The organism is Rhizobium sp. RSm-3 (assembly GCF_001854685.1).
Taxonomy (GTDB): domain Bacteria; phylum Pseudomonadota; class Alphaproteobacteria; order Rhizobiales; family Rhizobiaceae; genus Rhizobium; species Rhizobium ecuadorense.
Genome location: NZ_MAWZ01000013.1, coordinates 281,276 through 335,879, shown reverse-complemented (window position 1 = coordinate 335,879; position 54,604 = coordinate 281,276). Strand labels below are relative to the sequence as shown.

General features: G+C 61.6%; 58 protein-coding genes and 1 pseudogene (2 of these 59 cut by a window edge). 26 read left to right on the top strand and 33 right to left on the bottom strand.

Features of this window, described 5'->3' with window-relative positions; translation table 11 throughout:
* Positions 1–541, top strand: partial view of a hypothetical protein gene (locus BBJ66_RS14825; RefSeq protein WP_071087916.1) — the 3' end only. The gene continues 563 nt to the left of window position 1, outside the view; the window shows 541 of its 1,104 coding nt (coding positions 564–1,104); its start codon lies beyond the left edge, outside the window; it ends in the stop codon at positions 539–541.
* Positions 542–560: 19 nt separating this feature from the next.
* Here the strand turns inward: BBJ66_RS14825 and ychF are convergent, their stop codons facing one another.
* Positions 561–1,664, bottom strand: coding sequence for a redox-regulated ATPase YchF (ychF, locus tag BBJ66_RS14820; RefSeq protein WP_071087914.1), 1,104 nt, complete (start codon positions 1,662–1,664; stop codon positions 561–563).
* A 331-nt stretch (positions 1,665–1,995) separates the two neighbouring features.
* Between ychF and clpS the strand changes: the two genes are divergently transcribed.
* Positions 1,996–2,307: an ATP-dependent Clp protease adapter ClpS gene (clpS, locus tag BBJ66_RS14815; RefSeq protein ID WP_071087912.1), complete on the top strand. Its 312-nt coding sequence runs from the start codon at positions 1,996–1,998 to the stop codon at positions 2,305–2,307.
* A gap of 7 nt (positions 2,308–2,314) precedes the next feature.
* Here clpS and BBJ66_RS14810 read toward each other — a convergent pair whose 3' ends face one another.
* The 5 genes from BBJ66_RS14810 to BBJ66_RS14790 all read right to left on the bottom strand — a co-directional run bounded on the left by BBJ66_RS14810 (position 2,315) and on the right by BBJ66_RS14790 (position 7,520).
* Entirely contained in the window at positions 2,315–2,776 is a 462-nt protein-coding gene (locus BBJ66_RS14810; protein ID WP_071087910.1) for a GNAT family N-acetyltransferase, read from the bottom strand.
* Positions 2,773–3,504 carry an aminoacyl-tRNA hydrolase gene (gene pth, locus BBJ66_RS14805; RefSeq protein WP_071087908.1) on the bottom strand — a complete coding sequence of 244 codons (732 nt, stop codon included), beginning with the start codon at positions 3,502–3,504 and terminating at the stop codon, positions 2,773–2,775. The genes BBJ66_RS14810 and pth overlap by 4 nt, the downstream gene beginning before the upstream one ends.
* Before the next feature lie 89 nt (positions 3,505–3,593).
* Positions 3,594–4,307 (bottom strand): substrate-binding periplasmic protein, encoded by a 714-nt coding sequence (locus BBJ66_RS14800; RefSeq protein ID WP_049736293.1) that lies wholly within the window; start codon positions 4,305–4,307, stop codon positions 3,594–3,596.
* A 17-nt stretch (positions 4,308–4,324) separates the two neighbouring features.
* Entirely contained in the window at positions 4,325–6,676 is a 2,352-nt protein-coding gene (locus tag BBJ66_RS14795; RefSeq protein WP_071087906.1) for an EAL domain-containing protein, read from the bottom strand.
* 235 nt (positions 6,677–6,911) lie between these two features.
* Complete coding sequence (locus BBJ66_RS14790; protein WP_049736194.1) at positions 6,912–7,520, bottom strand: 50S ribosomal protein L25/general stress protein Ctc; 609 nt, start codon at positions 7,518–7,520, stop codon at positions 6,912–6,914.
* Positions 7,521–7,862: 342 nt separating this feature from the next.
* On the opposite strand from BBJ66_RS14790, the gene BBJ66_RS14785 reads away from it, so the two are divergent.
* A complete protein-coding gene (locus tag BBJ66_RS14785; protein ID WP_071087904.1) occupies positions 7,863–9,407 on the top strand; it encodes a hypothetical protein in 1,545 nt (514 codons plus the stop codon).
* A 198-nt stretch (positions 9,408–9,605) separates the two neighbouring features.
* Here BBJ66_RS14785 and BBJ66_RS14780 read toward each other — a convergent pair whose 3' ends face one another.
* From BBJ66_RS14780 to lgt, 6 genes are all read right to left on the bottom strand, one after another.
* On the bottom strand, positions 9,606–10,538 hold the full coding sequence (locus BBJ66_RS14780; RefSeq protein WP_049736196.1) for a ribose-phosphate pyrophosphokinase: 933 nt from the start codon (positions 10,536–10,538) through the stop codon (positions 9,606–9,608).
* Positions 10,539–10,643: 105 nt separating this feature from the next.
* Positions 10,644–11,462, bottom strand: a complete 819-nt coding sequence (locus tag BBJ66_RS14775) for a hypothetical protein (RefSeq protein ID WP_071087902.1) — start codon at positions 11,460–11,462, stop codon at positions 10,644–10,646.
* A 90-nt stretch (positions 11,463–11,552) separates the two neighbouring features.
* A complete protein-coding gene (locus BBJ66_RS14770) occupies positions 11,553–12,704 on the bottom strand; it encodes a M24 family metallopeptidase (RefSeq protein ID WP_071087900.1) in 1,152 nt (383 codons plus the stop codon).
* Positions 12,705–12,709: 5 nt separating this feature from the next.
* Entirely contained in the window at positions 12,710–13,504 is a 795-nt protein-coding gene (gene pgeF / locus BBJ66_RS14765; RefSeq protein ID WP_049736199.1) for a peptidoglycan editing factor PgeF, read from the bottom strand.
* 111 nt (positions 13,505–13,615) lie between these two features.
* Positions 13,616–14,716, bottom strand: coding sequence for a class I SAM-dependent methyltransferase (locus tag BBJ66_RS14760; RefSeq protein WP_071087898.1), 1,101 nt, complete (start codon positions 14,714–14,716; stop codon positions 13,616–13,618).
* A 19-nt stretch (positions 14,717–14,735) separates the two neighbouring features.
* Positions 14,736–15,584, bottom strand: a complete 849-nt coding sequence (gene lgt / locus BBJ66_RS14755; protein ID WP_071088132.1) for a prolipoprotein diacylglyceryl transferase — start codon at positions 15,582–15,584, stop codon at positions 14,736–14,738.
* A 203-nt stretch (positions 15,585–15,787) separates the two neighbouring features.
* Here lgt and BBJ66_RS14750 point away from each other — a divergent pair, with 203 nt between their 5' ends.
* The 5 genes from BBJ66_RS14750 to BBJ66_RS14735 all read left to right on the top strand — a co-directional run bounded on the left by BBJ66_RS14750 (position 15,788) and on the right by BBJ66_RS14735 (position 18,328).
* Positions 15,788–16,048 (top strand): accessory factor UbiK family protein, encoded by a 261-nt coding sequence (locus BBJ66_RS14750; RefSeq protein ID WP_049736202.1) that lies wholly within the window; start codon positions 15,788–15,790, stop codon positions 16,046–16,048.
* A complete protein-coding gene (locus BBJ66_RS34595) occupies positions 16,029–16,427 on the top strand; it encodes a hypothetical protein (RefSeq protein WP_128146104.1) in 399 nt (132 codons plus the stop codon). The genes BBJ66_RS14750 and BBJ66_RS34595 overlap by 20 nt, the downstream gene beginning before the upstream one ends.
* Before the next feature lie 112 nt (positions 16,428–16,539).
* Entirely contained in the window at positions 16,540–17,040 is a 501-nt protein-coding gene (locus BBJ66_RS14745) for a YbjN domain-containing protein (protein WP_003541709.1), read from the top strand.
* A gap of 1 nt (position 17,041) precedes the next feature.
* A complete protein-coding gene (gene proC, locus BBJ66_RS14740; protein WP_071087896.1) occupies positions 17,042–17,869 on the top strand; it encodes a pyrroline-5-carboxylate reductase in 828 nt (275 codons plus the stop codon).
* A gap of 117 nt (positions 17,870–17,986) precedes the next feature.
* Positions 17,987–18,328 (top strand): tRNA-binding protein, encoded by a 342-nt coding sequence (locus BBJ66_RS14735; protein ID WP_071087893.1) that lies wholly within the window; start codon positions 17,987–17,989, stop codon positions 18,326–18,328.
* Positions 18,329–18,535: 207 nt separating this feature from the next.
* Here BBJ66_RS14735 and BBJ66_RS14730 read toward each other — a convergent pair whose 3' ends face one another.
* A complete protein-coding gene (locus BBJ66_RS14730) occupies positions 18,536–19,189 on the bottom strand; it encodes an MBL fold metallo-hydrolase (RefSeq protein ID WP_071087891.1) in 654 nt (217 codons plus the stop codon).
* A 287-nt stretch (positions 19,190–19,476) separates the two neighbouring features.
* Between BBJ66_RS14730 and BBJ66_RS14725 the strand changes: the two genes are divergently transcribed.
* The 5 genes from BBJ66_RS14725 to BBJ66_RS14705 all read left to right on the top strand — a co-directional run bounded on the left by BBJ66_RS14725 (position 19,477) and on the right by BBJ66_RS14705 (position 23,548).
* On the top strand, positions 19,477–20,094 hold the full coding sequence (locus tag BBJ66_RS14725; protein WP_071087889.1) for a DUF1236 domain-containing protein: 618 nt from the start codon (positions 19,477–19,479) through the stop codon (positions 20,092–20,094).
* 187 nt (positions 20,095–20,281) lie between these two features.
* Positions 20,282–20,551, top strand: a complete 270-nt coding sequence (locus BBJ66_RS14720; protein ID WP_071087887.1) for a hypothetical protein — start codon at positions 20,282–20,284, stop codon at positions 20,549–20,551.
* A 292-nt stretch (positions 20,552–20,843) separates the two neighbouring features.
* Positions 20,844–21,335 (top strand): MarR family winged helix-turn-helix transcriptional regulator, encoded by a 492-nt coding sequence (locus BBJ66_RS14715; protein WP_049736209.1) that lies wholly within the window; start codon positions 20,844–20,846, stop codon positions 21,333–21,335.
* Complete coding sequence (locus tag BBJ66_RS14710; protein ID WP_049736210.1) at positions 21,336–22,037, top strand: response regulator; 702 nt, start codon at positions 21,336–21,338, stop codon at positions 22,035–22,037. It begins immediately after the preceding gene.
* Between the two features lie 134 nt (positions 22,038–22,171).
* Entirely contained in the window at positions 22,172–23,548 is a 1,377-nt protein-coding gene (locus BBJ66_RS14705; RefSeq protein WP_049736211.1) for an ATP-binding protein, read from the top strand.
* Here the strand turns inward: BBJ66_RS14705 and BBJ66_RS14700 are convergent.
* Entirely contained in the window at positions 23,545–24,003 is a 459-nt protein-coding gene (locus BBJ66_RS14700; RefSeq protein ID WP_063844357.1) for a winged helix-turn-helix transcriptional regulator, read from the bottom strand. The genes BBJ66_RS14705 and BBJ66_RS14700 overlap by 4 nt on opposite strands.
* A 35-nt stretch (positions 24,004–24,038) precedes the next feature.
* Here BBJ66_RS14700 and BBJ66_RS14695 point away from each other — a divergent pair, with 35 nt between their 5' ends.
* Positions 24,039–24,911, top strand: coding sequence for an oxidoreductase (locus BBJ66_RS14695; protein WP_071087885.1), 873 nt, complete (start codon positions 24,039–24,041; stop codon positions 24,909–24,911).
* A 65-nt stretch (positions 24,912–24,976) separates the two neighbouring features.
* Here the strand turns inward: BBJ66_RS14695 and BBJ66_RS14690 are convergent, their stop codons facing one another.
* The 3 genes from BBJ66_RS14690 to BBJ66_RS14680 all read right to left on the bottom strand — a co-directional run bounded on the left by BBJ66_RS14690 (position 24,977) and on the right by BBJ66_RS14680 (position 27,182).
* On the bottom strand, positions 24,977–25,438 hold the full coding sequence (locus BBJ66_RS14690; RefSeq protein ID WP_049736295.1) for a BA14K family protein: 462 nt from the start codon (positions 25,436–25,438) through the stop codon (positions 24,977–24,979).
* A 149-nt stretch (positions 25,439–25,587) separates the two neighbouring features.
* On the bottom strand, positions 25,588–25,803 hold the full coding sequence (locus BBJ66_RS14685) for a cold-shock protein (protein ID WP_003561293.1): 216 nt from the start codon (positions 25,801–25,803) through the stop codon (positions 25,588–25,590).
* Between the two features lie 488 nt (positions 25,804–26,291).
* Complete coding sequence (locus BBJ66_RS14680; RefSeq protein ID WP_071087883.1) at positions 26,292–27,182, bottom strand: DMT family transporter; 891 nt, start codon at positions 27,180–27,182, stop codon at positions 26,292–26,294.
* Between the two features lie 97 nt (positions 27,183–27,279).
* On the opposite strand from BBJ66_RS14680, the gene BBJ66_RS14675 reads away from it, so the two are divergent.
* Positions 27,280–27,753 carry a DUF3052 domain-containing protein gene (locus tag BBJ66_RS14675; protein ID WP_071087881.1) on the top strand — a complete coding sequence of 158 codons (474 nt, stop codon included), beginning with the start codon at positions 27,280–27,282 and terminating at the stop codon, positions 27,751–27,753.
* Positions 27,754–27,757: 4 nt separating this feature from the next.
* Here BBJ66_RS14675 and BBJ66_RS14670 read toward each other — a convergent pair whose 3' ends face one another.
* The 3 genes from BBJ66_RS14670 to BBJ66_RS14660 all read right to left on the bottom strand — a co-directional run bounded on the left by BBJ66_RS14670 (position 27,758) and on the right by BBJ66_RS14660 (position 32,109).
* The gene (locus tag BBJ66_RS14670; protein WP_071087880.1) at positions 27,758–28,900 is read right to left on the bottom strand and encodes a PQQ-dependent sugar dehydrogenase; all 1,143 of its coding nucleotides are present in this window, start codon (positions 28,898–28,900) and stop codon (positions 27,758–27,760) included.
* A 61-nt stretch (positions 28,901–28,961) separates the two neighbouring features.
* Positions 28,962–29,735 carry a class GN sortase gene (locus BBJ66_RS14665; RefSeq protein ID WP_071087878.1) on the bottom strand — a complete coding sequence of 258 codons (774 nt, stop codon included), beginning with the start codon at positions 29,733–29,735 and terminating at the stop codon, positions 28,962–28,964.
* On the bottom strand, positions 29,725–32,109 hold the full coding sequence (locus BBJ66_RS14660) for a marine proteobacterial sortase target protein (protein ID WP_071087876.1): 2,385 nt from the start codon (positions 32,107–32,109) through the stop codon (positions 29,725–29,727). The genes BBJ66_RS14665 and BBJ66_RS14660 overlap by 11 nt, the downstream gene beginning before the upstream one ends.
* A gap of 510 nt (positions 32,110–32,619) precedes the next feature.
* Between BBJ66_RS14660 and BBJ66_RS14655 the strand changes: the two genes are divergently transcribed.
* The 5 genes from BBJ66_RS14655 to BBJ66_RS14635 all read left to right on the top strand — a co-directional run bounded on the left by BBJ66_RS14655 (position 32,620) and on the right by BBJ66_RS14635 (position 36,564).
* A complete protein-coding gene (locus BBJ66_RS14655) occupies positions 32,620–33,822 on the top strand; it encodes a pyridoxal phosphate-dependent aminotransferase (protein ID WP_049736218.1) in 1,203 nt (400 codons plus the stop codon).
* 99 nt (positions 33,823–33,921) lie between these two features.
* A complete protein-coding gene (locus BBJ66_RS14650) occupies positions 33,922–34,182 on the top strand; it encodes a type II toxin-antitoxin system Phd/YefM family antitoxin (protein ID WP_049736219.1) in 261 nt (86 codons plus the stop codon).
* A gap of 2 nt (positions 34,183–34,184) precedes the next feature.
* Complete coding sequence (locus BBJ66_RS14645; RefSeq protein WP_071087874.1) at positions 34,185–34,565, top strand: type II toxin-antitoxin system VapC family toxin; 381 nt, start codon at positions 34,185–34,187, stop codon at positions 34,563–34,565.
* 188 nt (positions 34,566–34,753) lie between these two features.
* Entirely contained in the window at positions 34,754–35,659 is a 906-nt protein-coding gene (locus tag BBJ66_RS14640; RefSeq protein WP_071087872.1) for a glycosyltransferase family 8 protein, read from the top strand.
* A gap of 35 nt (positions 35,660–35,694) precedes the next feature.
* Entirely contained in the window at positions 35,695–36,564 is an 870-nt protein-coding gene (locus BBJ66_RS14635; RefSeq protein ID WP_049736222.1) for a hypothetical protein, read from the top strand.
* A 13-nt stretch (positions 36,565–36,577) separates the two neighbouring features.
* Here the strand turns inward: BBJ66_RS14635 and BBJ66_RS14630 are convergent, their stop codons facing one another.
* Positions 36,578–37,675, bottom strand: coding sequence for a calcium:proton antiporter (locus BBJ66_RS14630; RefSeq protein WP_071087870.1), 1,098 nt, complete (start codon positions 37,673–37,675; stop codon positions 36,578–36,580).
* 229 nt (positions 37,676–37,904) lie between these two features.
* Between BBJ66_RS14630 and BBJ66_RS14625 the strand changes: the two genes are divergently transcribed.
* Positions 37,905–38,186, top strand: coding sequence for a DUF2188 domain-containing protein (locus BBJ66_RS14625; RefSeq protein ID WP_049736224.1), 282 nt, complete (start codon positions 37,905–37,907; stop codon positions 38,184–38,186).
* A gap of 2 nt (positions 38,187–38,188) precedes the next feature.
* Here BBJ66_RS14625 and BBJ66_RS14620 read toward each other — a convergent pair whose 3' ends face one another.
* Positions 38,189–38,704, bottom strand: coding sequence for a GrpB family protein (locus BBJ66_RS14620; RefSeq protein WP_071087868.1), 516 nt, complete (start codon positions 38,702–38,704; stop codon positions 38,189–38,191).
* 85 nt (positions 38,705–38,789) lie between these two features.
* On the opposite strand from BBJ66_RS14620, the gene BBJ66_RS14615 reads away from it, so the two are divergent.
* Positions 38,790–38,984, top strand: coding sequence for a hypothetical protein (locus tag BBJ66_RS14615; RefSeq protein ID WP_071087866.1), 195 nt, complete (start codon positions 38,790–38,792; stop codon positions 38,982–38,984).
* Here BBJ66_RS14615 and BBJ66_RS14610 read toward each other — a convergent pair.
* Positions 38,960–39,859 (bottom strand): LysR family transcriptional regulator, encoded by a 900-nt coding sequence (locus BBJ66_RS14610; RefSeq protein ID WP_071087864.1) that lies wholly within the window; start codon positions 39,857–39,859, stop codon positions 38,960–38,962. The genes BBJ66_RS14615 and BBJ66_RS14610 overlap by 25 nt on opposite strands.
* A 94-nt stretch (positions 39,860–39,953) precedes the next feature.
* Here BBJ66_RS14610 and BBJ66_RS14605 point away from each other — a divergent pair, with 94 nt between their 5' ends.
* Positions 39,954–40,976 carry an NAD-dependent epimerase/dehydratase family protein gene (locus BBJ66_RS14605; protein ID WP_071087862.1) on the top strand — a complete coding sequence of 341 codons (1,023 nt, stop codon included), beginning with the start codon at positions 39,954–39,956 and terminating at the stop codon, positions 40,974–40,976.
* Here BBJ66_RS14605 and BBJ66_RS14600 read toward each other — a convergent pair.
* From BBJ66_RS14600 to trxB, 6 genes and pseudogenes are all read right to left on the bottom strand, one after another.
* Positions 40,973–41,773, bottom strand: coding sequence for an aminoglycoside phosphotransferase family protein (locus BBJ66_RS14600; protein ID WP_071087860.1), 801 nt, complete (start codon positions 41,771–41,773; stop codon positions 40,973–40,975). The genes BBJ66_RS14605 and BBJ66_RS14600 overlap by 4 nt on opposite strands.
* A 74-nt stretch (positions 41,774–41,847) precedes the next feature.
* Positions 41,848–42,972: an alkene reductase gene (locus BBJ66_RS14595; protein ID WP_071087858.1), complete on the bottom strand. Its 1,125-nt coding sequence runs from the start codon at positions 42,970–42,972 to the stop codon at positions 41,848–41,850.
* A gap of 25 nt (positions 42,973–42,997) precedes the next feature.
* Positions 42,998–43,117 (bottom strand): annotated as a pseudogene (locus tag BBJ66_RS34165) (MFS transporter); the annotation flags it as partial.
* Positions 43,118–43,130: 13 nt separating this feature from the next.
* Positions 43,131–43,424 carry an ArsR/SmtB family transcription factor gene (locus BBJ66_RS14590; RefSeq protein ID WP_049736231.1) on the bottom strand — a complete coding sequence of 98 codons (294 nt, stop codon included), beginning with the start codon at positions 43,422–43,424 and terminating at the stop codon, positions 43,131–43,133.
* A 657-nt stretch (positions 43,425–44,081) separates the two neighbouring features.
* On the bottom strand, positions 44,082–44,978 hold the full coding sequence (locus BBJ66_RS14585) for a LysR family transcriptional regulator VtlR (protein WP_003593139.1): 897 nt from the start codon (positions 44,976–44,978) through the stop codon (positions 44,082–44,084).
* Between the two features lie 22 nt (positions 44,979–45,000).
* A complete protein-coding gene (trxB, locus tag BBJ66_RS14580) occupies positions 45,001–45,975 on the bottom strand; it encodes a thioredoxin-disulfide reductase (RefSeq protein WP_049736232.1) in 975 nt (324 codons plus the stop codon).
* A 231-nt stretch (positions 45,976–46,206) separates the two neighbouring features.
* Here trxB and BBJ66_RS14575 point away from each other — a divergent pair, with 231 nt between their 5' ends.
* Positions 46,207–46,674, top strand: coding sequence for an Lrp/AsnC family transcriptional regulator (locus BBJ66_RS14575; protein WP_049736233.1), 468 nt, complete (start codon positions 46,207–46,209; stop codon positions 46,672–46,674).
* A gap of 6 nt (positions 46,675–46,680) precedes the next feature.
* Here BBJ66_RS14575 and BBJ66_RS14570 read toward each other — a convergent pair whose 3' ends face one another.
* On the bottom strand, positions 46,681–48,027 hold the full coding sequence (locus BBJ66_RS14570; RefSeq protein ID WP_071087856.1) for a sigma-54-dependent transcriptional regulator: 1,347 nt from the start codon (positions 48,025–48,027) through the stop codon (positions 46,681–46,683).
* Positions 48,028–48,031: 4 nt separating this feature from the next.
* Complete coding sequence (locus BBJ66_RS14565; RefSeq protein ID WP_071087854.1) at positions 48,032–49,903, bottom strand: sensor histidine kinase; 1,872 nt, start codon at positions 49,901–49,903, stop codon at positions 48,032–48,034.
* Positions 49,904–50,127: 224 nt separating this feature from the next.
* Between BBJ66_RS14565 and BBJ66_RS14560 the strand changes: the two genes are divergently transcribed.
* Positions 50,128–51,462, top strand: coding sequence for a dicarboxylate/amino acid:cation symporter (locus BBJ66_RS14560; RefSeq protein ID WP_049736236.1), 1,335 nt, complete (start codon positions 50,128–50,130; stop codon positions 51,460–51,462).
* Between the two features lie 211 nt (positions 51,463–51,673).
* Here the strand turns inward: BBJ66_RS14560 and BBJ66_RS14555 are convergent, their stop codons facing one another.
* Together BBJ66_RS14555 and greA are read right to left on the bottom strand one after the other, a co-directional pair.
* On the bottom strand, positions 51,674–52,729 hold the full coding sequence (locus BBJ66_RS14555) for a glycosyltransferase family 4 protein (RefSeq protein ID WP_083335566.1): 1,056 nt from the start codon (positions 52,727–52,729) through the stop codon (positions 51,674–51,676).
* A 27-nt stretch (positions 52,730–52,756) separates the two neighbouring features.
* Entirely contained in the window at positions 52,757–53,233 is a 477-nt protein-coding gene (gene greA, locus BBJ66_RS14550; protein WP_049736238.1) for a transcription elongation factor GreA, read from the bottom strand.
* A gap of 266 nt (positions 53,234–53,499) precedes the next feature.
* On the opposite strand from greA, the gene BBJ66_RS14545 reads away from it, so the two are divergent.
* On the top strand, positions 53,500–54,604 hold the 5' portion of the coding sequence (locus tag BBJ66_RS14545) for a putative DNA modification/repair radical SAM protein (RefSeq protein WP_071087850.1). The gene runs 128 nt beyond the window's last position; only the first 1,105 of its 1,233 coding nucleotides appear in the window; the start codon lies at positions 53,500–53,502; the stop codon falls past the right edge of the window.

The following is a 54,604-nucleotide window of genomic DNA, read 5'->3' as shown; positions in this document are numbered from 1 at the left end:
GCGGCTGGTGCAATGGGCAAGCGGCAATCCGGCATTTTTCCTCGATCATCCCGCCGTGCTGGCGCTGGTTGCCCTGATCTGCGCGCTCGGACTGTTTGCGCTGGCTCTCTATTTCGATCTCGGCGACCGGCTGCGGCGGACGACGCGTTCGGATATCGCTTTCTGGCTGCATCTCGGGGCGGCGCCGGCACTGCTCTACAGCACCGTTTCCCTACTGTCGTTCGGGGGAGGCGTCCGTATTTTTGACGTCGCGAATATGTCGGCGCGGACACCTGCAGTCGTCGCGACGGTGGCGGCGCTGATGCTGATCGGTCTCGTCATCGACCGGCGCGCCTTCGTGACGTCGGGTCTGCTGTCGCTCGGTGTGGCGATCTTCAGCGTCTTCCGACAGGGAAGCGCCACTGTGGATACCTACATCTTCACGACGCTGATCGTTGTCGGCGCGATCGTATTGATCATCGGCACCGGCTGGATGCCGCTTCGGCGGCTGGTGCTCAGGGCACTGCCGCCGGCAATCGCAAACAGGCTGCCGCCGGGTTGAGGCGGCAGCGGTCCTTTATTTAGGTATTGAAACGGAAGTGGATGACGTCGCCGTCCTGGACGACATATTCCTTGCCTTCGTCGCGCGCCTTGCCGGCATCCTTGGCGCCGACTTCGCCGTTGAACTTGATGTAGTCGTCATAGGCGATGGTGTTGGCGCGGATGAAGCCGCGCTCGAAATCGGAATGGATGACGCCGGCCGCCTGCGGCGCCTTCGTGCCGCGCTCGATCGTCCAGGCGCGCGTTTCCTTCGGGCCGACGGTGAAATAGGTGATGAGGTGGAGCAGCTTGTAGCCGGCGCGGATCAGCCGGTCGAGGCCTGCCTCGTCGAGGTCGAGGGCGGAGAGGAATTCCTTGGCTTCCTCTTCAGGAAGCTGGGCGACCTCAGCTTCGATCGCTGCCGAGATAACGACGGTTTCGGCGCCCTGTTCCCGCGCCATGGCAGCGACGGCCTCGGTGAATTCATTGCCTGTGGAGGCCTCGGCCTCGGCGACGTTGCAGACATAGAGCACCGGATGCGAGGTCAAAAGGTTGAGACCCTTGAGGATTGCGATTTCCTCGGCATCGAGCGTCGACAGCAGCGTGCGCACCGGCTTGCCTTCGTTGAGCAGCTTCAGCGACGCTTCCATGATCGGCAGCATCGCCATCGATTCCTTGTCCTTGCCGGTGGCGCGCTTGCGCGTCTGCTCGGTGCGGCGCTCCAGGCTTTCGAGGTCGGCGAGCATGAGCTCGGTCTCGATGGTCTCGGCATCGGCGACCGGGTTGATACGGCCTTCGACATGGGTGATGTCGCTGTCTTCGAAGCAGCGCAGCACATGCACGATCGCATCGACTTCGCGGATATTGGCGAGGAACTGGTTGCCGAGGCCTTCACCCTTCGAGGCGCCGCGGACCAGACCGGCGATATCGACGAAGGAGATGCGGGTCGGGATCAGTTCCTTCGACTTGGCGATGTCGGCAAGCTTGCGCATGCGCGGATCGGGCACGGCGACTTCGCCGGTATTCGGCTCGATCGTGCAGAAGGGATAATTCGCCGCCTGTGCCGCCGCCGTTTTGGTGAGCGCGTTGAAGAGGGTCGATTTGCCGACGTTCGGCAGACCGACGATGCCGCATTTGAAGCCCATGGCTAAAACCTGCTGTTCTTGAATTCCTTGCTGGTGCCTATGGGATAAAGGAGCAATATGGTCAAGTCTTAGAGAGGTTTTAGCGTCGTTCACTTGCCGACCAATCCGTGCTGACCTATTGTTAAAAGCGACGGAGATTTCGGCGCATTGCGGATTTCACCGGGATGTGCCCTCGCTCAGATGCAATTGACCGCATCGATGTCGCAGCCGGCGAGCGGTTCTGCTCGTTTGAAGCTTGGAGCCGCGACGACTGGCTACCGAAAATTCGTCATCGACTGATTAGCTGTTTTGAAGATCGCTGACCCCATGTCATCAACGGGCGGATTTTCCGATGAGTGACAATGACGTTGCCCTGAAACCGAAGACCAAGGTGAAGCCGAAGCTCGACAAGCCGAAGCTCTACAAGGTCATCCTCGTCAATGACGATTATACGCCGCGCGAATTCGTCATCGTGATCCTGAAGGTCGTCTTCCGTATGGGCGATGAGACCGGCTACAGGGTGATGATGACGGCGCATAAGCTCGGCTCCTGCGTGGTGGTGGTCTGCGCCAGGGATATTGCCGAGACCAAGGCCAAGGAAGGCATCGACCTTGCCAAGGAGATGGGCTTTCCGCTGATGTTCACGACGGAGCCGGAGGAATAGCGCGTGTTCAGGGCCGGCGGATCTGATAGCCGGTCTTATCCTGCAGAAAACCGCAATTCTTGTAAAAGCGATGCGTCGTCGGGTTCGTCGAGCCGGTGAGCAGCATCACCTTGTAGCAGCCGGCCTTCCAGGCCTCGGTCACCGCATGGCCGATGACAGCACCGGCATAACCGCGCTGGCGGTGATCGGCATGGGTGACGACGTTTTCGATCAGCGCATAGGAAGCGCCGTTTCGCGTCAGGTTCGGCACGACGATCAGCGTGACGGTGGCGGCGGCGACATCGCAGGCGAAGCCGATGAATACGGTCATGCCGGGCTGAGCAATGATGGCCGAGAATCGCTCTTCGGCCATGGCCCTGTCGAGGAACGGATCGGTAGGGTTCAAATGCTGATAGAGGATGGTCAGCCCCGGGAGATCGCCTGCAGCGGCTGGACGGATGGCGAAATCCAGGTTCGGCACCGGCCTCATTCCCCCTTGTTGCCGAACATCTTCTTCAGCATGTCGGCCATCGGGCCGGTGGCCAGCACCTTCGGCTGATTGTGGTTGCGGGCCTGATGGATATGCGACTGGCCGGCCGGCTTCTTTTCGGTAGTCTTGCTGTCCTTCCGCGGCTTCTCCTCCTCGGCCTTGCCGCCGAGCGCCAGCGCGATCTTGTTCATCAGCTGCGAATCCTCGTTTCGCACCAGCATGTCGGCATTGTCGGCAAGCGTATCGAGAAGCGGCTCCAGCCAAGCCTTGTCGGCCTTGGCGAAGTCGCCGAGCACGTGGTTCTGCACCATTTCCTTGATGCCGGGATGGCCGATGCCGAGCCGCAGCCGCCGGTACTCCTTGCCGCAATGGGCGTCCAGCGACCGGATGCCGTTGTGGCCGCCATGGCCGCCGCCGGTCTTCAGCCGCGCCTTGCCTGGGGGAAGGTCGAGTTCGTCATAGATCGCGACGAGATCGGCGGGCTGGAGCTTATAAAAGCGCATCGCCTCGCCGACAGCCTCGCCGGAGAGGTTCATGAAGGTCTGCGGCTTGATCAGCAGCACCTTCTCGCCGCCGAGCTCGCCTTCGGCGATCTCGGCCCTGAATTTCTTCGACCAGGGGGAGAAGCTGTGGCGCCGATGAATGGCGTCGACGGCCATGAAGCCGATATTGTGGCGGTTGCCGGCGTATTTGCCGCCGGGATTGCCGAGACCCGCGATGATCAGCATGGCCTGTCGTCCTCGCTTAACTTTTGCCCACGTTCACCACCCGGAAACGAGAACAAAGTCAAGCGGAAAGGGCAAGCCCGCCGGCGCCGTCATTCCGACAGGTTCATACCGTATTTCAGGAAGATCTGCTTCTGGACGCCATCGGCGATCAGCTTGTCGAGGGCCGCCTGCATCCTGGCGCGCAGATCGTCCGGAAAACTCTTCTCGCAGGCAATGCTCATCGGTTGGGCGGAGAGCACGGTCACCATTTCCACCGGCTGGTCGGCCTTCAGCTTTTCGAAATAAAGTTCGGAAATCGGCATCATGTCGATACGCCCGCCGAGCAGCTTGCGCAGCGTCGCGTTGAAGTCGCTGGCGACATCAAGCTTGGTGAAACCCTTCTCCTTCAGGATCGTCTCGGTATAATCCTCGCGCTGGGTGCCAACCGTATATTTCTTCGCCTCGTCCAGATTGCCGGCGGTGACGCCAGAGCCTTTGCGGGTGATCAGGATGTTGCGATCGATGAGCAGCGGTTCGACCCATTTGAACAACGGGTCGCGTGCGCTGTTGTGGGCGGTCGCGAAGACGCAGGTCATCGGTGCGGTGCGGGCGAGGCCGAAGGCGCGCGCCCAGGGCATGATCTCGATCGTGTAGTCGACGCCGATCGCGGCCATTACCTTTTCGACCTGCTCGACGGTCGCGCCCTTGATCTCCTTGCCGTCGCGATAATTGAAGGGGGCGTAATCCTCGGTGGTGAAGGTCACCGTTTGCGCATGGGCGGCGCAGGGCAGCGCCAGGCAAGCGAGAAGCAGGAGCTTTTTCATCATCTCATCTCCTTTGTTCATGAGGCGCGCGCGACGGCCGATTGCGCGGCCATCAGTTCCTCGATGAGTACGGCTGCGTGCTGCGGACGGTGGAAGAGGTAGCCTTGGCCGTAATCAAGCCCCATCTGATGGAGCGTGCGGCATTCCTCTTCGGTCTCGATGCCCTCGGCGATGACGGTACAGTTCATCTTGTGAGAGAGCGTGGTAATGCCTTCGATCAGCATGCGGCTCTTCTGGCGCACGTTGTCGTCGCCATCGTTGATCGCGCGGGTGAAGGACTGGTCGATCTTGATGATATCGACAGGGAAGCGGTTGAGGTAGCTCAGCGACGAATAGCCGGTGCCGAAATCGTCGAGCGCGATACGGCAGCCGAAACGGCGAAGCTCGGTGACGATCATGCGGATCTGCGGGTTGTCGTGCATCAGCACGGCTTCGGTGATCTCGACGACGATGCGTTCCGGGCGGATGCCGTGGCGGCCGACAATGGCGGCGAGACGCGCCGGCAGTGCGGGCTCGAATTGCAGCGGCGAGAAGTTGATGGCGAGATAGGTATCCTCCATGCCCGATATGCGGGAAATCTTCGCGAGGTTGGCGATCGCCTTCTCCATGATGACATTGCCGACGCGGACGATCTTTGCCGTCTCTTCGGCGACGCTGATGATCTCGGCCGGCGGCATCAAGCCCTTCTGCGGATGGTTGAGGCGCATCAGCGCTTCGAAACCGGCGATACCGCGACCGTTCAGATTGACGATCGGCTGCAGGAAGGCCTCGAACCAGTTGTCGATGAGACCGGCTTCGATATTGGCCTCGATCTCGGCGCGGCTGCGGGCGCGGTCGAGCATGGCGTTGTCGAAGAGCTGGGCGCCATTCTTGCCGTCGCGTTTCTTGGCATACATCGCCAGGTCGGATTTCTGCAGCAGTTCGGCCGCGGTTGCGGCATGGTGCGGATAGATGGCGATGCCGACGGAGGCACTCAGATGCATGTCGGGGGCGAAGGGCGTATCGAAGATCGAGGCGATCTGCTCGCACATCATTCGGGCGCGTTTTTCGGCGTCCTTCGCCGGCAATAGGATGGCAAATTCGTCGCCGCCGAGACGGGCGGCCTCGTCGGAGGGAGCGAGATAGATCTTCAGTCGCTCGACGAGCTCGACCAGCGCCATGTCGCCGGCGGCATGGCCCATATTGTCGTTGATCCACTTGAAGCGATCGAGATCGACGAAGAGGCAGGCGAGTTCCTGGCCGGCCGCGTCGGCGGCGGCGATCTTGTTGTCGAGGACGGCTTCGAAGCCCTGGCGGTTGAGCAGCCCGGTCAGGTGATCGGTGATCGCCTGGCGATGGTTGCGGTCCTCGGAGGCCTTGAGTTCGGTCACATCGGTCATGACCGAGAGCGAGAGGCGATCGGGCGCGCCAGCTTCAGCTTCCGATTCCATGATGAGGACGTCCATGGTGCGGCCGTCCAGGCAAACGAATTTGACGGTGACCGTCATGCCGCTTTCGGCCTGGCGGCGCTTGACGAATTTGTCGCGGGTGGTCGATGTGACGAGATCGGCGAAGTTGCGGCCGATGACGGCGGCGCGGTTATAGCCGGTGGCAAGCAGCCAGTAATCGCTGACGGCGGTGATGCGGTCTTCCTCGTCGAGCGAGAAGAGCATGGCGGGCGTCAGATTATAGATGTCGGTGGTGCGGCGGTGAGCGAACTTCAGCTCCTTTTCCTCGCTTTCAAGCTTGGTCTGCATCTCGTTGAAGCTGCGGGCAAGCCGTCCCATCTCATCGTTCGACTGCCAGTCGACATGATGGCGGGAGCCGAGCTGCCGGGTTGCCTCGATCGCTGCGATCAGCCGCATCAGCGGCTGGATGACGAAGAAACGGTTGCCGATCAGCGCCGTGCCGAAAACGGTCAGCACGGCGAAGATGAAGATCGAGATGAAGACGACCTCTTCCTGCTTGAGGCCGGAAAACAAGCCGAGTGCCGGATAATAAACGCTGATGCTGCCGAGATTCTTCGGGCCGTCGACGGTATTGTAGACAATGGCGCGCGACACCTGAACGAGCTTGCCGTCGAAGGAACGCGGGATGGTGGATTGGCTGACGTCGAGCTGGCCCGACTGGTCGCGTACTTCGACCTTGACGATGGCGCCCTGGGAAACGACCGTCGCGCTGATCTGGGTGACGCTCTCCTCATCGAGATCCCAGAGGGGCTTTGCCAGCGCCTGGGCATTGGCGACCAGAAGAACGGAAATATGATCGCGTATTTCCTTGTCGGCCCGTTCCGAGGAAAGGAAAAGGAAGAGAACAAAGAGAGGAGCGACAAAAACGAGCAGCGCTCCGCAAACAATTCCAAAAAATCTGTTCTCAACGGAATTGTTCATGGTTCCGTCTTCTCCCCCAGGCCGACCCTATCTGCTGTCGCGCGTTAAGACGGGCTTCTTCGCAGCTGACGAAGCATGCTTTCACGAATACGTTAAATGTTGCTGAAACAGGGACTTGCCGGGCAATCAAAAGCCCGCCTTCCCAGTGAACTGGCTCCTGAAAGTTGGACGACAACCTTTCAGGGGTCAGTTCACGGGAAAGCGGGCCGTATGCTTTACCAATTGGTCGAAGCGATCAGGCTTCGGCTTCGCCTTCCGCGGCGCTCTCGTCGACGCCGGCAGCCGGAGCGATGATGGTCGCGATCGTGAAGTCGCGGTCGATGACTGTCGTGACGCCCTTCGGAAGGGTGACTTCCGAAATATGGATGCTGTCGCCGATCTTCTTGCCGCTGAGGTCAACGTTGAAGAATTCCGGGATCGCATCGGCCGGGCAATGAACTTCGACTTCATGGCGAACGATGTTCAGAACGCCGCCGACCTTGAGGCCCTGGGACTTCTCTTCGTTGATGAAGTGAACCGGGATTTCGACGGTCACCTGGGTGTTGCCGGAGACGCGCAGGAAATCGACATGCATCGTGAAGTCGCGGACCGGATCGAGCTGGTAGTCCTTCGGCAGAACCTTGTACTTCTTGCCGTCGACTTCGATCGTCGCCACGGTGGTCATGAAACCGCCGGCATGAATGCGCTTCGTCACCTCATTGGTGTTGAGAGCGATGGCAATGGGGGCCTGCTTGTCACCATAGATGACAGCGGGAATCAAACCGTTGCGGCGAAGTTCACGGGCGGACCCCTTACCAACCCGTTCGCGCGCCTCGGCCTTGAGCTCGTAAGTTTCCTGGCTCATGGCTATTCCTTTCGAGGTTATTTGGAGAGTTCGGCGGCGGGCAGAAGCCTTGTTCCGTCGAACTGGAGGCGGGTTTCCCCATCCTCATCCGCGCTGCCTCCAAGGGTGTCTACACGGACCGGTGGCCTATATTATAAGTCGCTCGGAAACGCAAGTTGCGGATTAAGCCTGTTTTTGGCAAAGCGAATGCCGCGTCCGGGAGGCAATGTTTGCGCTTACTGCGAAACCCGCAGTCCCGCAAAGCGGCAAAATCGGCAGTCCCGTTATAGCCGAGGTTGACATCGGCGCGCTTCCTCTCTTTGGATGCCGCAATCAAAAAAGCGGCTGAGGAGAAATCGGACTATGCGTCTTAAACTTGTCACGGCAACGAGCTTGCTGGCACTTTGCCTTGTCACTACGGCCCAGAGCGCCGAGATCAACCAGGACGGCGCCAATGCGCTCAAAGGCAGCCTGACAAAGCTGCTGCCGGAGGAACTGGCGAAGAGCGGCCTGATCACCGTCAATCCGACCGGCACGCGCTACGAGATCATTTACGATCTGGCAAAGCTGCTTTCCAAAGCCGATCCGGCAAAATTCACGATCAACGGGCTGACGCCGTTCTCGACATTCGCCACACCGCTCGACAGCGGGCTCTGGAACATCGAAGGCGACAATCAGTTCGATGTCTCCGGCCATTTCAAGGGTCCTGACCAAAAGCCGACGGATTTCTCCTATTCCATTGCTTCTCTTGTCTATGCTGGCATCTTCGATCCGGCGATCAGCTACCTACGCTCCAGCACCGCCACGGCAAAGGACATCAAGCTCACCAGCAAGTCTGAGACCGAAGAAGTCAGCGCCAGCATCGCCAGCATGGATCAGAAGCTGAGTTCGACCGACAGTGCGGGCGGCAATGGGCGTATTGATGTCGTCGGCAGCGGCTCGGCGTCGACTTTCGTCGAGAAGGTTTCCGGCGCACAAATGCCGCCCGTCGAAATCCGTGCCGACTCGATCGACGTCGAAGCCAAGATAAATGGTCTGCCGGCCAAGCAGATCCGCGACATGGTCTTCTTCATTCTCGATCATGCCGACGAGAAGGAACTAAGCCCCGAAAATAGCGCCAAGGTGAAGGGGATACTCAAGGAAGCCTTCCCGCTTCTTGCTTCGTTCAGCGAGACGATTGGCGTCAACAATCTGACCGTCAGCAGCCAGTTGGGCAATGGCGGTGTCAAGGCGTTTGGTTACAACGTGGCTATGGACGGGCCGAGCGATGCCATGCGCTTCGGCTTCGGCATGAATGCGCAAGATATCAGCCTCGACAGTCCGCTGATGCCGCCAAGCTATTCGACTTTCATGCCGACCAGTTTCGATCTGCAAGTTGCCGTGCCGAATTTGGACTTCGCCAGTTTTGGCGATGCCTTGATGGCGATGGATTTCAAGGACAATGCGCCGGAGGCGAGCGGCGAAGAGATGGGCAAGAAGCTCTTCCGCGACGGTCGCCTCGCCGTCGAGTTTCCGAAGATCAGCGCTAAGTCGGATGTTTACGACATCGACGTGACGGGCAAGATCGAAGGACGGATCGACACCGAGAAGGACTATTCGATGGAGGCGACGATCCTTGCCCGCGATCTGGACAAGACGATCGCCGCGGTTCAGGAGCTTGCCAAGACGGATCCCGATCTCAACCAGGTCTCCTTCGGCATCATGATGGTGAAGGGCTTCGCCAAGACCGATGCGGACGGCCGTTCGCGCTGGGATATCAGCATCAGCCGCGACGGCGCGGTTGCCGTTAACGGACAGGTGGTCAAGGGGCCGGACGCTCCGGATCAAGATCAGGGGACGGAGTCAGACCAGGAGCAGGAACCGGATCAGGGCCAGGATGCGGTACCTGCGCCGCCGCAGCAGCCTTGAGCGTTATCAATCGGGATAAGAAACAAAAGAAGCCGGCCTTGTGCCGGCTTTTTGCGCCTTACGTGACAAGCTTCGCGGAATGATCGGAACGGCGGTTTATTCTGGGCTTTCGTTTCCAGCAATTCATGCTGCTCTGTGAGCATGCCCGGTAATAGCCTGGTCCATCTGATGCAAGAGCCGGTCGAATGCCGGCTCTTTTTAATCGAAGAGGCTGGAGACCGACTCTTCCTGAGCCGTTCGGCTGATGGCTTCGCCGATCAGCGGCGCCGTCGTTACGATGCGGATGTTGTGTGCCGAGAGCACGGCCGTCGTCGGCTGGATCGAATCCGTAATGACGAGTTCGCGCAGCTTCGAGGAGGTGACGCGGGTGACCGCGCCGCCGGAGAGGACGCCGTGGGTGATATAGGCGGTGACGCTGGCTGCGCCCTTGGCGAGCATCGCGTCGGCCGCGTTGCAGAGCGTGCCGCCGGAATCGACGATGTCGTCGATCAGCAGGCAGTCCTTGCCGGCAATATCGCCGATGATGTTCATCACTTCCGATTCACCCGGCCGATCGCGACGCTTGTCGACGATGGCCAGAAGACAGTCCAGCCGCTTGGCAAGCGCGCGGGCGCGAACCACGCCGCCGACATCGGGCGAAACGACCACGACGTTGCTGAGGTCGTAATGGCTCTTGATGTCGCGCGTCAGCACAGGCAGGGCGAAGAGATTGTCTGTGGGGATGTCGAAGAAGCCCTGGATCTGCCCGGCATGGAGATCGAGCGTCATGACGCGGTCGGCGCCGGCTTCGGTAATGAGGTTTGCGACCAGCTTGGCGGAGATCGGCGTGCGGCCTGAGGCGCGACGGTCCTGACGCGCATAGCCGAAATAGGGAAGCACCGCGGTGATGCGGCGGGCTGAGGAACGACGCATCGCGTCGATCATGATCAGCAGTTCCATCAGGTGGTCGTTGGCAGGGAAGGCGGTGGGCTGCACGAGGAAAACATCCTCGCCGCGCACATTTTCCTGGATTTCCACGAAGATTTCCTGATCGGCAAATCTTCGAACACTGGCTCTCCCCAAGGGAACGTTGAGATAGGTGCAGATCGCTTCGGCGAGTTGCCGGTTCGAATTGCCTGCGAAAACCTTCATTTTGGTCCGCCCGTTATGCGCTGATAGCCGCGCTTTTTAGCCAGCTTCCCCGTGAATGCAAGGGCAAAGGCGCCACAGGCTTTCATATTTGCGAAAAGTTTGTGACTAACCGCCCCGCGCCTGCCGCCAGGAGGAGAATTCCGCGATGGTTTTCGAGCCGATCTGCTGCATCACCGAGGCGGGAACCCCCGCCCAGGGGTCGGCCGCGGCCGCCGGCACGCTTTCCTGCCCCTGGATGCGGTGCAGGCGGCCGCCGGCACTGTCGAGCACGTCCCAGACATAGACCACGGTGACCTTGCCGTCGTCGCTGAAGGCGGAGAGATAACCTTTGAGAATGTAATCGCTGCTGGCATCGGTCGAGCTCTTGATGGAAAGGCCGTGCGCACGCGCCTCGGCGCCGAGCTGGCGCGAGAGCGGGGTCACCGCCTGCACCGGTGCGCCGATGATCGGCAGGAAGCGCACGGTGTTGCCGCGGGCAGAGGAGGAACCGGGGAGGGCGGCGGTCTGTTGCGGCTGTTGCATCTCGACCGGCTGAGCCGACTGTGCGGGAGGCGCACCGCCGGAAGCCGGCGGTGGCAGCGATTGTTCCTCGATCGGGGCGGAGGCGGCCGGCGAGGAACTGTTCCTCGACAGGGCATCCGCCTGCTCCTGCATTGTCGTCGGCGGTGCGCCGGTGCCGGGCCGATAGGCCTGCTGCGACTGATCGTAAGCTGGATGGTAGCCACCCGGCTGGGAGCTTTGGGCGAAGACCCGCTGGCGTGTGCCCGCCAGACGCTCAGCCTCGCCCTGCGTCACCGGGCTCGACGACGCGCGCGCGGAGGAATCGCCGATATCGACCTGCGGCGTCAGCGCATCGGTGGTATTGCAGGCGGTCAGCAGAGCCGTGACGACCAGGAGGGTGGGCACAATCGCAGCTCGCGTCATCCCTTGATCCGTCCTTTCCACAATCGCGTCAGCCCCGTCCGAATTTATGCGGGCGGGGGCGGGCGTCTGTCAATTCCGGATTCTCATCGGTCAAAGACCGATGAAATCCAGCGGATGGCGGGACAGCGCGCGCGGCGCATCCGCCGTCGTCAGATAGGTCTGGCCGAGCGTCATCGCCGTGCCCGTGTCGGAATCGGCGATGATCATGTGCACGAAAAGCGACATGTTCGGCTCGATCGGCTGCGGATTGCCGACATGGAACATCTGGTGCTCCATCCAGGAGGGCGAGAAGCGGGCGCCGAGTGAATAACCGCAGGCATTCAACCGGTGGCGGGCGAGGCCGCGCTCGTCCATGATCCTGGCATGCATGTCGAAGACGTCGCCGAAGCTGTGGCCGGGCTTCAGCACGGTCTCGATCGCCTCGATGGTTTCGCGGCATGCATTGTAGAGTTCGCGGTGGCGTTGCATCGGCTCGCCGATGACGATCGTGCGCATCATGGCGGCATGGTAATGCGCATAGGTGCCGGCCCATTCGAGCGTCAGCTGGTCGCTGGCGTCGAGTTTGCGGCGGCCGGCCTTATAGCGGCAAAGCAAGGCATCGGCGCCGGAGCCGATGATGAACTCGTTGGCGGGATAGTCGCCGCCGCCGGAAAAGATCGCGCCCTGCATGGCGGCGAGGATATCGGCCTCGTCGGCGCCGGGCTTGGTCAGCCGGATCGCGGCGTCGAGCGCATCGTCGGCGAGAAGGGCGGCGCGCTCGACATAGGCGACCTCAGTCGGGCTTTTGACGAGGCGCAGCCGGCTGACAAGATAGGATGCGTCGACGATCTGGCCAAAGGTGGTCAGCTGCGCGTCGAGCAGCCGGGAGATCCGGCCGGTCATGCCGTGCGTGTCATATTCGATACCGATGCGGGCGCCGAGCAGGTCCATGTCGACCAGCAGGTTCTTCAGGTCGAGCGTCGGATCGGCATTGACCCGGTCGACCCAGATATGGATATCCTCGAGGATCGAGGTGTGCCTGGCCTGGCGAAGGTCGGCCGAGCGGGTGAGCAGCGCCATGGTGCCGTCGCTCTTGACGATCAGCGTCTGGAAGAAGCAGTAGCCGAAGGTGTCGTAGCCGGTCAGCCAGTACATGCTTTCCTGGGCGAAGAGCAGCAGGGTGTCGAGCTTTTCTTCCTTCATCTTTTCGGTGAGGCGCGCAAGCCGGCTTGCGAATTCTGCCTTTTCAAAGTGCAGTGCCATTCTGCTCAAGTCTCCCTGATTGAGATCGCGGAAATCTGGCGGCCGTAGTCCGGCTCCTTGCGATGTGTCGTCCTGCGGTAGGAAAAGAAGCGCTCGCTGTCCGGATAGGTGCAGAGGCCGAGGCTTTCGGCCCGCACGCCGGCTTTCGTCAGCCGGCCGATAGTCAATGCCGGCAGATCGAACATGGCGTGGCCTGATGTTGCCGAAGGCGCGAAGAAACGTTGGTAATCCGGGTCCTCGGCGATGAAGCGCTCGACGAACTCAGGGCCGACCTCATAGCTTGTCTGGCTGATCGAGGGGCCGAGGCAGGCGATAATGCGTGTGCGGTCCGCCCCCAGCGTCTCCATGGCGGCGATGGTGTTTTCAAGCACGCCCGTCAGCGCGCCCTTCCAGCCCGCATGGGCAGCGCCGACGACGCGATTGTCCGGGTCGGCAAACAGGATCGGGCCGCAATCGGCGGCAAGCACGCCAAGCACGATGCCGGGGGTGCGCGTGACCATCGCATCCGCCGCGGGACGGGCGCCGTCGTAATCGGCATCGATCGTCACGACATCCGGGGAATGCACCTGATGCACGGTCGCCAGCCGCTCGACCGGCAGGTCGAACCAGGCGGCGACCCGGCGGCGGTTTTCCAGGACCTTGTCACGTTCGTCGCTGGAGCCGAGGCCGACATTGAGGCCACGATACAGCCCTTCGGAAACGCCGCCGGCGCGGGTGAAATAACCGTGGCGGATAGTGCCGCCCGCCGCTTCGTTCAGCAGCGTGCTTTCGATCGGTGCGGGAGAGGCCGCGTCCTGCATCTGTGATTCCGGGGTTTTTTAAGAGGTTTGTTATTATCCCAAGCGCATCGCATTGGCGGCGCGCTTCAAGTTCTTGGTGGCTGGGATGTTGAACCAGCCGCGTGCGCCCTGTCAATCCACGGGGCGAAAGGGCATGAGGTCGACTGCGGGGTTAGAGACCGCCATCACCTTGAAGAGTTCACCCATCCGGCCTTCACCGGCGCCGGCGAGCCGCTCGACTGCCGTTTGAATGACCTGCTGGGTTTGCGGCTCGCGATCCTGGCCGAGGGCGGCGGCACGTTCGAGGATGCCGAGGCCGGTCAGAAAATCACCCTGATGCAGGGCGCCGTTCAGATGGACGCCGGCCGCAAGCGCCGTTTCGGCGAGCTGCTGGAAGTCGACATGGCTCGTCAGATCGGCTTCACCGGGATGGGCGAGCGGCGGGTCGAATTCATGCATGCGCACGGCCTGCAGCGTATCGCCGAAGCCGGTGACGAGATGGCCGTAATCGATCGCAAGCGCCGTTCCGCCGAAGGCGCGCAGCCGCTCGCAGATCGCCATCATCACCGCCTGGCGGGCAGGCGAGATCTCGAAGAGCGTGCCGAGCGGCAGGTTCTGCACCGGTTCGGGCAGAAGTGCCGGATCGAGGCCGGCGACGCCGGCGGCGAAGGCCAGCTCGCCATTGGCATCAATGCCGATCATGCGCTCACGGAAACCCGTCGGCATGCGGACAAACTGGCGGATCGGGATGGCGTCGAACAATTCATTGGCGGCTATCAGGGTGAAGCCCGGCGGGACTTCGTCGAAGCCGTGGTGCCAGACGATCTTCTCGCCGTAAGCCTCGAGTGTCTGGCTCTGGACGTCGCGCAGGCGCTCGCTGGTTTCGACGAGATGTACGGTCATCATCTCCAGGAGCGGCGGGGCGATGCGGGAAATGACCCGCAGCATATCCGCCATCATCGTGCCGCGGCCGGGGCCGATCTCGACGAGGCGGACGCCCGCCGGCGTGCCGTGGCGCTGCCAGGCATGGACGATGAAGACACCGATCATCTCGCCGAAGATCTGGCTGACTTCGGGCGCGGTAACGAAATCACCCGAGCGGCCGAACGGCTCGCGGGTGCGGTAATAGCCGTGTTCGGGATCGGCGAGGCAGAGCGAGAAATAATCGGTGACGCTGATCGGGCCGTTGGCCTGGATGATCGCCTTGATCTTTTCGCCTAGAGCGGTGGTCATGTCGCGCGTCCTGCCGTTTTCAGAGCTGCAGCGCAGCCTGGCGGCGGGCCCTGAGCATCGCCCAGAGGCCGAGCAGGATCATCGGGGAGGAGAGCACCATGCCCATGGTCAGCCAGTTCGTGCCGAGGAGGTAACCCAGCTGGGCGTCAGGCTCCCGGAAGAATTCGACGAAGATGCGCGACAGCGCATAGCCGCAGACGAAGACGCCCGTGATGAAGCCGGGGCTCTTCAGCGCCCGCATGCGGTAAACCAGGGCGGCCAGCACCAGGAGCAGAACGATGCCTTCGAGGCCGGCTTCGTAAAGCTGGCTCGGGTGGCGGGCGAAGGGGCCGCCGGTCGGGAAAACCACGGCCCAGGGCACGTCGGTCAGCCGGCCCCAGAGTTCGCCATTGATGAAATTGGCGATGCGGCCGAAGAACAGCCCGAAGGGAACGACGGTGGCGACGATGTCGAACAGGCTCCAGATCGGAATGCCGTTGCGGCGGGCAAAGATGATCATGGCGATCGTCGTGCCGGTCAGGCCGCCATGGAAGGACATGCCGCCGTTCCAGATCTCGAGCGCGCGCACGGGACTGCGCAGGACGGCGGGGAGATCATAGAAGAAAATATAGCCGAGACGGCCGCCTAGGACGACGCCGAGAGCCGCCCAGACGATGAAGTCGTCGAGCTGCGTCTTAGACATCGGCGAGACATTGCCGGGCCAGAGACTGTTATTGGCGGCGAGGCGACGCGCATAGGCCCAGCCGAGCAGGATGCCGGCGACATAAGCGAGACCGTACCAGTGAATCGCCAGCGGACCGATCGAAAAAGCGATCGGATCGATGTCCGGGAAAGGCATGATGGCAAGGAGATTGGCTGCTGTCGGCAAGGTTTTCCCACCTGTTTGGTTGCGCGGAACATGCCGCTGCGATCCCGGACGGTCAAGTCCATTGTTCGTGATGGCGCTTTCGCGGCCCGTTCCGGCAAGCCGATCCAATGCAAAGCGCTTGCATCGCGGGTGGCGAAGCCCTACCTCAATCCTTGAGGCCCCAAAGGGCTGAAATTCACCTCATGCGAAGGGAGAAAAACGCCATGACGACCGGAACGAACCGCATCATGGACGAATTCGCCAAGCTGATGACCGATGCGGCAGGTGCTGCCCAGGGCGTCCGCAAGGAGATCGAAACCGCCTTCAACGCCCAGGCCGAGCGTTGGCTGAACAGCATGGATATCGTCAAGCGCGAGGAGTTCGAGGCTGTGCGCGAAATGGCGATCAAGGCGCGCGACGAGAACGAGGCGCTTGCCGCCCGCATCGCGGCGCTCGAAGCGAGGCTTGGCGGCGAGGGGCACTGATCCGCGTCGCAATCTTTCAGATTCGCTCCTTGCGCTTCAGGTCTTTGTCTTCCGCACGCCGCAACCGCAAGCCGCCGAACGCTTTGCGCGGCATGCTTTAAAGTCCCGATATGCCACAGATGCGGCGTTGCCTTCATGCCACACGCCGCATCCGTCACAAAAAATTCAGGTGGAGTTTTCCACCTGTGGACACTGCCAAAAAAGCCAATTCGCAGAGTCGCTTATTCTCCCTTCTGAATTGAATTTCGAAGAGCCTTTCCACAGTGGTCCGGCCTATTTTCCCCTCAGGGGGCTGGCAGGTGGCAAGGGGCATTATACACTGATTTTAAATGATGATTCGAAGCGACTTGGTAAGCTCCGGGCAGGTTATCTGCGTTAAGTCTGGCAGCGGTTCAACGATCATCCGAGTGGTGGTTCCGGTATTTGCGTGTGTCTTTCTTGTGTTCTTACACCAAGTTAGGTCGCATTCGTTCCGGTCAAGAAGGTGCTGCATGAACCTGATGGAATTGGAAGTCGAGCGTCAGTCGAACCCGGTCGATATGATTGAGTACGTTGCCTCCAACAACGACTGGTCGTTTGAACGGTCCGGCGAGGACGAGATCGCGATGACGGTCGAGGGTCGCTGGACGGACTACCACGTCTCCTTCTCCTGGATGGAGGAATTCGAGGCGCTGCACCTTGGCTGCGCCTTCGATATCAAAGTTCCCGACATCAGGGTCAACGAGGTGGTCAAGCTGCTCTCGGCGATCAACGGGCAGGTGCTGATGGGGCATTTCGACCTCTGGCGCCAGGAAGATGTCGTCATCTTCCGGCAGTCGCTGCTGCTGGCCGGCGGCGCGGAGCCCACCAACCGCCAGGTGGAGGTGCTGCTTTCCAGTGCGCTCGATACCTGCGAAGCCTATTTCCAGGCATTCCAGTTCGTCGTGTGGTCCGGCATGGAAGCGACGAAGGCAATGGAAGCCGTGTTGTTCGAAACAGTCGGCGAGGCATAAGATGCCCGCGAACACCTTCTCCTCGACAAATCCCGTCGTCCTGATCGGCGCCGGAAATATGGGCGGGGCGATGCTCTCCGGCTGGCTGAAAAGCGGCGTGCCGGGCTCGGCCGTCATTGTCGTCGATCCCGGCCCGTCGCCGGCGATGCTGGCGACGATCAGCGAGGCCGGCGCGACCCATGTGGTCGCGGCTCCCCCGGCTTTGAAGGCAAGCGTGCTGTTTCTCGCGGTCAAGCCGCAGGTGATGGAGACGGTGCTGCCGGCGGTGAAAAGTGCCGTCGGGCCGGAAACCGTCGTCGTCTCGGTGGCTGCCGGCAAGACGCTCGGTTTCCTTGAGACGCATCTGGGCAAAGCCGCCATGGTGCGGGCCATGCCGAATACGCCGGCCATGGTCGGGCGCGGCGTCACCGGCGCCTTTGCCAATTCAGCGGTCAGCAATCAGCAGCGCGAGCGTGTCCACTCCCTTCTCAGCGTCTCGGGTCCTGTGGAATGGGTGCCCGCGGAAACCGATATCGATGCCGTGACGGCGCTGTCGGGCAGTGGTCCTGCCTATGTGTTCTATCTCGTCGAATGTATGGCGGAGGCAGGCCGTAAACTCGGCCTGCAGGCGGACCTCGCCATGCGTCTTGCGCGGGAAACAGTCGCGGGGGCTGGTGAACTCTTGCACCAGTCCCCCGACGACGCTTCGCGGCTGCGGCAGAATGTGACCTCTCCCGGCGGCACGACGGCGGCGGCACTCGCCGTGCTGATGGCCGAAAACGGCATGCAGCCTCTGTTCGACGCAGCGCTGGCGGCGGCGCGCAAGCGGGCCGAAGAGCTGGCCGGCTAGAGCGCCGCGCGTCTATAAAGACGCGCCAAGGACGCTCTAACATTTTGAATGCGCATCATTCCTTTGCGAAAATCGATCTCGATTTTCGCAAAGGAATGATGCGCTAGCGGAGACGATATGGCCGAGGAGATTAGCTACGCCGATTTCGAGCGTGTCGACATTCGCATCGGCACGATCCTCGAAGCCAGTCTCTTTCCGGAAGCGCGCAAGCCGGCGATCAAGCTGCTCATCGATTTCGGTCCCGAGATCGGCATCAAGAAATCCTCGGCACAGATCACCGTGCACTACACGCCGGAAAGCCTGATCGGCCGGCAGGTGCTCGGCGTCGTCAATTTCCCGCCACGCCAGATTGGGCCGGTCCGCTCGGAAGTACTGACGCTGGGTTTCGAGGACGAGAATGGTGCAATCGTGCTTACGGCGGTCGAGCAGCCGGTGCCGAACGGCAGGAAGATGATGTGAGCGAGCGCTCACAGCAGTTCGTTGACAAGCTGTCCTGCGTCATGCTCGGCCTTGTGCCAAGCATTTGTTCATCGCAGTTTCTTGACAGAAAAACGTTTATTTTCAGGTGCTTGATTTTACGTGCGTAGACCCTCGGCACAAGGCCGAGGGTGACGTCGCGGGTTTTGCATTGGTTTGCCAGTAGCCTGATTTGCCCGAGCGGGATGCTCAACGCGGCTTGATTTCCTGCAGAAATGGATTGCTGCGCCGCTCATCGCCGATGCGGCTGCCGGGGCCGTGGCCGCAGATGAAGCCGACGTCGTCGCCGAGCGGCAGCACCTTGTCCCGGATCGAATCGAGAAGCTGCTGATGATTGCCGCCCGGCAGGTCGGTGCGGCCGATCGAGCCGTTGAACAGTACGTCGCCGAGATGGGCGAAATTCTGCGCACGGTTGAAATAGATGACGTGGCCGGGGGCATGACCGGGCGCATGATAGACCTCGAATTCGTGGGCACCGAAAGAGATCGTGTCGCCATCCTTCAGCCAGCGGTCGGGTACGACGTTGCGCAAGCCCGATATGCCGTATTTTTCGGCCTGGGTCTCGATCCGCTGCAGCAGCGGCAGGTCGTCCTGATGCGGGCCGACCACGTCGATGCCAAGGGCTTCCTTCAGCTCGCTGGCGCCGCCGGCATGGTCGAGATGGCCGTGCGTCAGCCAGATTTCCTTGATGATCAAGCCGTTTTGCGCGATCGCCTGCAGGATGAGCGGCACGTCGCCGCCGGGATCGACGACAACGCCTTCCTTGGTCTCGGGATCGAAGAAGATCGTGCAGTTCTGCTGGAAGGGTGTCACTGGAATGATGCCGGCCTGGAGCATGCCCATAGGTGCCTCGCTTGGTGTCTCGGATGCCCCGGGTATAGTCCGAAACCGCGTCAAGGACAGCCGGAATCTTCTGTGTCTGCTGCCCGCCTCACGGCAAAAAGACGGGCTGCAACAAGAGTTTATGCCTCGCGATGTTGCCGCCAGAGGCCGGAAAACTCTTGTTTTCTTCAATATATTCAATGGCTTGCGAACGGCGCCTCGCAAGTGGTCTTTCGCGCTGCGGAGTGGGGGGGAACATCGTGGAACGCCGTGCGTTGTCCGCGCATCGAAACCAAGGAGACGCTCAGATGACCTTGAAGAGACACATTCTATTGGCTGGAGCCGTGCTCCTGGCGAGCGGCGGTCTGGCGCAGGCGGAGATGATGGCGACGACCGTCAACGATCTCAACGTCCGCGCCGGCCCCGGCCCGCAATATCCGGCGGTCGGTCTTGCCACCCGCGGCTCGACCGCGGTGCTCGACGGCTGCATCGAAGGCAGCCGCTGGTGCCGTGTCGACGTCAACGGCATGCGCGGCTGGGTCTATGCCGATTATCTGCAGGTCGACCGCGGCGGCACACCGGTCATTGTCGAACAGAACCGCGCCGAGATCGGCGTTCCCGTCGTGACCTACGAGTCGACCGCCAGCGTCGTTCCGGCTGACCCGCAGCCGGCGCCTGGCGACGAGTTGCTCGGCCCGGTCGGGGCCGTTGAGACCATCACCCCGCCGGAGACGGTCCGCACCTATATCGAAACCAATCCCGGCCAGACGGTGCAGCTCGGCGGCGACGTCGTCGTCGGCGCCGAGGTGCCTGCCGATGTTACCTTCCAGTCGATCCCGGATTACGAATACCGCTATACGAGGATCAACGACCGGCCGGTGCTGGTCGATCCCGGGACCCGCCGGATCGTCTACGTTTATCAGTGATGTAACCGGTAAAAATACATCGAGGCGGTCGGCTGGCCGCCTCGGTTCCAGCCCGTCCTCCTTCTCCCTTGCCTCCCGCATGGGTTGATTTTTTCTTAACGCTTTCCTTCTGAATATGATAAAATACTAATATGCCGAAGGTTCGGCATATAACGGCGATCGGGGAGATCGCCAGAGGAGGAAAGTCATGGAAGCGCTACTTCCGCTCGTCATCCAAATGATTGCCGGTGCCATCGGCGGCAATGCCGCGAGCGCCGCCTTGAAGCAGCAAGCGATCAATGTCGTCGCCCGTACGATCGCAGGCGCGATCGGCGGCATCGCCGGCGGCATGCTGCTCGGCATGGTCGGTGGGGAAGCGGCTATGACCGGCCTGATCGCCGACGGCATCGGCGGTCTGATCGGCGGCGGCATTCTCTCGACGCTCGCCGGACTGGTTATGGCACGGGCGCATCGATAAATGCCCGGCGGGCGTTCAGCCTAAGCGCCGCGCGTCTTTTCAGCCGCACGGCGCCGTAACGCTTTGATGTGCCGGGCCGATTGCGTGAGGATCTTATCCGGCGGCGACCGCTGCCTCCGCCGCTTCAAGCGCCATGCCTGTTGATTGTTGTCCCCATTACGTTTTATCCACAGACGCAAGGGGAAATCGCGTATTGCGTCGGAGTGCCGGGCGGGTCTTGGTTTCCAGGAAATGCTGAGGAAATAAGAGTCCGTGCGTTTCCCGCGGGGGCGGGAAGAGAAAGGAATGCCGCGTGTCACGACAGACCGGCCCGAAAACAGGCAAGCCAGAGCCGCTGGCCACGCCGATGGAAGATACCGACACCATCGATTTCGAGATCATCGAGCTGTTCTTCTTCGCCTATCGCGACTTCGTTTCCGATCCTGACGCTATCCTCGAAACGAGCGGCTTCGGGCGGGCGCATCACCGTGTCGTGCATTTCGTCAACCGTAACCCCGGCATGACGGTGGCCGATCTTCTCGATACGCTGAAGATCACCAAGCAGAGCCTTGCAAGAGTGCTGAAACAGCTGATCGATTCAGGCTATATTCGCCAGGTCGCAGGTCCAGAGGACCGGCGGCAGCGCAAGCTTTATCCGACGAAATCGGGACGAGAGCTGGCGCTTGCCCTTGCCGAGCCGCAATCGCGCCGCATTGAGCGGGCATTCGAAGGGGCTTCTGCGGAGGTGCGGGAGGGCGTAAAAGCTTTCCTTAGAGGCATGCGGGACAGACAGAAGGCGGATTGAATGGCGGTCAAGACAGGTATTTCCGACGATGCGGCGCATCTGCTGGTGGTCGACGACGACTCGCGCATCCGCGCGCTGCTCAATCGTTATCTCGCCGAGAACGGCTTCCGCGTCACCGTCGCCGCCGACGGCGCCGAGGCGCAGCGCAAGCTCACGGGTCTCGATTTCGACCTGATCATCATGGATGTGATGATGCCCGGCGAATCCGGAATCGAGGTCACCCGCGGGCTTCGTGCCATCAAGAACGTGCCAATCATCATGCTGACGGCGCTGGCGGAATCGGGCAACCGCATCGAAGGCCTCGAGGCCGGCGCCGACGACTATCTTTCCAAGCCTTTCGACCCGCGCGAACTGGTGCTGCGCATCAACAACATTCTGCGTCGCAATGCCGGTGGCGAAGGGCCGAAGATCGAACAGGTGATGTTCGGCCCCTACACCTTCTCGCTGACCCGCAAGGAGCTGAAGAAAGCCAGCGAGGTGATCCGGCTCACCGACCGCGAGCAGGAGATCATGCTGCTCTTTGCACGGCGCGCCGGCGACACGATCCCCCGACACGAACTGATCGGCAACGACACCGAGGTCGGCGAGCGGACGATCGACGTGCAGATCAACCGGCTGCGGCGTAAGATCGAGGATGATCCGGCCAATCCCGTCTGGCTGCAGACCGTGCGCGGCATCGGATACAGGCTGAGCATCGACTAAAGCATGTCGCGCAAAAGTGTGCAGCGGTTTTGCGGCAACGACATGCGGAAAAATAAAGAGCTAAAGCGCAAAGAGCGAATCTGAAAGATCGCGACGCGCTTTAGATCTAAGGATAGAGGCCAGGACCGGCGCTGATGGTGACGATCGACAGCTTGCGGCGGGAAGACCGCAGTTCTGCGCCGGGCTGGCGCTGGATCCTCCGCTGGCTGCGCCGGCGGCTGCCGACCGGGCTTTACGCACGCTCGCTGCTGATCATCATCATTCCGATGGTGCTGCTGCAATCGGTCGTCGCCGCCGTTTTCATGGAGCGCCACTGGCAGATGGTGACGGAGCGGCTGTCGCTTGCCGTTACCCGCGACATTGCTGCGATCATCGAGATCATCGAAACCTATCCGCAGAATTCGGATTATAGCGAGATCGTCCGCATCGCCCGCGACCAGCTCAGCCTGCAGATCTCGATTGAGCCGGACGGCGACCTGCCGCCACCGCGCGTCAAGCCGTTCTTCTCGATCCTCGACGGCATCCTCAGCGACGAGATCACCGACGAGATCCACCGACCTTTCTGGATCGACACGGTCGGCAATTCGAACCTCGTCGAGATCCGCATCAAGCTGGACAACAAGATCCTCAGGGTGCTGACCAAGCGCAGCCAGACCTATGCCTCGAACACGCATATCTTCATCGTCTGGATGGTCGGCACCTCGCTGGTGCTGATCGGCATCTCGATCCTCTTCCTGCGCGGGCAGATCCGGCCGATCCTCACCTTGGCGCGCGCGGCCGAAAGTTTCGGCAAGGGGCAGAAGCCCGATGATTTCTATCCGCGCGGCGCCGACGAGGTGCGGCGCGCCGGCCTTGCCTTCATCCTGATGCGGGAGCGAATCGAGCGACAGATCGAACAGCGCACTGCCATGCTCTCCGGCGTCAGCCATGATCTGCGCACCATTCTCACCCGTTTCAAACTGCAGCTGGCGCTGGCCGGCGACAATCCCGACCTGCATGGGCTGAACGACGACGTCAACGATATGCAGACCATGCTGGAGGCCTATATGGCCTTCGCACGCGGCGAGGTCGAAGAGGATGTCGGCGAGCTGAAACTCAGCGAGATCTTCGCCAAACTGGAATCCGATTTCGCTCTGCACGGCAAGACATTCAGCTATTCGATCGAAGGCGATGATGACATATCCGTCAGGCCGAACGCTTTCATGCGTCTGGTCACCAACCTTGCCTCGAATGCGCGCCGTTATGCCGGCAGGCTCGATATCGAGGCCAAGCACAATGCCAAATGGCTGACCGTCATTTTCGACGATGACGGTCCGGGCATTCCGGAAAAGAACCGCGAGGACGTGTTCAAGCCGTTCTTCCGGCTGGATGCGGCGCGTAACCTCGATGCCTCCGGCACCGGCCTCGGCCTGGCCATCGCCCGCGACATCGCCCGCAGCCACGGCGGCAACGTCACCCTCGGCGACAGCCCGCTTGGCGGACTGCGGGCAACGATCCGCATCCCGGCCTAAACGCCTGCAACGGTCAGCTTCACGGCGTTGCGCGCATCGAAATCGCCCAAGCGTTCGACGATCCAACGCCAGAGCGCGGCAACCTGCATGAGGAGGTCGCGTCCGAGCGGCGTCAACTCATATTCGACGCGCGGCGGCACTTGCGGATAGAGGGTGCGGATGATGAGTCCGTCTCGTTCGAGGGTGCGCAGCGTCTGCGTCAGCACCTTCTGGCTGATGCCCTCGACCCTCTCCATGAGGCGCGAGAAGCGCAAGGGTGCGCCGGCATCGGAGAGCACGTGCAGGATGCGCAGCGGCCATTTCGCCGCCGCGCGCTCGATCAGTTCGCGGGCGCGCGCATCCTGTTCGTCCGTCATGGAGCAGCAGAAATCGAACATGTCGCCGGTCAAGTCAGTTACCTCAAGGTGTGTATAGATCGTCGGGGTACCTTCTTTCGATCGGATACAATAGACCATACATCAGCCGGGAACCAAAGAAGGAAGGGTTTCCGATGTCCAGGGTCTGGCTGATTACAGGAAGTTCGCGCGGTCTCGGCCGGGCGCTGGCGGAGGCAGTTTTGGCCTCCGGCGACAATCTGGTGGCGACGGCGCGCGATCCCGCCCGCCTTGCCGATCTCTCCGAGCGGTATGGCGGCCAGGTGCTGACGATAGCGCTTGATGTGACCGACGAGACGGCGGCAGCGGCGGCGGTCGAGGCTGGCGTGAAGCGGTTCGGGCGCATCGACGTGCTCGTCAACAATGCCGGCTACGGCAATGTTTCCTCGATCGAAGATACCAGTCTCGCCGATTTCCGGGCTCAGATCGAGGCCAACCTGTTCGGCACGATCATCATGACCAAGGCGGTCATCGCCTTGATGCGCGGGCAGGGGGCAGGGCACATCATTCAGTTCTCATCCGTCGGCGGCCGGATCGGGCCTGCCGGGCGCGGCGCCTATTCGGCGGCGAAATTTGCTGTCGAGGGCTTTTCCGAGGTGCTGTCGAAAGAGGTCGCGCCGTTCGGCATAAAGGTGACGGTGATCGAGCCCGGCGGCTTCAGAACCGATTTCGCCGGCGCCTCGACGGTGCTTGCCGAAGGGCGGGCGGAATATGCCGAGACGGTCGGCGCCACCGTGCGCTTCCAGCGTGACTATAACGGCCGCCAGCCCGGCGATCCCGCCAAGGCGGCCGCGGTCATTATCCATATCGCCGGTCTCAACCAGCCGCCGTTCCGGCCACTGCTTGGCAGTGATGCCGTAGGCAATGTCGAGAAAGCTGATGCCGCGCGTATTGAAGCTGATCGGGAATGGCGCGCCGTCAGCGTCTCGACCGATTTCGACACCGATGCCGAGGTCGGACCCATGCCTTGGGAAAAGAAGGCCGGGTGAAGGGCTCAAAAAACAAAAAAAGCGCCGCTGATCAGCGGCGCTTGTTACCTGGGATTGTTGAGCGATCAGCCGGCGGTGCAGAAATGGCTGCGGCCGTCATTGCCGATATAGGTGCCGCTGCGCGGATCGAAGGAGCGGTAGCGGTAAGAGCAGTAACGCTCCCATTGCGGCGACCAGGGCTCCACGGCGGCGCGGGTCGGCGCATAGTATCGCGGCTGCTCGACATATTGCGGCTGCTCGACATAGACTCGGCGCGGGGCGCGATAGACCGGGGCGGGCTCGTAATAGTCCGGCTCGTAGGCCGGGTCGATGTAGCGGCGCTCTTCGTAAGCGGGACCATTATTGGCATTGGCGATAGCCGAGCCGACGATCAGGCCGGTGGCGAGACCGACGGCGCCGCCGACGAGCGCATCGTTGCCGTTGTGATGGCGCCAATGACGGTCGCGGGCCGATGCCTCGCTGATGGCGGAAAGCGTGAGTGCGGCAGCCGTTGCCGTCAGCAGAAGAGTCTTGGCGAGCCTGTTCATCAGCGTAAAGTCCTAATCCCGGGAACCGAACGCCGGTTCCTTTCTCGATGATGACAGTCCTATCGATTGGTAGCTGAACGAAGGCTGAACGACAAAACCCGGCATCGCTGCCGGGCTTCAACTCGAAATTCGACAGCCTTGTTAAGGGTTCAGCCCGCAATCTGCAGATTGACGGCCTTGGGGCCCTTGCCGCGGCGATCCGGCTCCGTGTCGAAGCTTACCTTCTGATTTTCCGTCAGACCGGCCAGCCCGGAGGCTTGAACGGCAGAAATGTGAACGAAGATATCGGCGCCGCCCCGGTCCGGCTTGATGAAGCCGAAGCCTTTGTCGGTATTGAAGAATTTTACAGTCCCAGTCTCTGCCATGCGTCAGGTCCTTTTCTCTCTGCCCGCCATCCACACGGGCAGCATCATAGCATTGCCTCCTTGCGGGAGGTGTTGGCAGGCAATTCTTGAAATGTGAGAAAAAGGTCCCCTCTACCTCGGCCTGCTCCAGGCAGGACTTTCGCCCGCCATTTTTTGGAACCGGCTGACCGGGATAATTAGCGTTCCCGGCGCGCAAATACTTAAGGACTTCCCATGCTCGCAAAATGCCCGAACGCGCTGAGAGTGCTGCGTTAAACGAATTTTGGCAAGTAAAAGTTTTTTGCCGTGTCGTTCGAGGCACACCCGCCCGGATATCCAATTTGCGCAAAAACGCAAAATTTCCTTCGCCGATAGGGAATGATTAACGTTTTATATCGTCTGCAATATAAATTTCGGGCAGATTTTCCCAAAAGTGCAACGTGCACGCGTCTTTTCGGTTCCGACGAATTTTTTTAAAAGATGCCACTCACCCATATTTGGACGCGTGTTCAGGCGGCTGGCAGGCGCCGGCGAGCGAATCCGGGTACGAGTTCGACTACAAGCATAGCGATAAACATGAGCGCGCAACCTGCATAACCGGTGGCCGGCATCGTCTCGCCGAGCAGCAGGGCTGCGAGCGAGGCGCCGAAAAGCGCTTCGGAGGAGAGAAAGATCGCGGCCTGCGAGGGTGTAGTATAACGCTGGGCGATCACCTGCAGCACGAAGGCCAGGCCCGAGGAGAAGATGCCGACATAGAGGATCTCAGGTCCTGCGGCCCATATCGCCGATACGGTGATCGGTTCAAAGGCTGCGGCCATCGCGAGCGCACAGACCGCGGTGACGGCGAATTGTGTGGCCGAGAGCGCGAGCGGCCTGCCGGTCGCAGAAACCGTCGTGCCGGCAAGGGTGATCTGGATTGCCCAGAAGACGGCGCAGGCGACGGTCAGGAGATCACCTGATGTGAGCGCCGAGAGATGACCGCCGGACAGGAGATAGATACCGGCGACGGCCATCAGCGCGCCCGGCCAGATGATCCAATGCGGGGCGCGGCGCAGGAAGAACACGGCAATCAGCGGCACGAAGACGACATAGAGGCCGGTGATGAAGCTGGAATTCGTCACAGTCGTCGTCTGCAGCCCGACCTGCTGCGTGACTGCGCCGCTGAAGAGGGCAAGGCCGGTGAGGACATAGAGTTTCGCATGGCGTGCGCTTGTCTTCGCCTTGGCTTTGCGCGCTTCAAAAACGACGAAAGGCAAGACGGCCAGCGTGGCGACGGCAAAACGCAGGGCGATGAACCAGAAGGGTCCGACTGCCTTCATCGCCGTCGACTGGGCAACGAAGCCGCCGCCCCAGATGGCGGCTGCGAGCAATAGCAGGAGGTTCGCCTGAGCGCGCGTCATGTCGGCCTCGATGGGAAAGGGTGCGCCCGAGCGGTTAGCAGTTGCGTTTCCTCAAGGCAAGGGTGAAGACTTCATGCCTATCGGCGGAGATGGCAGGATGCGACACGAAGAAAGCCGGCCTGCCGGCGATACGGCAGCGACGTCCGGGACCGCAGGATATTCAGGCAGACCGCTCGCCAGCAAGCTCGGCCTTGGACGCGGGCAGGCGGCTGCTCTTCTCGGCGTTCCCGAAACGATGGGCGACATTCATGGCTTCGAGGGTTTTGCCTCGCTCGCCCTTGCGCTTCCGGACACGGCTTGGCGGGCGTTTGACTATGTGCATCTGTTTGTGACCGAACGCGCGGCGCTCGAGGCTGCCGCGGTTAAACTCTTCGGGGTTCTCAAGCCCGACGGCATGCTCTGGATCTCCTGGCCGAAAAAAAGTTCGCGGGTGCCAACCGATGTCACCGAGGACGTTTTGCGGGAGATCCTGCTTCCGACCGGTCTTGTCGACGTCAAGGTCTGCGCCGTCGACGAGATTTGGTCGGGGCTGAAATTCGTCATCCGCAAGGAGCTGCGCGGCGCGTTGTGATCTTTCAGCCGTTATTGGCCTCAGTGCGCGAAACCCTGAGCAACGCGCCGTTATCCTCGTCCGTCACCATCAGCAGCGCGCCATCGGGCGCGACGATGACATCACGGATGCGGCCGTATTCGCCCTCGAACAGGCGCTCTTCGGCGACGAAGGCGCCGCTCTCGTCGCGCTGCATGCGCGAGAGCAGCTGGAACTTCAGCGCCGCGACGAGAAAATTGCCGTCCCATTCCGGAAACATGGTGCCGCGATAGACGGTCAGCGCGCCAGGGGCGATCGATGGATCCCAGTAATGCAGCGGCTGTTCCAGCCCCTTTTTGGCGGTGCCTTCGCCGATCTCGGCGCCCGAATAATCGCGGCCATAGGTGATGATCGGCCAGCCGTAATTCTTGCCCGCCTCGGGCTCATTGATCTCGTCGCCGCCGCGTGCGCCATGTTCGACGGTATAGAGTTTGCCGTCCTTGGTGTCGAAGGTGATGCCCTGCGGATTGCGATGACCTTTCGACCAGATTTCCGGCAGCGCCTTGCCGCCGTCCTTGAACGGATTGTTGGCGGGGATGCTGCCATCGGCATTGATGTGGATGATCGAGCCGGCATCGTCCCGCCAGTCCTGTGAGCGGTCGCGGTCGCCGCGGTCGCCGACGCTGATGAACAGCGAACCGTCACGGGCAATGGCGATGCGCGAGCCGTACTGGATATTGCCTGAGGTGAAACGCTGCATGGTGAAAACGGGTGTAACGGCGTCGAGTCGCTTCTCGTCATCGGAAAGCGTGGCGCTGAAGGCCTCGGTGCCGGAACCCTGTCCATTGGCAATGGCGGCGGTGAAATAGAACTTTCTCGATGTCGCAAAGTCCGGAGCGAGCGCCACGTCCATCAGGCCGCCCTGGCCACGGGCGCTGACCTTGGGCACGCCGCCGATCGGGTCGGAGACCTTGCCGTCGCGGATGATGCGCATGCGGCCCGGCCGCTCGGCGACGAGGTAGGCGCCACCGGGCAACACCTCGACCGCCCAGGGATGGTCGAGCCCGTCCGCGATCTTTTCGACACGGACCGTGGGGCCTTGTGTGTTGACCGTATCGGCGGCATCGGCCGATACGGTTCCGAGCAAGACCAGCGCTGCGGCGAAATGGAAGGCGGACAGTCTCTTCATCTTGTATCCCCGTCGTCTCTCCAGCGTCAAACCTGGAGCGGACAGGGGAGGGGTTCAACCCTCATTCGGCCTGCAATAACGGCTTTGTGTTTGCCGGTTGAACGGAACCTGTCGCTTGTCCATCGACCAGTTCGGCTTCGAGGATGTAGCGCAGCGGCCCGCGTTCGGTCGCGTCGAAGGGCCAGCAGGTGGTCAGCACCAGGTGACGACCATCGGAGGCGGGATCGATGCCGCTGGCATCCCAGGGAGCGATGCGGCCTTCGCCGGCCTTGAAGGTCAGCACCTTGCCGTCGCGGCGGGTGACTTCGATGGTGTCGCCCGGCTTTATGTATTGCAGCCAGCGAAAGTGGGTGTCGCGATGGGCGGCGATAACAGCGGTGCCTTCATCGCCTGGCTGCGGCGTGTTGGCGAGCCAGGCAGGACCAAAGGCAAGCGCTTCGCCGGAAGCGCCGGACAGCACGATCGCCTCTTTGCCCAGGCGCGGCGCACGCACTTTGGCCTCGGTGGTGAAATCCGCCCAAGGCCAGGGTTTTGTCTCCTGGCCCTTGAGTTCAGCGGCGAAGGCGCGTTTCAGCAGGATCTGAGAGAGCTCCGCCTTCGCCTTCAGCAGGAAGCCGTCGCCGATCAGCACCAAGCCGTAGAGCGCAAGGCCGGCAATGGCGACGGCGATCGCTTTTTCGATCGAGGAAAGGCGCCAGAGGAAGAAACCCTTCCTCTGGCGCGCCTTCGGCCGGTCGTGGGCCGTGGCAGCGGCCATGGCGAGCTCCAGATAGGTCGGAAGCGGCTCGAATTCGGCCGCTTCCTCGTCCCGGCTTGCTACGAGCCTAGAGGCCATTTGGCTTGGCTCCGACTGCTATCATACGCTTGATGCGCCGGCGCCAGACGGCGAGCCCGCTTGCCGCCGTCAGTGCCAGGAGCAGCATGGTAAACCCGCGGATGATCTGCCCGTCGGCGCGCGTCGCCGTCTGCGGTAGTTTCACGGTCGAACCCTTCTGCGCGATCATCGTCGCGGCCTTGGCGGTCGGGGCTGCGGCCATCATGTTCGCGATCTCAGGCGATCCGGCGAGATCCGCTGTTCCGGCCGCGGTCTGCTGCGGTCCGGCATTTCCTGCAGGCGTAGCCGCGCCATGACGTTCTCCGCTACCGGGAGGAACAGCGTTTTCGCCGAAGACCTTGTCGAAGTCCCAACCCTCAGGCAGGTTGAGCGGCAGTTTCGCCGAGCCGAGCGGCTCGCCGGCCGGCCGAGACGGGGTGACATCGACGGCGACCAGGCTGGTGAGGCGGGAGACGAGATGGTGGGCGAGTGCCACCGTCTCGATATCCTTGTCGAGCGCAGCCGGATCCTGACGCTCATAGGCGCGGGCTTCGAAATCGTCGATCTTGCGCCGCGCCCAGAGCTTGGAGATCCCGCTGCCGTCGGCGGCATTGGCGATATCCATTTCGACGCGCCAGGGCTGGTCGCCTGTCTTGCCGATGATCTCGAGCTTGCCGGCGGGCTTATTCCCAGGCAGCTCCGCTGTGAGAATGACAGGTTCGCCGCTATAAAGGTCCGGCATCGGGTTCGGCGTGATGTCCTCGGCTGCGATGCCTTCGAAATGCGCTGATATATCGGTCATGGCGGGGTTCTGCAGCTTGGCGAAAAGCTCGCCCATGCGGCTTGCCACCTGATCGGCCGAACCGATCTGAGTGAAGGTCCCACGGCCGATTTCGGCGGCCTTGGTCATGAAATAGGTGTTCGGCGCCGAGCCGATGCCGACGGTGAAGACACGGGCATCGCCGCGGTTTGCGGTAATTTCCTGGAAGAGCTGCTGTTCGTTGCCGATCGCGCCATCGGTCAGGAATACGACCTGCCGCAGTGCGGCGGCTGCGACCGGTCCCTGATTGCGCAGCGCATCCTCAAGAGCGGGCAGCATTTCCGTGCCGCCGTCGGCAGTCAGGCCCCTGACATAGGCGATCGCCTTTTCGCGATTATCCGGGGTGGCGGCGACGAGGCCCTTGAAATAGTCGGTCATCGTGTCGTCGAAACGGATGACGTTGAAGCGGTCGTCAGGGTTCAGCCTGGAGATGGCGAGCGCCAGGCTCTGCCTTGCCTGCTCGATCGACGGGCCGGACATGGAACCGGAATTGTCGATGACGAAGACCACTTCGCGTTTTGCCGGCGGCGTTGCCGCATCCGGCGCCGTGGGCGGGGTGACGAAGGCGAGCAGATAGGCCTTGCCATCCTTCACCTCGCGGAAGAGGCCGGCACTCGGCAACTTGCCGGGAGCAGCCTTCCATGTAAGCTCGAAATCCTTGTCGGCGGGAACGGCGTCCCCCTTCAGGCTGATCGTTCTCGCCTGGTCGCTGTCCTGGCGGATATCGACCTCGTGAAAGGACGATTTGACGTCGCCGAGCGGGAAGCCGGCCTTGAGGTTGACGGTCAGCGATACCGGATTGATCCTGGCATTCTCGCGCGGATCGAGTACCGGGGCCTCGATCTTCTCACGATTTTCCACCGGATCGCGCGGCGTCGCGAAACCGGCGCCGTTGTTGAACTCGACGGTCTGAACGATCGGTGCCGGATTGTAGCGCGGCGCGACCACCATCGGGAAGCGCAACGAGAACTCGCCGCCCGACTGGTGGACCGTCTCCTGATATTCGATCTGAACGACGATCTCTTCGCCGGGGCCGATATTGGCAACCTGGTTGGTGAAGATGTTCGGCCGCTGCTGTTCGAGCAGCGCCGTCTTCTTCCCCTCGGCCTTGGCCTGCTCGTAGATCTCGCGGGCTTCCTGGCGCGGCTTGATCTGGCCCTCGATGAAGCGTTCGCCGATTTGCATCTTCAGCGCATCGACGGCGGAATTGTCCGGCAGCGGAAAGACGTAGGTGCCCTCGACCCAGCCCTTGCTCGGGTTCTGGAAACGCTGCGTCACCTTCACCCTGGCGACCGGGCCGGAGACATCGATGGCGACATCGGTCTTCAGCCGCGGCGCCTCGACATAAAAGCCCGGCTCCGTCGACGGGAAGAGCAGCGAGCCGCTGTTGACGTCGTTCGGCCGGACGAAGGCCACGCGTTGGCCGGATATCTGCTGCGTCTCGGCGCGGGCAGCGGAGGCAAGCCCCAGCATCGCCGTGACACAGGCGACAAAGGCGGTGGCGGCGACAAGAAATGAAATGGAAATTCGGCGCGCGCGTATGCGGCCTATGGCATACTCATCTTCCAGAAACATTGGCATACCCTCAATAACCAATTTCGGATGTGAGAATGATGCGGCTTCGATCTCGGCGCGCTCGCGACCGAATTGCGGCGCGGCGTGGCATTTGTTGCGGCTTATTCGTGGCCATGACGAAATCCGACGATCTGTCTGATTTCAAAAGACATAGGTGAGGAAAAAACGCGATCGTCGCACCCGCGAAAGTGCCGGATGCTGTCGAGACGTCACCGACCGTCCGCCGCAGTCGTTAGCGATAATCCTAATCTCTTTGACATGCCCGCAAATGACTTCGAGGAAACGGAGAATCCCGATGATCTCAGATCTGGCTGCAAGAGTTGCGCCGAGCACTTCAACTTCTGTCCGAAGCGCCGGCAAGCTGGGCGGCCGGTGCGGCAAAAGGATCAATAAGAATCATTGCCCCCATCACGCCTTTGCGCTTGAAATGCCGTCATACATTGGACATAGAGCTAACCGCAGAACTCCGGTCGCGGCTTTCTGCCCGTTTCAACCAATAGGACCGATATCATGGCCTTCCTTGCCGATGCTCTTTCCCGTGTGAAGCCTTCAGCCACCATCGCCGTTTCCCAGAAAGCGCGCGAGCTGAAAGCAAAAGGACGTGACGTCATCGGCCTCGGTGCAGGTGAACCGGATTTCGATACGCCCGAGAATATCAAGACGGCCGCCATTGACGCGATCAACCGCGGCGAGACGAAGTACACGCCCGTCTCCGGCATTCCCGAATTGCGCAAGGCGATCGCCGCCAAGTTCAAGCGCGAGAACGGCCTGGAATATTCCTGGGAGCAGACGATCGTCGGCACCGGCGGCAAGCAGATCCTGTTCAACGCCTTCATGGCGACGCTGAACCCCGGCGACGAAGTCGTCGTCCCGGCACCCTATTGGGTGTCCTATCCTGAGATGGTGGCGCTGTGCGGCGGCACGCCGGTTTTCGTTTCGGCCAGCCAGGAGCATAATTTCAAGCTCCAGGCCGCCGATCTCGAAAAGGCGATCACGCCGAAGACCAAGTGGTTTATCTTCAACTCGCCGTCCAACCCGACGGGTGCTGCCTATACGCATGATGAGCTGAAGGCGCTGACGGATGTGCTGATGAAGCACCCGCATGTCTGGGTGCTGACCGACGACATGTACGAACACCTGACCTACGGTGACTTCAAGTTCGTCACGCCCGTCGAAGTCGAGCCGAAGCTCTACGACCGCACGCTGACGATGAACGGCGTCTCCAAGGCCTATGCGATGACCGGCTGGCGTATCGGCTATGCGGCAGGCCCGATCCAGCTCATCAAGGCGATGGACATGATCCAGGGTCAGCAGACCTCGGGCGCGACCTCGATCGCCCAGTGGGCGGCCGTCGAAGCGCTGAACGGCACGCAGGATTTCATCCCCGAGAACAAGAAGATCTTCGAAGGCCGCCGCGATCTCGTCGTTTCCATGCTGAACCAGGCCAAGGGTATCGTCTGCCCGGTGCCGGAAGGCGCCTTCTACGTCTATCCCTCCTGCAAGGGCTTGATTGGCAAAACCGCCCCCTCGGGCAAGGTTATCGAGACGGACGAGGATTTCGTTTCCGAACTGCTGGAATCGGAAGGGGTTGCTGTCGTTCATGGCTCGGCCTTCGGCCTCGGCCCGAACTTCCGCATTTCCTACGCAACCTCGGAAGACCTTCTCGAAGAAGCCTGCCGCCGCATCCAGCGCTTCTGCGCCGCCTGCAAGTAAGCGGACTGCGCTAGTATCGATCGAAGGCCTGCCGGCGACGGCGGGCCTTGTTCTTGCGGCGACGTTGATGATGTGGCTGCATGTAGCTACATTTGTGGCATGAAGACCGTTTCGATCCGCGATGCGAAGAACCGCCTGACCGAGCTTGCCCGCGAGGTCGAGGAAGGCGAGACTATTGTCGTGACGCGCAACGGCCGGCCGGTGTTCGATCTCGTGCCGCATCAGAAGCGCGGCGGCTTGGACCTCGAAGCCGGTCAGGCTTATCTTTGTGCGCGGGGCATCACCAATCCTGTACCGTTCATCGCCGATGATTTTGATGATCCGCTGCCCGAGGATTTTCTCCTGCAGCCTTTGCCGTAGCGATGAGGCTTCTTCTTGATACCCACATCGTTCTTGCCATCCTCCGGAAAGACGCTGGCCGACGATTTCCTGAGATCGTCTCACTGCTTGGCGATAGCAAAACTGTAGGCTTCGTCAGTGTAGCAAGCCTTTGGGAAACGGCGATCAAGGCTCGTCTGGGAAAGCTGGATCCTGGCATGCCGCTTGAAGACATTGCCGGGTCTCTCGAGGAAATAGGGCTGATACTGCTGCGGATCGACATCCCGCACGTCATCACCGCCGCCGACCCGGCGCCGGAGATGCGCGATCCTTTCGACCGACTGCTGCTGGCGCAATGCAAGGTCGAGGGCCTGCAGCTTGCGACGGTTGATCGGCTGCTCGTTGGTCATCCGCTGGCGCTGTGACTTTAGGCTCACATCCCGATTCAAGGCCTTAGGGCGTTGAATCCATTTTTCTTCGCAAGTCGTTGAATTCAGATTCAAAACGTGACGAGGAGCGACGGTTCATCCGGTGATCTGCGGTTGCGGGCGGCCGCCAAACCCACTAGATATCCGGCATCAAATTTAAGTTGCCGCTTCGGGGGGCCGGGATTTTGCAGCAGAGTGCGGTGATCGTCTGTTCGGATGTCAACATGCTGCCAGCCGCCTGCTGCACGCTGCTTTCGGTCAAGCGCAATCTCGGCGGTCCTGGCGTGGAGTTCCTGCTTCTCGGTATCGACCTTAAGCCGAACGAGATCGCCGAGGTCGGCAATTTCGCGAAGCTGCACGACATGGCGATCACTGTGCTGCCCTACAATACCCCGGATACTGCAAAGCAGGCCCGGGGCCGCTGGTCGGGCGCGACGCTGGCGCGGCTCTATATGGATCTGCAAATCCCTGAAACTGTCGAACGCCTGCTTTACCTCGATGCCGACGTGCTTGCGGTGGCGCCCGTCGACGAACTCTTCACCAGAGATCTCCGAGGCAAGGCGCTTGCCGCGGTCGACGATTATGTCATGGCCTTCCCAGAGAAAGCCGGAGCACGGCAGCGTAAGATCGGCATGCGCGAGGGCGGACGCTATTTCAATGCCGGCGTATTGCTGTTCGACTGGTCGGCCTGCCAGGCGAAGGGACTTTTCGCCAGAACCCGGGAAATCTTCGAGGAGCGGTCGCATCTGTTCGAAAACAACGACCAGGACGCGCTGAACGTCACGTTCGACGGCGACTGGCTGGTGCTCGATCCGCGCTGGAACACGCAGACCGGGCTCCTGCCTTTCGTCGCCCGGCCGGCCATTTTTCATTTCACCGGCCGCAAGAAACCGTGGCAGGCGACCGTTCCCTGGGTGCATCGGCGGATGGCCAGGCAGTATGTCGAGGATCTCCGCAATACGCCCTGGGCGTCCTTCTGCAGGCAGCCGTCGGCCGCGGGCCGGATCGGCGGATTCTTCTCGCATGTGGGAAAGCAGATCGGCGGGCTGGCGCGGCTTGCCCGGATGCGCGCCTATTTCAGCAACAGCTAGCAAGGTGCGTCCTTGGAAAGTGCATGTGAGCCGATATGGAATCGATCCCCAGTGATATGCAGAGGCTAGCCGCCGCCGATAGCGGCTTCAATTTCCTGACGCCGGAGGCGTGGACGGCGCTGCTGTCGCGCTATTCCCACATCGTGCTGGTGGCAAACAGCGAGGCGGTCGATTTCGAGCGGCTGCGAAGCGAGCTGCCGGAGACGGCGCTCTACGTCTTCTTCAACAATGTCTACAAGGTGCTCGACGAACCCTTCGCCGGTCATGGGGTGCTGGTTGCCCGCAGCGGCGTGATGGGCGCCAACATCGTCCACCGGCGCGAAGTGGCGGATGTCCTGCGCTTTTTTGCCGGCGGTGATTTTCTGGGCGTCGTCAACATCCGCGTTTCCCCCGAGGAGAACTTCAGCGAGGAGAGCCGCTTCAACGGCGCCGGCGCCCGCCACCTCGACCTGACGCAAATGATCGGAGATCTCTATCCGACAGGCAAGATCGCGACGAGCGGCTTTGCGATGGCGCTCTGGCTCGCCGACTTGCACCTGCCGGGCAAGATCCTGCTTGCCGGCTTTTCGGCTAAGAGAAGCGAGAAGTGGAAGGTCTTCGACGTGCACGATTGGACGTTCGAGCAGATTTTCCTGCGGCTCTTTGCCAGGATGGGTACGATCTCGATGATGGGCGGCGTCGATGCCAGCCCCTATGCGGCGCTCGCCAAACGCTTTCCGCAGGTGCCGCCGATCGAGATCGCGATGACGGCGGCCGAAGTCCTTTCCGAGCGGCTTCACAATGCGAACAGTCAGATCGACAGGCTGATGTCCGTCACCAAATCCATCCGCGCCATCGAGGGTTTCTTCCGGCGTTTCAAGCCGAAAACCCGTAAGGAGCGTTTCCTCGAGAAGTCGAAGGAGTGACGGCGCGCCGCTTTTAAAGCCCCAGCGCCGTCAGCATGACGAAGGTGGCAAAGAGAATGAAGTGCGTCATGCCCTCGATGGCGTTGGTCTCACCGTCGTTGAGGTTGATCGCCGCGGCAATCAGCGTGATCGTCACCATCACCGTCTGCACCGGGGTCATCGCCATGATGAAGGGCTGGCCGGTATAGAGCGCGATCGCCTCCATGACGGGCACCGTCAGGATCACCGTCGACAGCGAGGCGCCCATGGCGATGTTGACGGTGGCCTGCATGCGGTTTCTGAGCGCTGCCCTCAAGGCGGTCAGGATCTCAGGGGCGGCTGAAATCGCCGCGACGACGACGGCGGTCACGGCGATCGGCGCGCCGCTGTCGCGCAGGCCTTCGCTCATGAAAGCGGCCATGAACTCGGCCAGCAGGCCGATGATGACGACGCCGACGAGAATGGTGGCGATCGAGATTGCGGCCGGCTCGTCGGAACCATGCTCGCCCGGGCTTTCTTTTTTCCGTTCGGAGCGCGGGTAGCTGTAGCTGAAGAAATAGCTGTGCTGGCCGACCTGCATGCGCAGGAAGAGGCCGTAGAGCGCAATCATCGCGACGATGGTGAAGGCGGAATAATAGTGCCATCTGTCACCGGGCACGAATTCCGGAACAATCATCGAGATGCCTATGGCGGTCAGGATCATCACACCGTAGGTCTTGCCCGAATTGTCGTTGTAGGGCTGTTCGCCGTGCTTGAGGCCGCCGAGCAGGGCGGCGAGACCCAGAATGCCGTTGATATCGAGCATCAGGGCAGAATAGATCGTGTCGCGCACCAGTGTCGGCGAAGTCTCTCCGCTCATCATGATGGCGAGGATGATGACCTCGACGGCGACGGCCGACAGGGTCAGGATCATCGTGCCATAGGGATCGCCGACCTTGATGGCGAGCAGTTCGGCATGATGGGCAACGCGGATCGAGGCGAGAACGATGGTGCCGACCAGGGCGGCGGCGGCGATCAGCGCGACGCCACGTCCCATCTCGATCACGGCGTGTTCCAAGAGATAGGCGACGGCTGCAACGGCAAGTGCGGCGACCAGAAACTTCTCTTCTTTCAAGCGTGACGCAATCCTCACGTCTCAGCTCCTGTCCTGATTCATACGTTTTATCTAAGTCACTGATTTCGCATATCAAGCAGGCTGCTATCCAGGGCCATTTGCAGTCTTTGGCGTTTAATGGAATACTGAACGTCATCGGGGCCGGAAAGCAGATCGCGGCGTCCTCGAATTCTCGTCAAGCGGCCGCGATGATCCGGATCCTGTCCGGAAGCGTGCGAATGCGCAACAAAGATGAGGAGACGGATGCATGATCAAGGTGGTCTACGAAGTCGTGCCGCACGATGGCGGTTGGGCCTACAGGCTCGGAGGCGTCTATTCCGAGGCATTCCCGACTCATGCCGAGGCGCTCGAAGCTGCGCGCATCGTCGCGGACGAACAGCAGGTCGGCGGCGATTCCGCCGAGATCAGCTGGCAGGACGAGAATGGCAAGTGGCATGAGGAATATGCCGAAGGTGGCGACCGGCCCGAAACTGAGGTGGTGGATGGTCAGTGGAAGGACCGCGGGGCCGGGGCCTCGCAAGGCATATGAAGTCAACGATCGTCCGCCAATGCCCGCGCGACGATCGCGTCGACGAATTCGCGCTTGTGCGCGGTATAGCCGTCGCCATCCATCCTGAATTCGCCTGCCAGCCTGCGTTTCAGCGCGGCATATTCGGCCGCTGCCTCCGGGTGCGAGATGAGATAATCCCGGAACGCCAGCCTGTTTCGATGCGTGCCATTGCCGGCAGGACAAAGGTAGACTCGCTGCCGCGGCACCGAACCTCTCGATAGAAACGCCCAGACCTCGTCGTCATAACGATTGCCGCGTGGTTCGTAGCCTTCCGCCAGAAGCACAGCGGTAGCCTCCTCGATATGCCCGAGGCCGGGAAGAACGATGTCGATATCGATCAGCGGCTTGGCGGCCATGCCTGATATGGACGTGCTGCCGATGTGATCGATGGAGAGCGCCTGCGGCAGCAAAGCGAGCAACCTGTCGCGGATGCGCCGGAACGCCTGCGGCCATTGCGGATCGTAGGGCACAAGTTCAACCGGATCGTGGCTCATCATCTCTTTCCGCTACAGGGCCGCGCATCCAATAGCGACGGGATGCTCTCTTGCGTTGAAATTTGCGCATGATTCTCTCCGAAAATCGATGCCGGATTTCGAGACGAAAGCGCGTCGCGATCTTTCAGATTCGCTCCTTGCGCTTTGGCTCTTTGTTTTGACGCATGTCGTTGCCGCAAAAGCGCTTCGCGCTTTGCCTGGCAAAACCCCTTCGCGCTTTGCCTGGGAAAACCATGGTACACTTTTGCGCGACCTGCTTTATGTGCCGATCGAATATCGGTGATAGTCCTGAAGCCCCTTGACCAGGGCATCGAAGGTGGCGCGGCAGCGCGGCGAGGTCTTCAGGCTCTCATGCATCGCCACCCACGTGCCGAGCGGGATGCTGAACGCATCGGGCAGGAGGTGAACTAGATCGGGATTGTCCCGCGCGAGCCCGATCTGGCAGAGACCGATGCCGACGCCGGCGCGGATCGCCGAAAGCTGGGCAAGATTGCTGTCGGTCCGGTAGGAGAAGTCGATGCCCGGCACGTCATAGCGTTTTGTTACCATGCGAATATAGGCCGTCTGCCGGTCGAAGCCGATGAGCCGGTGGTTTGCGAGTTCAGCCAGGGTTTGCGGAACGCCGTGTCGCTCGAGATAGCGGCGATGGGCGTGGAAACCGAGCGGGATATCGCCGATGCGGCGCACGACGAGCGCAGCTTGCTGCGGCTCGGCCATGCGCACGGCGATATCGGCCTCGCGGTTCACCAGATCCTCAATCGCATCGGAAGCCGAGAGCTCGATCTGGAGCTCTGGATAGGCCTCCTGCAGCGGTCCGAGAATCCCAGGCAGGACTTCGACGGCGATGACCTCGCTGGCGCTGACCCTGACGGTTCCGGCAACACGCTGCCGCTCACCGGATGCGGTGCGCAAAAGGGCCGCGGTGGTTGCCGCCAGCGTCTCGGCATAGGGCTTCAGTGCCAATGCGGCATCGGTTGGCAGCAGCCCGTTCGGGGATCGGGTGAAGAGTTCAGCGCCGATTGCCGTCTCCAGCGCGTCGACATGGCGGCCTATGGTCGGCTGCGTCAGCCCCAATTCTCGGGCGGCGGCCGAAAGCGAGCCCTGCTGAAGCACGGTCAAGAAACTGCGGTAGAAATCCCAGCTCGGTTCGATGTTCATATATTTTTGTATAGCGGCAGCATTTATTTCGTCAATTTTGTTTATTGCGGACTGGTGGCATAGTCCTTCCACCCAATCGAAGGAGATGATTGTCATGAGCAGCGAAATGAAGACGACGGCGCTCGTTCTCGGCGCCACCGGCGGTATCGGCGGCGCGGTCGCCCGCAAGCTGCTTGCGCGCGGCTGGCGCATCCGGGCGCTCAACCGTGACGCCGTCAAGGTGTCGAGGCGCGAGCCGGCTTTCGCATGGGTGCAGGGCGATGCGATGAATGCCGGTGACGTGTTGAGAGCGGCTGAAGGTGTCAGTCTGATCGTCCACGCCGTCAATCCACCCGGTTACCGCGACTGGGAAACACTGGTGCTGCCGATGCTCGACAATACCATCGCCGCTGCCCGCACTGTGGGCGCGCGCATCGTGCTGCCTGGAAACGTCTATAATTTCGGTCCCGATGCCCTGCCGGCGCCGACGGAGGAAAGCCCGCAGCAGCCGCTGACGAAGAAGGGAGCGATCCGCGTCGAGATGGAGAAGCGGCTGGAAGCGGCGTCGCAAGCCGGCGCCGGCGCGATCATCGTCAGGGCCGGGGATTTCTTTGGTCCGGGCACGACTGGAAACAGCTGGTTTTCATCGGGATTCGTCACCCCGGGCAAGCCCGTCGGCACGATCCGGAATCCGGGGCGGCGCGGCGTCGGCCATCAGTGGGCCTATCTGCCCGATATGGCGGAAACCATGGCCCAGCTCATCGAGCGGGCCGATCGGCTGCCGCCCTTTGCCGTCTACCATCTGGAGGGATTCTGGGATGGCGATGGCATGCAGATGGCCGAAGCAATCAAGCGTGTCGCCGGCGGCGCGGCGAAAATCGGCCGTTTTCCCTGGTGGATCGTACCGCTCGCTGCGCCGTTCGTTCCGATCATGCGGGAGATCAAGGAGATGCGTTATCTCTGGAAGGTGCCGCTCAGGATGCGAAACACCAGGTTGACGGCCGAACTCGGCAAGGAGCCGCAAACGCCGATCGACGAGGCCGTCAGAGCTTCGCTCACAGCACTCGGCTGCCTGCCGGAACCGCATCTTGAAACGGCGGCCGCCTTGATCGTGCCTTCGCCCGAGAATGCGGGTTAGGCGGTCAGCTCGGCCAGCGCGATCCGGGCGACAGTCAGGGCCGTCTCTGCCTGCCTAATATTGCTATCGCCGAGAAACCAGGCGGCGGAAAGGCCGGAATAGGCGACGATCCATTGCAGCAGCCGCTTCGGCTCCAGCCGCGCCTCCACCGAAACGACGGCGAGCTGGCGGCGGAAACGGGCGGGATCTGTGATGACAGGCAGTTCCTCATTGGCGAAGATATTGGCGAAATCGAAGCCGCGCTCGCCATGGAGCCGCTTCGGATCGATCGCCAGCCAGCCGCGCGCCTCGAAATCGAGAATGTTCTCGTGATGAATATCGCCATGAAGGACGGTGAGGTCGCGCTGGTTGGCGAGCAGGGCGTCGGCAATCGCCGAGCAATCGGCCAGCGCGCCGCCATGTTTTCTGGCTGCCGGTTCCAGATCGCGGAACCAGCGGGTGAGGGGCACGGGGTCGGGAAGCGGTTTTTCGCGCGGCGCATGCAGCCGTGCCGCTGTCCGGCAGAGGATGCGGCTCGCCTCGTCGTCCTCGCCGTTCATCGCCATGGCAAGCAGCGAGCGTTTTCCCGTCGCCCGTTCCAGGAGCAGGGCGTCGTCTTCATGGGCATAGACATGGGCCGCGCCGTCGCCGTCCCACCACCGCATCAGCAGCGCGCCGTAGCGTTCGTCGATATCGGTGGCGACTTTCAGCATCGCGGGCCTGCCCTGCCAGAGGACCGGCAGCAGGCGGCTCGAATGGGTGATGATGGGCTCGCCGTCTGATATCAGCGACCAGCGATCAAGATGGGGAGCGAACATGATGGCACCCTACAGAGACGGGTCGAAAATGGAAATCCCGCCTTTCGGCGGGATTCGCGTTGGCGTGGAAGGGCTCAGGCGACCTTTTCGAGGGCGGGGTAATCGACATAGCCCTTGGCGGTGCCGCCATAGAAGGTCGACTGGTCTGGCGTGTTGAGCGGCAGGTTCTTCGCCAGCCGTTCGACGAGATCGGGATTGGCGATGAAAGGTTTGCCGAAAGCGACGAGGTCGACGCGGCCGCTTTCGACGGCATCGATCGCCAGCGCCCGGTCATAGCCATTATTGACCATCCAGTCGGCCTTGCCGCCGGCCGCTTCATAAGCCTGGCGCAACGCCTTATAATCGAAGGAAGGATTGTCGCCCTGGCGGTAGTCGCGATCGCCGCCGGTCTGGCCTTCGATCACATGGAGGTAGGCGAGATCGTATTTTGCCAGGCCCTCGACGACATGGGTGAAGGTCGCCTGCGGATTGGAATCGTAGCTTTCACCCGACGGCGTTACCGGCGAGATGCGGATCGCGGTGCGGCCTGCGCCGATTTCGCTCACCACGGCATCGGCGACCTCGAAGGTCAGCCGCGTGCGGTTTTCGATCGAGCCGCCATATTGGTCGGTGCGATCGTTGACGCCGTCGCGGATGAACTGGTCGAGCAGGTAGCCGTTGGCGCCGTGAATCTCGACGCCATCGAAACCGGCGTCGATCGCCGCACGGGCGGCCTTGCGGTAATCTTCGACGATGCCGGGGATTTCGGCGGTTTCGAGCGCGCGCGGTTCGGAGGTGTCGGCAAAACTGCCGCTGCCGTCGCCATTGACCAGATAGGTCTTGGCCTTGGCGATGCGGTCGGTCGAGGAGACCGGCTTGTTGCCGTTCGGCTGCAGCGTCGTGTGCGAGATGCGGCCGACATGCCACATCTGAACGACGATCTTGCCACCGGCTGCATGAACGGCATCGGTCACGCGTTTCCAGCCGTCGAGAGCCTCTTTGCTATAAAGGCCCGGTACGTTGGCATAGCCTTGGCCCTGATGGGTGATCGCGGTCGCTTCGGTGATGATCAGGCCAGCCGTGGCGCGCTGGCGGTAATATTCGACATTGAGGTCGTTGGGGATGGCGCCCGGCGAGCGGTTGCGGGTGAGCGGCGCCATGACGATGCGGTTCTTGACTGTGATGTCGCCGACCTTGGTGGGTTCGAAAAGCTTGGCCATGATGGTCCTTTCTTTTGCGGGAGGATCACTCGGCAGGGGCGAGGGCGGCCCGGCCCCGGGCGGAGAGATAGGTGAGCGCGGTTGCGCCGAGGCCGATCAGGGCCATCAAGGCTGCGGCGCGCGGAACGCGTTTGAGATCGAAGCCGAGGGGCATTCTACTAAAGATCCTGCGTCAGCTGCTTCAGGAAGGCGGCGATCGTTTCTTCGTTGCGCTTGTAGAAGATCCACTGTCCGACGCGTTTGGTGGTGACGAGACCGGCGCGATGCAGCGTTCCCAAATGGGCCGAGACCGTCGATTGCGACAGGCCGCAGCGCTCGAACTGGCTGGCGCAGACGCCCATTTCGAAGGGGTGCTCCTGCGAGGGGAAATGCTGCTCGGGATTTTTCAGCCAGGTCAGAATGTCCATCCGGGTGGGATGGGCGAGCGCCTTGATAATCTCGTCTTTGTCCATCGTCGTGCACCGAACTATAAATCGCGTTTGTTCGATATATCGATCGTCGGACGTCGATATGCAAATCACGGAGGCGTGAGGCGGCGAATTTTGTCGGGTGAGCAAAATTTGGGCAAAAAAAGAGGGCCACCGGAAAACCAGGGCCCTTTTAATTGTGAAGGTCAAAAACCTCCAGAGGGGAACAGCTAATGCGGTGGTACTGGGAGAGAAACCACAAGATGCATCAGCTGAGAGAGATATGGTGCTTCCCTAGGCAGGTTTCAATGCTTTTTTGTGCATGTCTGCTATGCGCCGCACAATTTTTTTGCGGTGCGGCATTTCTCGAAGCGGTAAGGCAAAAAAAGAGGGCCACTGGAAAACCAGGGCCCTTATAAGTGTGAAGGTCAAAAACCTCCAGAGGGGAACAGCTAATGCGGTGGAACTGGGAGGAAAAGCCACCATGTGCATCAGCTATGTGCGATATGGTGGTTTAATGGGCAAACGGCAACCCTTATTTGTGCATGCCAGTTATGCGCTGTCCGCATAGTATGGAAATCATTCCATAAATCTGGCCTAGATCCGGATGATTTAAGGCCAATCCGGCCTAAAATCGTCCGGATCTAAATCAAGAGAGGATGATGTCGACCGAAAACCGCTCACACTTTTCGGCATCATGCTCTAGAAATTCCAGTTTCTAGCCTTGCTGACGATGAAGTCACGGAAAGCCTTCAGCTTGGCGGCGTTCTTGATCTCATCGGGATAGCAGAAATAGGTGTCGAAGGAGGGGACGTCGGCATTGATCGCCAGCTGGATCAGGCCGGGATCGCGGCCGACGATATAATCGGGCAGGCAGGCGACGCCAATGCCGAGCAGGGCGGCGCGCTTGATCGAGGTTTGGCTGTTGATCTGCAGGTGCGGGATGCGTTTGTTATCCGACGAGCGGCCGGCAACTTCAAGCCAGTTGACGTCGAGCAGGTAGCTCGGCGCCGGCTCGCCGAAGGTGATGATGCGGTGATTGTCGAGATCCTCGATCTTCTGCGGCTCGCCGTGGCGGTTGATGTAGGAGGGGGCGGCATAGACGTGCATGTGCACGGTGAAGAGCTTGCGCTGGATGAGGTCGGACTGCTGCGGCTGGCGCAGGCGGATGGCGCAGTCGGCATGGCGCATGTTCACATCCACTTCCTCGTTGTCGAGGATCAGCTGGATCTGCACATCGGGATAAAGCTGCAGGAATTCCTGGATCTTGTCGGTGAGCCAGCCCTGGCCGAGACCGACCGTCGTCGTCACGCGCAGCTTGCCGGACGGCGTCTCGTTCGTCTCCGTGAGCTGCATCTTCACAGTTTCGAGCTTCAGCAGCACGTCATGGGCGGTGCGGTAGAGCAGCTCGCCCTGTTCCGTCAGGATCAGGCCGCGCGCATGGCGGTGAAACAGCTTGGTGCCGACATCCTGCTCCAGCGCGCTGACCTGGCGGCTGATGGCGGATTGAGACAGATGCAGTTTATCTGCCGCATGCGTGAACGAGCCCGCCTCGGCAGCTGCGTGAAAAATACGCAGCTTGTCCCAATCCAATGGCATTCCCCCACCCCTCATGCCGATCTTACTCCGCTGCCACGGCGACGGGCACGTGGCTCGTCAGATAGCGTTCGGCTTCAAGCGCCGCCATGCAGCCCAGGCCGGCAGCGGTGATCGCCTGGCGGAACGTATCGTCGGTCACGTCGCCGGCGGCATAGACCCCTTCGAGGCTGGTCGCGGTCGAATCCGGCGCGGTCCAGAGATAGCCGTTGTCCTTCAGCTTCAGCTTGTCCTTGAAGAGCTCGGTTGCCGGCGCATGGCCGATGGCGACGAAGACGCCGTCGATCGGCATCTCGGTGATCGCGCCGGTCCTGGTGTCGCGCAGCCGCGCGCCGGTGACGGATTGCGGCATCGGGGGCTTGGCCGGCGTGCCGGTGATTTCGGCCACCTCGGTGTTCCACAGTACCTTGACATTCTCCTTGGAGAACAGGCGTTCCTGCAGGATCTTTTCGGCGCGGAAGAAGTCGCGGCGGTGGACCAATGTCACCGACTTGGCGATGTTGGAGAGATAGAGCGCCTCCTCGACGGCGCTGTTGCCGCCGCCGACCACGATCACATCCTTGTTGCGATAGAAGAAGCCGTCGCAGGTAGCGCAGGCCGAGACGCCGAAGCCCTGGAAATGCTGCTCGCTCTCGATGCCGAGCCATTTGGCCTTGGCGCCGGTGGCGATGATCAGCGTGTCAGCCGTCCAGACCTGGCCGCTGTCGGTGCGGGCGACGAAGGGGCGCTGGTTCATGTCGACTTCGGTGACGAGGTCGTTGACGATCTCGGCGCCGACATGTTTTGCCTGCTGCAGCATCTGCTCCATCAGCCAGGGACCCTGGATCGGATCGGCAAAGCCCGGATAATTCTCGACATCGGTGGTGATCATCAGCTGGCCACCCTGTTCGAGGCCGGCGATCAAAACCGGCTTCAGCATGGCGCGCGCGGCATAGACCGCGGCTGTATAGCCTGCGGGTCCGGAACCGATGATGAGCACCTTCGTATGGCGGGCGGGCATGTCATTTCCTTTCGACTGGCAGGAGGGCGGCGGCTAAGTGGCGATTGCGGCCGTTTCGCGGTCCTCGCGCCATTTATGAACGTCCAATGCTTTTATTCAAGGGCAGCCTTGCGTTACCAACAAGGCAAATCGTCCTGTTGTGCAAGAATCCGTCATCGGCGTGAAACATTCTTGCGTATTCCGCCGCTTTATATAGAAGCTCCCCGCGGAGAATTAAAGAAAGGCAATGATGTGGGTCGCGCCGAACTCGACGTCATCGATATAAAGATCCTCCGGGAATTGCAGGCCGATGGCCGCATGACCAATGTGGAGCTTGCCGATCGTGTCGGCATTTCGGCGCCGCCCTGCCTGCGCCGGGTGCGCAAGCTCGAGGAAGCCGGCATCATCGAAGGCTACCATGCGATGCTGAACAGCCCGCGGCTCGGCTTCGATCTCGTCGCTTTCTGCATGGTCGGCCTCAAGCATCAGTCGGAAGGCAATCTCAAAGCCTTTGCAGCCGCCACAGCCGAATGGCCGCTGGTGCGCCAGGCCTGGATGGTCTCCGGCGACAGCGATTTCCTGCTGCATTGCGTGGCGGAAAATCTCACCCATTTCCAGGATTTCGTCATCGAAGTGCTGACGGCGAACGAACATGTCGACACCGTGCGCACCATGCTGACGATCCGGCAGGTGAAGAAGCTTGGGCTGGTCGAAGTCTGAAACAGTTTATTTGCGCGCGGAATAGCCGCCGCGGTTGATGCCGTGGCGCTGAAGCTTGTCGTAAAACGTCTTCCTCGGAATGCCGAGCGCCTCGATGGTGCTGCGCACGTCGCCGTCATTGGCCGTGAGCGCCTCGCGGATGATCTCCGCCTCGTAGCGTTCCAGCCGTTCGGGCAGGGTGCCGCCGGTCGGCTGGGCAGGGACGGACGCCGCTCCGCCGCCTTCGACACCCAGCACCACGCGTTCGGCATAATGCGAGAGCTCGCGGACATTGCCCGGCCATGCATGCGAGGCAAAGTGGCGGCGCACCTCGGGCGAAATCTCCGGCACCTCGCGGCGGAAGCGCTCGGCGGCGCGCGCGGCGAAGTGGGAAAACAGCAGCGGAATATCGTCGCGGCGCTCCCGCAGCGGCGGAATGGAGATCGTCACCACATTCAGCCGGTAATAGAGATCCTCGCGAAAATCGCCGCGCAGCTCGGGATCGCCGAGATCGATCTTGGCCGCCGCGACGACGCGCAGATCGACCGGGCGCACCTCATTGGTACCGAGCGGGGTGATTTCGCGCATCTCAAGCACCCGCAGCATCTTGACCTGGGTGGCGACCGGCATGCTCTCGATCTCGTCGAGGAAAAGCGTGCCGCCGCTGGCATGTTCGATGCGGCCGGTGCGGCGTTTCTGGGCGCCGGTAAAGGCGCCGGCCTCGTGACCGAACAGCTCGCTTTCGATGACGGTTTCGGGTAGCGCCCCGCAGTTCAGCGCCACGAAATTGCCTTTCCGGCGGTGGCTCCACTGGTGCAGGATCTGGGCGACGACTTCCTTGCCGCTGCCGGTTTCGCCGGCAACGAGCACGTCGACATCGGTATCGGCGATGTGGCGCAGAATCTTCCGCAAATTCTCCATGACCGGCGTCTGACCGATCAGCGGTGAATTCTCCTGCGCATCCTCGGCAGCCTTGCGCAGCATGCGGTTTTCCAGGACAAGCCGCCGCTTCTCGCCGGCGCGGCGCACGCTCTGGACGAGCCGGTCGGCCGCAAAGGGTTTGGCGATGAAATCATAGGCGCCGTCCTGGATGGCTTGAACCGCCATCGGAATATCGCCATGGCCGGTCATCAGGATCACCGGCAAGTCGGCATCCATGCCCTTGAGCGTGGCGAAGAGCTGCAGCCCGTCGATCTCCGGCATGCGGATATCGGTGACGACGGGGCCGGCAAAGTCGGCGGGCAGGTCGGCCAGAGCGGCCTTCGCGCCGTCATAGGCCAAAACAGAAAATCCGGCGAGTTCGAGCGTCTGGGCGGTGGCGCGGCGCAAATCCCTGTCGTCGTCGATCAGCGCAACGGGCATCGGTGTGGCCATGATCTCAAGCCTTCCTCAAATGGACGACGAAGCGGGTGCCGCTGCCGTCGCTGTCCACTTCCATGCGGCCGCCGTAATCGCCGACAATATCCTTGGAGATGACCAGCCCGAGGCCGAGGCCGCTTTCCTTCGAGGTGTTGAACGGCGTGAACAGGCCCTTGCGGATCTCCGGCGAAATGCCGGGGCCGTTGTCGGCGACCGTCAGCGTCACCATTTCCGCGTCGCTCGACGTCCTGACCTCGACGCGCGCCTCGTCGGCCTTCGGCGCCACGGCTTCGAGCGCGTTCTGAAGCAGGTTGATCAGCACCTGTTCGAGGCGGATCCTATTGCCCATGACTTGTAGATCGGGCGGCGGCAGGTCGATGTCGAGTGTGTCCATGCGGCCGGCAAAGCGGCTGCGCAGCAGCATCACCGCGCCCTCGATCACATCCTTCAAACCGGTTGGTTCGGCGCTGCCGCGGCCTTTGCGGGCGAAAGTCTTCAGCTCGTCGGTGATCGAGCCGATGCGCTCCGTCAGCTCAGCGATGCTTTCGAGATTTTCACCGGCAGGGGCCGTCTGTCCGCGGTCGAGGAAGGTGCGGGCATTGTCGGCATAGGCGCGGATGGTCGCCACCGGCTGATTGATCTCATGGGCGACGCCGGCTGCCACCTGTCCGAGGATCGCCAGCCGGTTGGCCTGCACCAGATCCTGCTGCACCGCCTGCAGCTTCTGCTCCGTGCTCCTGTGGCCGATGATCTCGGCCTGCAGCCGGTCGCGCGCCTGGCTGAGATCGAGCGTCCGCTCGGCGACGCGCCGTTCCAACTCCTCCCGCGCCTGCTGTTCCCTGAAAATCCTGAGGGTGACCGCCTGGCGGCGGCGCAGCAGGAAGGCCGCGCCCGCCAGCAGCGGCAAGAGCATGAGCAACGCCAGCATGCGGGCTTCGCGAATGCCCGCATCGACGGACGGCCCCAGCGCCACGAGATGCTGCAAATGCCAGGCGGTGGCGGGCACCGGCATTCCGACATCGAGAAAGCTGGTTTTTCCGGCGCCGCCCGGCATGACGATTTCGACGACATCGAGGTTTTCGCCAAGGCTTCGGACGGTATCGAGCGGCAGCGGCTGAAGCGGCGCATCGCCGAATTGCAGGCTCTCGCGGATCGCCGTCAGCCGGTCCTCGGCGATCCTGCCGATCGTCATGAACCGCCAGGAGGGAATGCTGGTGATCAGGACGATGCCGCGATCGTCTATGACGTAGGACGGTGCGTCCTTGGCATTCCAGTCGGCCTCGACATCGTCGAACTCCACCTTGACCACGACGACGCCCAGGAGCCCGTCGGTGCCTGATATCCGCTCGGAGATATAGAGGCCCGGTTTCTTGCTGACGGTGCCGAGCGCGAAGTGCTCGGCCTGTCCTGCAGCGACCGCGCCCTGAAAATATTCCCGGAAACGATAGTCGTTGCCGACGAAGCTCGTCGGTTCGCGCCAGTTGCTGGCCGCAACCGCCATGCCGTCCTTATCGATGACATAGATGACCGCAGCCTTCGTGCCCGCAGCCAGCGTTTCCAGCTTCTGACTGAGGTGCTCGAAGGTGCGGGCGTCCTTTCCCGCCAGGGCTGCGGCGAGTGCCGTATCCTGCGACAGCACGAAGGGCAGCGCCCGGTATTTTTCGAGAACCGTGCGCAGCAGAGCCGCATTCAGTCTGGCATCGGTGCGGGCCTGTTCTTCAAGGGCGGCCTCGGCCTGGCGCCGGCCGATCTCGCCGCCTGCCCACAGGCTTGCGGCGACGGCGAGAAGCGCGACCACCGCATAGGCCCGCCACATCCGGCGGATGCGGTGCCGCAGGGGCAGGGAAGGCCACAGCGATGATAGCGACAGGGACATGGCGGATTTGTGCATTTTTCTGCACTAGTTGCAAATGGATTTGTGCGGATTTCCGCATTTATTGACAAGTGATCGGCGGCTGCGGAAATTTTTATTGCATTAAATCAAGCACGTAAATCGGTGACATCCAACTGGCACGGCGATTGCGAAGTAGATGGCAACAACGGCTGAGCTGTTGGATTGAAGCGAACGGCTCGGGAGGCCGGAGTTCGTTCCGGACGAGCCTTAAGGAGGACATCATGATCGCAGCACCATTCGATGCAGTCGCAGACAGCAAGGGCAAGAAGCCCTTTTATTCCCATCTTTACGTTCAGGTTCTCGCCGCTATCGCCGCGGGTATCCTGCTCGGCCATTTCTATCCCGAACTCGGCACCCAGCTGAAGCCGCTCGGCGATGCCTTCATCAAGCTCGTCAAGATGATCATCGCCCCGGTCATCTTCCTGACGGTCGCGACCGGCATTGCCGGCATGAGCGACCTGAAGAAGGTCGGCCGCGTCGCCGGCAAGGCGATGCTGTACTTCCTCACCTTCTCGACACTGGCGCTCGTCATCGGCATGGTCGTCGCCAATGTCGTCCAGCCCGGCGCCGGCATGAACATCGATCCGGCTTCGCTGGATCCTGCCGCCGTCGCCACCTTTGCCACGAAGGCGCATGAGCAGAGCATCGTCGGCTTCCTCACCAATATTATTCCGACGACGATCGTCGGCGCTTTTGCCGATGGCGATATTCTGCAGGTGCTGTTCTTCTCGGTGCTCTTCGGCGTCGCGCTTGCCATGGTCGGCGAGAAGGGCGAGCAGGTTGTCAATTTCCTCAACGCCCTGACGGCTCCGGTCTTCAAGCTCGTCGCCATCCTGATGAAGGCCGCCCCGATCGGCGCTTTCGGCGCCATGGCCTTCACCATCGGCAAGTACGGCATCGGCTCGATCGCCAACCTCGCCATGCTGATCGGCACTTTCTACATCACCTCGCTGCTCTTCGTTCTCGTCGTTCTCGGCGCCGTCGCCCGCTATAACGGCTTCTCGATCCTGGCGCTGCTGCGCTACATCAAGGAAGAGCTGCTGCTGGTTCTCGGCACCTCGTCTTCGGAGGCCGCACTTCCGGGCCTGATGAACAAGATGGAAAAGGCCGGCTGCAAGCGCTCGGTTGTCGGCCTCGTCATCCCCACAGGCTATTCCTTCAATCTCGACGGCACCAACATCTACATGACGCTGGCAGCCCTGTTCATCGCCCAGGCAACCGGTATCAATCTCTCCTGGGGTGACCAGATCCTGCTGCTGCTGGTGGCGATGCTGAGCTCCAAGGGTGCCGCCGGCATCACCGGCGCAGGCTTCATCACCCTTGCCGCGACGCTCTCGGTCGTGCCCTCCGTGCCGGTCGCCGGCATGGCGCTCATCCTCGGCATCGACCGCTTCATGTCGGAATGCCGGGCGCTGACCAACCTCGTCGGCAATGCCGTTGCGACGATCGTCGTGGCGCGTTGGGAAAACGAACTGGATACAGCGCAGCTTTCCAGAGCCCTGGGCGGCCAGGCAGAAGAGGGCACTCCGGCTGGCGGACTGCAGCCAGCTGAGTAAAACCAGCCAAATCGTCGATATTCTTTGCAGCGGCCCGTTCTACAGCGGGCCGTTTGCTTATTGATGATTTCGTTCTCTATTCATCGTCATCCTCGGCCTTGTGCCGAGGATCTGCTGCCCTATCGACCGAAGGCAGATGCTCGGGACAAGCCCGAGCATGACGAAGGAGGGGTTGCGGCCCGTTATCCAACGGGCCGTTTCGCTTTACTCTTCAGCGGTTGTCGCCGAGAAGGCGATCGTAAATGGCGCTGATCGCGTTTGCTTCCTTCTCCAGCGCAAAATTCGCCCTGACATGGCGCAGTGCATTCTCGCCATGCGCGATCGCCAGACCGGGATCGGCGATATAGGGGGCGATGGCCCGCGTCAGCGCTTCGCCGTTGCCGGCGGCGACGACCGAGCCGGTCTCGCCTTCGGCGATGAGTTCGGCATAGGCGCCGGCGTCCGATGCCACCACCGCCGTTCGCGAAGCCATGGCTTCGAGCGGCGTCAGGCCGAAGCCCTCGTTGCGGGAGGGGGCGACGTAGAGTGTCAGGCGGCGATACCAGACCTTGATATCGGGCACTTCGCCGAGGAAGAGAATGCGGTCGCCGAGGCCGGCGGCCGCGACATCGGCCTTGAGCTTGTCTGCGAAGGCCGTGTGCTCCGCCGTCACCCGGCCGGAAACAACAGCCGTCCATTCCGGGTGCTGCGGCAAGAGCTCGATCATCGCCTTGACGAAAAGATCGGTGCCCTTCTGGTGGCGCACGCGGCCGAAACAGCCGACGAGATAGCGGCCGGGCAGGCCGGTGGCGGCAATACCGTCTTCCGCCGTTTCCGGCGGATGGAACAGGCTAAGATCGACGCCGTGCTGGATGACCGTGTGCGGCACCTCGAGGAACGAGCCGGAGCGGTCGCTGGTCGCAATGACAGCGTCCATGCGGCGGATCAGCCATTTCGTATAGGCGGTGTGGCGGCGTTGCGCCGCCGATGTGAAGACGAGTTTCAGCGGCATGCGCAGCAGATGGCGAAGCAGGATGCCGACGGCCATCTCATTGTTGCGGCGGGCGTGCCAGACACGCCGGCGCCGGCGCGCCGGCGGGCGCCAGAGACCAGGGAGCTGCGACCATCGCAGCTTCGGCAGACCCTCCGGCAGGCCGGGGCCGAGGGTTGCAATCCTGACACCGAGCCGAATCTGGCAGGGGATGAGCTGGACGATGGTCGACGTGACGCCGGAGAGCCGGCGCTTGAAATTGGGCGCGATGATCTCGACGTCACGCATATCAGGCAAGGGAGGGGTCTCGTCTGTGGCGGGCGATCAGCCCCAGGAAACCTGGAGAATTTCGTAGGCCTTGGAGCCGCCGGGCGCATTGACCTCGATGGAATCGCCGACTTCCTTGCCGATCAGCGCACGCGCGATCGGGGAGGAGATGGAGATGCGGCCGGCCTTGACGTCGGCTTCCTGGTCGCCGACGATCTGATAGGTCTTTTCTTCCTCGGTGTCCTCGTCGACGAGCTTCACCTTGGCGCCGAACTTGATCTTGTCGCCCGACATCTTGGTGAGGTCGATGACCTCGGCGCGCGCCGTCAGATCTTCCAGTTCGCTGATGCGGCCTTCATTGTGGCTCTGGGCTTCCTTGGCGGCGTGATATTCGGCGTTTTCGGAAAGGTCGCCATGAGCACGGGCTTCGGCGATCGCCTCGATGATTCGCGGGCGCTCCTCCTGCTGACGCCAGCGCAGCTCTTCCTGCAGCTTGACGAAACCACCCTGTGTCATCGGTACCTTATCAACCATTTTTCTGTCCTTCACTCCCTGTGGCCGCCGTCCCCGCTTCACGCAGTCAGGCACACACAAAAGAAAACCGGTCCCGAAGGGGAGCTTCGGAACCGTGCCACAATACTAGTTAAGTGCTTATAGCAGATCGCCAAGGCCGATTTCCAGAAAATTCGCATGAACGAAATGCAGGCCGCCGCGACAGCCGGTGCCCCGCCGTAAAAACGCGGCCAAAGCGGAATTGCCGTCATTGACTTTACGCGCAAGAACATATAGTGAACATACTAATGAAGAAGTCGCTAACAGAACGCTTGGCCATCCTTTCCGACGCCGCCAAATATGATGCTTCCTGTGCCTCCAGCGGCACGGTGAAACGCGATTCGGGAACAAGCGGCGGGCTCGGTTCGACCGAGGGATCCGGCATCTGTCATGCCTATGCGCCGGACGGGCGATGCATTTCGCTTCTGAAAATACTGTTGACCAATTTCTGCACCTACGACTGCGCCTATTGCGTCAATCGCTCGTCGAGCAATGTCGAGCGGGCGCGTTTCACGCCCGAGGAAGTTGTCTGGCTGACGCTGGAATTCTACCGCCGCAACTATATCGAGGGCCTGTTCCTTTCCTCCGGCATTATCCGCTCGTCCGATTACACGATGGAAGAGATGGTCCGCATCGTCCGCGAACTGCGCGTGACCCATAATTTTCGTGGTTATATCCATCTGAAATCGATCCCCGAGGCGTCGCCGCGGCTGATCGAGGAGGCGGGGCTGTTTGCCGACCGGCTGTCGCTCAATATCGAGTTGCCGACGGATAACGGCATCAGCCGCTTTGCGCCGGAAAAGAAACCCGCCAATATCCGCCGATCGATGGGCGATCTGAGGCTGAAGATCGAGGCCGCCGGCGAGCCGACGCTGCGCACGAAGAAGCGTCAGCGCTTCGTGCCGGCCGGCCAGAGCACGCAAATGATCGTCGGCGCCGACGGCGCGAATGATGCGACGATCCTTGCGACCAGCGGCCGGCTTTACAGCAGCTACGGCCTGAAGCGCGTCTATTATTCGGCCTTCAGCCCGATCCCGGATTCGTCGAAGAACCTGCCGCTGATCAAGCCGCCGCTGATGCGCGAACACCGGCTCTATCAGGCCGACTGGCTCTATCGGTTCTATGGTTTCGGCATCGACGAGATCACCGCCAATCAGGCAGGGGGCATGCTCGATCTGAACCTCGACCCGAAACTTGCCTGGGCGCTCGCCAACCGGGCCGAATTCCCCGTCGATATCAACAAGGCCGAGCGCGAGCGCTTGCTGCGCGTGCCCGGTCTCGGCACCAAGACCGTCAAAGCCATTGTTTCGGCCCGCCGCTTTCGCCGCCTGCGGCTCGACGATCTCTCGCGGC

Bases quoted from the DNA above. Each gene is read 5' to 3' on its own strand.
- ychF (WP_071087914.1), bottom strand. From the start codon at position 1,664: ATGGGCTTCAAATGCGGCATCGTCGGTCTGCCGAACGTCGGCAAATCG.
- clpS (WP_071087912.1), top strand. From the start codon at position 1,996: ATGAGTGACAATGACGTTGCCCTGAAACCGAAGACCAAGGTGAAGCCG.
- BBJ66_RS14810 (WP_071087910.1), bottom strand. From the start codon at position 2,776: ATGAGGCCGGTGCCGAACCTGGATTTCGCCATCCGTCCAGCCGCTGCA.
- pth (WP_071087908.1), bottom strand. From the start codon at position 3,504: ATGCTGATCATCGCGGGTCTCGGCAATCCCGGCGGCAAATACGCCGGC.
- BBJ66_RS14800 (WP_049736293.1), bottom strand. From the start codon at position 4,307: ATGAAAAAGCTCCTGCTTCTCGCTTGCCTGGCGCTGCCCTGCGCCGCC.
- BBJ66_RS14795 (WP_071087906.1), bottom strand. From the start codon at position 6,676: ATGAACAATTCCGTTGAGAACAGATTTTTTGGAATTGTTTGCGGAGCG.
- BBJ66_RS14790 (WP_049736194.1), bottom strand. From the start codon at position 7,520: ATGAGCCAGGAAACTTACGAGCTCAAGGCCGAGGCGCGCGAACGGGTT.
- BBJ66_RS14785 (WP_071087904.1), top strand. From the start codon at position 7,863: ATGCGTCTTAAACTTGTCACGGCAACGAGCTTGCTGGCACTTTGCCTT.
- BBJ66_RS14780 (WP_049736196.1), bottom strand. From the start codon at position 10,538: ATGAAGGTTTTCGCAGGCAATTCGAACCGGCAACTCGCCGAAGCGATC.
- BBJ66_RS14775 (WP_071087902.1), bottom strand. From the start codon at position 11,462: ATGACGCGAGCTGCGATTGTGCCCACCCTCCTGGTCGTCACGGCTCTG.
- BBJ66_RS14770 (WP_071087900.1), bottom strand. From the start codon at position 12,704: ATGGCACTGCACTTTGAAAAGGCAGAATTCGCAAGCCGGCTTGCGCGC.
- pgeF (WP_049736199.1), bottom strand. From the start codon at position 13,504: ATGCAGGACGCGGCCTCTCCCGCACCGATCGAAAGCACGCTGCTGAAC.
- BBJ66_RS14760 (WP_071087898.1), bottom strand. From the start codon at position 14,716: ATGACCACCGCTCTAGGCGAAAAGATCAAGGCGATCATCCAGGCCAAC.
- BBJ66_RS14750 (WP_049736202.1), top strand. From the start codon at position 15,788: ATGACGACCGGAACGAACCGCATCATGGACGAATTCGCCAAGCTGATG.
- BBJ66_RS14745 (WP_003541709.1), top strand. From the start codon at position 16,540: ATGAACCTGATGGAATTGGAAGTCGAGCGTCAGTCGAACCCGGTCGAT.
- proC (WP_071087896.1), top strand. From the start codon at position 17,042: ATGCCCGCGAACACCTTCTCCTCGACAAATCCCGTCGTCCTGATCGGC.
- BBJ66_RS14735 (WP_071087893.1), top strand. From the start codon at position 17,987: ATGGCCGAGGAGATTAGCTACGCCGATTTCGAGCGTGTCGACATTCGC.
- BBJ66_RS14730 (WP_071087891.1), bottom strand. From the start codon at position 19,189: ATGGGCATGCTCCAGGCCGGCATCATTCCAGTGACACCCTTCCAGCAG.
- BBJ66_RS14725 (WP_071087889.1), top strand. From the start codon at position 19,477: ATGACCTTGAAGAGACACATTCTATTGGCTGGAGCCGTGCTCCTGGCG.
- BBJ66_RS14720 (WP_071087887.1), top strand. From the start codon at position 20,282: ATGGAAGCGCTACTTCCGCTCGTCATCCAAATGATTGCCGGTGCCATC.
- BBJ66_RS14710 (WP_049736210.1), top strand. From the start codon at position 21,336: ATGGCGGTCAAGACAGGTATTTCCGACGATGCGGCGCATCTGCTGGTG.
- BBJ66_RS14705 (WP_049736211.1), top strand. From the start codon at position 22,172: ATGGTGACGATCGACAGCTTGCGGCGGGAAGACCGCAGTTCTGCGCCG.
- BBJ66_RS14700 (WP_063844357.1), bottom strand. From the start codon at position 24,003: ATGGTCTATTGTATCCGATCGAAAGAAGGTACCCCGACGATCTATACA.
- BBJ66_RS14695 (WP_071087885.1), top strand. From the start codon at position 24,039: ATGTCCAGGGTCTGGCTGATTACAGGAAGTTCGCGCGGTCTCGGCCGG.
- BBJ66_RS14690 (WP_049736295.1), bottom strand. From the start codon at position 25,438: ATGAACAGGCTCGCCAAGACTCTTCTGCTGACGGCAACGGCTGCCGCA.
- BBJ66_RS14685 (WP_003561293.1), bottom strand. From the start codon at position 25,803: ATGGCAGAGACTGGGACTGTAAAATTCTTCAATACCGACAAAGGCTTC.
- BBJ66_RS14680 (WP_071087883.1), bottom strand. From the start codon at position 27,182: ATGACGCGCGCTCAGGCGAACCTCCTGCTATTGCTCGCAGCCGCCATC.
- BBJ66_RS14675 (WP_071087881.1), top strand. From the start codon at position 27,280: ATGCGACACGAAGAAAGCCGGCCTGCCGGCGATACGGCAGCGACGTCC.
- BBJ66_RS14670 (WP_071087880.1), bottom strand. From the start codon at position 28,900: ATGAAGAGACTGTCCGCCTTCCATTTCGCCGCAGCGCTGGTCTTGCTC.
- BBJ66_RS14665 (WP_071087878.1), bottom strand. From the start codon at position 29,735: ATGGCCTCTAGGCTCGTAGCAAGCCGGGACGAGGAAGCGGCCGAATTC.
- BBJ66_RS14660 (WP_071087876.1), bottom strand. From the start codon at position 32,109: ATGTTTCTGGAAGATGAGTATGCCATAGGCCGCATACGCGCGCGCCGA.
- BBJ66_RS14655 (WP_049736218.1), top strand. From the start codon at position 32,620: ATGGCCTTCCTTGCCGATGCTCTTTCCCGTGTGAAGCCTTCAGCCACC.
- BBJ66_RS14650 (WP_049736219.1), top strand. From the start codon at position 33,922: ATGAAGACCGTTTCGATCCGCGATGCGAAGAACCGCCTGACCGAGCTT.
- BBJ66_RS14645 (WP_071087874.1), top strand. From the start codon at position 34,185: ATGAGGCTTCTTCTTGATACCCACATCGTTCTTGCCATCCTCCGGAAA.
- BBJ66_RS14635 (WP_049736222.1), top strand. From the start codon at position 35,695: ATGGAATCGATCCCCAGTGATATGCAGAGGCTAGCCGCCGCCGATAGC.
- BBJ66_RS14625 (WP_049736224.1), top strand. From the start codon at position 37,905: ATGATCAAGGTGGTCTACGAAGTCGTGCCGCACGATGGCGGTTGGGCC.
- BBJ66_RS14620 (WP_071087868.1), bottom strand. From the start codon at position 38,704: ATGATGAGCCACGATCCGGTTGAACTTGTGCCCTACGATCCGCAATGG.
- BBJ66_RS14615 (WP_071087866.1), top strand. From the start codon at position 38,790: ATGCCGGATTTCGAGACGAAAGCGCGTCGCGATCTTTCAGATTCGCTC.
- BBJ66_RS14610 (WP_071087864.1), bottom strand. From the start codon at position 39,859: ATGAACATCGAACCGAGCTGGGATTTCTACCGCAGTTTCTTGACCGTG.
- BBJ66_RS14605 (WP_071087862.1), top strand. From the start codon at position 39,954: ATGAGCAGCGAAATGAAGACGACGGCGCTCGTTCTCGGCGCCACCGGC.
- BBJ66_RS14600 (WP_071087860.1), bottom strand. From the start codon at position 41,773: ATGTTCGCTCCCCATCTTGATCGCTGGTCGCTGATATCAGACGGCGAG.
- BBJ66_RS14595 (WP_071087858.1), bottom strand. From the start codon at position 42,972: ATGGCCAAGCTTTTCGAACCCACCAAGGTCGGCGACATCACAGTCAAG.
- BBJ66_RS14590 (WP_049736231.1), bottom strand. From the start codon at position 43,424: ATGGACAAAGACGAGATTATCAAGGCGCTCGCCCATCCCACCCGGATG.
- BBJ66_RS14585 (WP_003593139.1), bottom strand. From the start codon at position 44,978: ATGCCATTGGATTGGGACAAGCTGCGTATTTTTCACGCAGCTGCCGAG.
- trxB (WP_049736232.1), bottom strand. From the start codon at position 45,975: ATGCCCGCCCGCCATACGAAGGTGCTCATCATCGGTTCCGGACCCGCA.
- BBJ66_RS14570 (WP_071087856.1), bottom strand. From the start codon at position 48,027: ATGGCCACACCGATGCCCGTTGCGCTGATCGACGACGACAGGGATTTG.
- BBJ66_RS14565 (WP_071087854.1), bottom strand. From the start codon at position 49,903: ATGCACAAATCCGCCATGTCCCTGTCGCTATCATCGCTGTGGCCTTCC.
- BBJ66_RS14560 (WP_049736236.1), top strand. From the start codon at position 50,128: ATGATCGCAGCACCATTCGATGCAGTCGCAGACAGCAAGGGCAAGAAG.
- greA (WP_049736238.1), bottom strand. From the start codon at position 53,233: ATGGTTGATAAGGTACCGATGACACAGGGTGGTTTCGTCAAGCTGCAG.